The following is a 57,671-nucleotide window of genomic DNA, read 5'->3' as shown; positions in this document are numbered from 1 at the left end:
GGGCATTACCAGTGTATTCTTAGCTAAACAATATCATGCCAGTGTTACCGCAGTGGATGCTGATAAACATGTTGCTGCTTATTTAGCTCTGCATGCCAATTTAAACCAAGTGCAAGTTGAATTTAAACGTAATCGGTTTGAAAAAATCACTACCAGGCAATTAAAAGGCCAACATACCTTAGTTGGCTCTGATATTTGCTTTTGGGAGTCAATGGATGAGACCTTATATAATTTAATTCGGCGAGCATTGCATGCTGATGTTCAACAAATCATCATTGCTGATCCTGGCCGCAGCCCTTTCTGGCGTCTTAGTGAACGTTGTCAGGCTCAGTTTAATGCTAAAATGGTCAGTCATCGCATTAATAAACCTACTGCGACGGAAAAGTACTTATTGGTCATTAACCAGTAAGAAAGCCGCAGGCTTAACATACAGACTTAACATACAGGCTCAACATAGTTGTAAGGCACTTCTTATAATTTTTTCAACAGTAAGTAAACGATTCAATCTAACTGTTCTACACTGAAAAGCAGGTGTGCAGCTATTAAGTATCAGCCTATCATGACAGAAATTGCCGCATTACTGGCCAGACAGCCCATCGTCGACCAGAGTAAAAAATTGCAAGGGTATGAGCTATTATTTCGCTCTGATACCCCCGATGCGCTTCAGGCAGCTGATGGAGACCGGGTTACCTCTGAGTTGTTGGACAATGTATTCAGCGCCTTTGATCTTGATGAACTGGTTGGAGACAATCCAGCCTACATCAACTGTACTCGAAATTTACTATTACAAAAAACGCTGATAAACCCTGATCGCTTTGTTTTAGAAGTGCTGGAAGATGTTAAATTAGATAAAGAGCTACTGGTCTGCCTGAAAAAACTTAGAGATGAGGGCTTTACTATCGCCCTTGATGATTTTGAGTTAGACAGTCAAACCATCAAAGCCATTCCATTTGTTGATATCATTAAAATTGATGTGCTTCAACACAACAAGGAAGAAATTGCCAGCCTCTTTAATACCCTCAAGCAACATAAAGTTAAACTACTTGCAGAAAAAGTTGAAAACTACCAAATGTTCGAGTACTGCAAACAACTCGGATTTGAGCTATTTCAAGGGTATTTTTTGTGTAAGCCTGAAGTACTCAGCGGCAAAAAGATGGAGTCCAATAAACTGGTGGTCATGGAGTTAGTCACAAAGTTGCAAAACCCTGAAATCGACTTTGATGACCTGGCTGGCATTATTGATAAAGATCCCAGCATTGCCTATAAGCTATTGAAATTGGTGAACTCCTCTTTTTATCATCGAGGAAAAAATGTGGAGTCCATTCGCCAAGCGATCACCATTCTTGGCCTCACCCAAGTACGTAATTTAGTAACCATCTTAATGCTGAGCAAACTCACGGACAAACCTAACGAGTTAACCATTACCGCTCTGGTTCGTGCCATGATGTGCCAGCTATTAGCTAAAAACACCACTGGAACCGACCCAGGAGGTTCATTTCTTGTCGGCTTGCTCTCCACCCTGGATGCCTTTATGGACCAGCCGTTAGATGCGCTGATCGACTCTATGCCCGTTCCAGACAGCTACAAAGAAGCCATTATCAACTTTAATGGATTAATGGGTACCATTTTGATCAACACCATGCTTTATGAACAAGGTGCCTGGCAAAAAATCAATTGGAACCAACTATCAGAGCATAACATCACTGACTATGCTATGCGTGATGCCTATTGCAACAGTTTAAAGGCTGCACAAGCCTTACAAAATCTGTAAGCTACTCACTATTTACACTGAGTAAATAAACGTTCTTATGAGTGAGCAGCTTAATTTAATTGATATTGGTGTTAACTTAACCAACAGCCGTTTTGACAGTGATCGTGAGGCAGTCATCGAACGCGCTATCAACGTGGGTGTTACCACTTTAGTACTCACCGGCACTGACTTAGCCGAGTCTGAAGCAGCCCTTAGCCTATGTCAGCAATGGCCAGAATATTGCTTCAGTACAGCAGGGGTTCATCCACATTACGCAAAGGATTTTCATACCAGCCAAATCAATACCCTGAAAGGATTAGCTAAAGAGCCCCAGATAAAAGCACTAGGGGAAATGGGATTAGATTTTAACCGAAACTTTTCACCTCGCCCTATACAAGAGCAAGTCTTTATCCAGCAACTTGAGCTGGCCGTAGAACTTAAACTACCGGTTTTTTGTCATGAACGAGACGCCTTCGAACGTCAGCGAGATATTTTAAAAGACTTTCGTGATCACTTAGTAGATATAGTAATTCATTGTTTTACTGGAGAAAAATCATCTTTATACGGCTACTTAGATTTAGACTGCCATATTGGTATTACTGGCTGGGTATGTGATGAACGACGGGGCTATCATTTACATCCATTATTAAAAGATATCCCCGACAACCGTCTTATGGTTGAAACGGATGCACCTTATTTGCTACCCAGGAGTTTAGAAAAAAAACCAGCTAATCGACGCAATGAGCCTTGTTATTTACCAGAAGTAGTAAAAACCATCGCTAAACACGTCAATAAACCCTTTGAGCAAATGGCTAAAGAAACCACCGAAACAGCAAAAGCATTTTTTAGGCTTTAAATAAATCTACCCTGCAATGGGTAGTCTGAACTTACCCTATTAATCATTGACCTTGTTTAGTTTGAGACAAATAAGCCTTTATAAAATCTGTGAATAGTCGGCACTATTTATTCCAAGCTATAATAAGTTTTATACACACTCAGCTTATATCTAAAATTGGTCGTTCTAATGGGTAAGTTTTTGTTGGTTTTCATTGTTCTAGTAGCGGCATTTTTTGCCCTAAAGCCTGGTAGTGCTCCATTTACAGCGAGAGAGGTAAACCCTACCTGCGACATCATTATGTTTTCAACAAGCTGGTGCCCTGTTTGTAAAAGTGCAGGAGAATACCTTGATCGAAAAAACTACAAATATTGCGAAGTAGATATTGAAAAAGACTCTGTTGCTTATGACTATTATAAACGTTTAGGTACGCAAGGTGTTCCAACGATACTCATTGGTGATCAGGTGACAGTTGGCCTTAATCCTAGGGAAATAGAAAAATATATGGATAAACTATAAATTGTAGACAACACCTTGTATGCATATTATACAGTGAGCCTTAATGGTTACAACCGTATAATCACAATGCACCATTAACTTGATAGACATCTACTCGATAAAGCCAATTTGCCTACCTAACTCTAGTGGTAATTTACTTGATGTCATCATCGCTGTTTTCATTGTGTGAAAGTTATTTTTTTCATAAAAGTCAGACTTTCCTGGTTCTGCATAAAGAATAATACGCAAATGATGATTTACTTGCTTAACTAAACTTTGAAGTATTTTAGAGCCTACACCTTTGGATTGATGATTTAGTGATACTGCCAGGTCACATATTACAGCACAGTCAATCTCATCGCCAAAGGCTCTACCTACACCAATTATTTTTCCTTTTTTATATATTGCTGAAATATATTTACTCGATTCGAATGCTTTCTTTATCTCATCTTTATTCCGACTTCCTAACTTTACTTCTTTAAATAAACTGTATAAATCATCGTAGGATTTAATATAATTAATAATTTCCATGACTTTCTTTCCACTTCAGTGCAAAAAAATACTGTTTAAGCAAACACCAAACCTGCTCAACGAAATATACCAATATCACTCAAATTTTAGCACTCTTTAAATTAAATACTTACCCATAGATTCCCCCTATGGTATATATCGTTCACACCTATTTTCTTTTCTTCCCAATACCGATTAGGATCAAACTAAACCAAAAAAAGAGCACATCAATGAAACTAAAGATAATAAATAAACTGTTTTTTTCAGTAGCTTTAGGGTTAACAACTTTAGCCTCAACTAATATTCATGCCAATTCAGATAATAACGTCTATATCAATTCTGGTGACTGGATAAAACAAAGTGGTGACTTTGTTACCTTAGACCGCTCAGCAAAACAAGTTGAGTTTTTTGTTCATTACCCCCAACTTAGAGGCGGTAACTGTGGTATTGGTCTAGCGCTTAATCGTAGAAATAGTTATACAAAAATTTATCAAAAGCTTATAAAAAAAATTACCGTTTCTAATATTTATCCTACTGACTCAGAAACAGGCGAGCTAACACCTGTATCTGTTAGTAACAAAGGCGCTACATTCGCTTTTAATTTTGACGCTCAATACTACGGCACAATTGTTACAATAAGCACTAAAGGCAGTAAAACATTTGGTGAAGTATTTGATTCGTTATCAGCATTTGATAATGTGCATGCCCTAGCAAGCGCAGTGAGTTGTAAACAACTTGACACCCAAAAATAAGCTCTCGGACTAGTGTTCAGATAATATCATTCTAATCTCATGCCTTAACTTCTGACTAATTGCATTACTTTGAGCATCGGCACGATAAACCAAACATAACTCATCTATAACCGTTGCATTTACGTCGTCGAGTTTACGCAACGGTTTATGGCTTACTTTAGCAACACGTTTAGGCAAAATACCCAATCCCGCCCCGTTTGCAACCAGTGCAGCGATCACTTCAAGGCTATTTGAAAACTCTATTTTGAACAGATGAGGTATTTTTTTAAGTAGCTCCTTCGTTTGCTTAAGATTCGGATCACAATATAAAGTGAAATTTTTATCAAGTACATTTTGAATAGATATTATGTCTCTATTACCCCAAATAGTCACCTCATCAAAAAATAATCTTTGAATGACTAAATCAGGATGACGAACCGGGTTGATCACTAATCCAAAATCTATTTCATGGCTAATCACTTGCTCAGTAATTTTTCGGGATAAATCATGAACAAAGTTAAGGGTCAACAAAGGGTATTTAGCTTTTAGTTTAGGCACAATAGTAGGCAGTGTATAAAGTGCCACAGAGGGATGACAGCCAATTGTAAAACTACCACCCATTTCAGTACTCGCTCGGATAACACTTGATTTAAGTTGATCCCAGTCAGACATGAATTTTTTACTTAGAGTCTGAAGCTCAACCCCTGCTTTAGTAAGTTGTACACCATTGCGACTTCTAATTAATAAAGCCGTACCAAAGCTTAGCTCTAAGCGTTTCATCGCGGCACTGATACTGGGCTGAGTAATCCCTTGTCGCTCAGCTGCACGAGAGAGATTTTTGGTATTGGCTACTTCTAAAAAATAGTTCAAATCATCAAAAGTGGGTTTCAAATAACACCTCTGGCTAGTAAAAGTAAGCAACAGGAGTATAGTTTAAACACCCGTTAACTATTTATATTAACAGACTTACCCATTACAATAAGCTTATCATTTGTTTTAAAACCCAATGCCCTATAAAAACTTTCAGGAGTCGTATCCCTCTGCGTAACTAGGTAAACTCTTGAAACATTTTTTGCTATTAGCTCATTATTAAGAGTATGCATCAGCTTTTTCCCCAGCCCTAGTCCTTGCATTTTTTTTGAAATACATATTTCTCTCAAATAGAAACTTTGAGACCCACGCCATTGTTCAATTTCACCAATCAGAAAACCTTGAATCTCACTTTCATTCACTACTTTTAAACCAATAGAGTATGGTGGAGTCAAAAAGTTATGTAACCGATTAAAAGCATCCTCAAGATCCCAATCTTCATTCCAAGGCTCATCTTTAAAAGTATTCACATATAATTGAGCGCATTCAACAAGATCATCTTCATCTAATGAGAGAAATTGATAATTCATAAGTGTTCCAACCAATTAATTACCTGATTAATGACAGCTACCTAAACCTATTTTTACAACCCCATCTCACTTAAACCTGGATGACCAAGTGGCCTCATGCCTAACGGCCAATGCAATTTACGTTCACTAATTGCTATTGGAAGATCATTAATACTAGCAATTCGGTGCTCCATAAGCCCAAATTTATCAAACTGCCAATTCTCATTACCATACGACCTAAACCAATTTCCAGAATCATCATGCCATTCATATGCAAATCTAACAGCGATACGGTTTTCATTATATACCCAAAGTTCCTTCACTAATCTATACTCAAGTTCTCTATTCCACTTCTTAGTAAGGAATTCCACTATTTGATCACGACCAGAAATAAACTCTGATCTATTTCTCCAGACACTTGCGTTAGTATAGGATTGAGATACTTTTTTAGGGTCTCGACTATTCCAGGCATTTTCTGCCATCCGTACTTTTTGAGTAGCGGTCTCTAAGTTAAACGGTGGAAGTGGTGGCCTTGAATCCTCTTCTTTTATCATTTTATACTCCTTATGTTTTACTAAATGAGTTAAGCAAGGAACGAGCGTAAGCCATATTTTTTGCGTTCGCTCTTAAAGCGTCTATTATTCCCTCTCAGCTATTGGATGACTGGGGTTCAGTTGCAATAAGTCCCACAGATTTCCGTAAAGATCTTCGAAAACTGCCACTAAACCATATGCTTGCTCTGTTGGAGGCCTTACAAAATTTACCCCCGCAGATACCATTCGATGATAATCACGCCAAAAGTCATCTGTGTTTAGAAATAGAAAAACACGGCCACCCGACTGATTGCCTATACTATAAAGGTAACCTCTAATATTGCCACATAGAGAGTACTGAAAAATGTAAAATATTGGCTTGATTATTTCGTTATAATCCCGAGTTTCATTTTTAAAAGAGACCACTTTTGAGCATGAAACTGTCGTGAGTTTTCATCAACTTCGTAAGTGTTAAATCCAAGTGATTGATAGCATTTCACTGCTGAGTGATTATGAGCAAAAACAGCTAAAGTAATTTCACGAGCTTTCAGCTCACCCTTTGCATACTCGATTGCTAACTTAATCAGGTGAGAAGCGTAACCTAAGCCTCGAAAAGCTGGGGCAATGAAAATACGACACAGACGTACACACTCCTCTGACTCTTTCACCAACTCAATGAAACCAACTTCTTTAGAGTCAACTTTAAATAAAAATGGGTACACACCTGCTTTTGAAAGATGAGCGTCAATTTGCTCAATTGATAAAGGGAAAACATATACAGGCCCACCCCAAAGGTAATTTAGTTCTGCATTGTCAATCCATTCTATCAATAAAGAATAGCTTACTGATGTAAAAGGAACTAATTGCATATGATCTCTATTAGGTTATAACTGACAAAATTCAGGGTAGATAAATATTAAAAACTATCCTTAATATTATTAGCTGGATAGCTTTGTTATGAAATTTATCCCCTAAGCTTTTCTCTAACTTCCATCAATGCAAAGCCTAAAAGATTTATACCTCGTCAACGGTTAGGGTTGCTAATTTTTTCATTTCTTACCATAAATCCAATCTAAACCCTGTATTGCTGTCGTTGGAAATGCTGTTGCATGGCTTGCATCTTTGATTATAGACAGCTTAAGATCAACTCTACTTTTAAGCTGTTTATTAAGCTTTATTGCTAGGGCTTTAGCTCCCGCGACCATATCATTTCTCGCACCAAATGTTGGCATTTCTAAACTACCAACTGATAAATAAACCTTAACTGGGGTACGGGGCATTTTCATTGGTTGCGACAATATGTAGTTATTTTTATACCAAACAGAAGGGCTGCCAATAATATAGCTATCAAACATGTCTGGGGAATTAAACAAAATATAGGCACCCAGTAAACCACCTAACGAGTTTCCCACAAAAGTACGTCGTGATGGGGCTGCTCGGTAGTTATTTTCTATATAAGGGAAAACAACTTCTTTAATAAATTTTGAATATCCATTAGCATTGCCTGTTTCTCGCTTCCAACCTTCATCCTTAACTGGTGTATAGTCTCTAACTCTACTCGAATTATCCGTTGATCCTTTTGAATATGAAATTCCCACAATAATAGCCTCTTCCATTCCCCCTCTATTCATTGGAAAACGTGTTGCCCCTGAGACGATTTGAAAGCTGTACCATGCATCCATTAAATAAATTACAGGGTATTTTTTGTCAGCACTTGAATTGTAGGAACGGGGAAGCTTAACAAATAAGGGGTAAACCCTTTTAATTGTAGGTTCCTGAAGCTCAATTACTTCGCTTCTTGGAATCTCAAACGCCTTATCAGCGTTCGCAAGATAACTAAAAACAGCAAGGAAAATAAATATTACTGACTTCACTGATGTTTCCTTTATATACAACTGCAATATAACTATGAATTGATGACTGTATAACAATGAGAATAAATTAACATTTTGAGTACGCGATGTTTCTATTGTTCAATAATATATATCTGGTTGTCTTTTCTAAATTCAATTTTTTGTCGAGTGAAAAGCCATACCGCTAGTTAGATGCCCATCACGCTTTTGAACTTTTATTCCATTGTTAAATCGCTTTCAGCCTTTCACAAATTTCTATAATAATTCTATCTAATCTCTTGTTTGATAATGATTTTACAGAATATTCTAGGTCGGATTTATTAACGCCTTGGCTTTTGTTATACATTTCAATTATTTGTTTTTTAGTTGTTTTTTTAAATGAAAAGCCAGGAGAGATTGTGTGTCTACTTGCTGAATACCAGAATTCCTTACCAGTAGAATCAATGGCCTTAATAATCTCACTTTTTTCAGCAGGAATAGACTTCAAGCAATTTTCTGCTAGCTGATTAATATTGAAGGCTGAATACAGTCGATCGACGGAAATGATTATTACCGGATAAACTGGATTTCTCAGTATTACATTAAACTCTACTTTACTCATTGTTTTGTTTTCATCAAGTTTCGATTTGCTCAAGCTAACGCTAAGCTCACCTGCACACTAAAGGATTACTGCTTTTTAAGCAGTGCTTTAGTGTGTCAGTGTGGGGCGCATTGTTATACATTTAACTTACGACTCGAACGGATGCTCATCGAATTGTTTTGCTGAATCGCCAATTTTGAGCCAGTCCGGTTTCTCTGAAACAAGCTCGTGAAATTTATTTTCCAGCTCAATATCCCCATCTATGCAATTGACCGCCAAAGGAAATGATTCTTCTTTTGACAAAATCTCTCCAAGTGCAGTGCCGCATATCGAGCAAAAACACCTATCGTAATTATAGGGAGGCTCAGCATAATACGTGGATATTTGATCACGACCCTGAGTTATCCGAAACGCTTCAGCTTTGACAAATACGAGAGTGCTTGCGCCAACTTTTCGGCATCTGGTGCAATGGCACGTACCCATCATACTAGACATTTCGGTTAACTCAAACTTAACCGTCCCACAACAACAACTTCCTTTTATCACTGTAAATCTTCCTTTTTATGTATATTGTTAAGCACTTTCTCTCATTTAATTTTTTCTTCGGTTTTTTCTTCTCGATTGTTTTTGTTTTGCTATATGTTTTCTTCTCTGACTTTTTTCTTTTTTATTACTATGCGAATGCGACTTGATTTGGGCCATGCTTAATCCAGGTATTTTTTGACCTTCGTCAACAATATGAATGGTTTCGTTACCATTCCAAGTCTGGAATATGTCTGGTTGCCTCTGTGTATCATAATCAATTCCAACAACTCCCTGAAGTTGAAATTCTTTGGCAACGCCTTTTTTTATCATTTCATGATCAATAATTACCGTTGGACATTCTATACAGAAAAAACCCGCTGGTGCAAACATAACTCGTGGTGCAACCTGAGTTGCATAAATAAAATTTGCATAATATTGTCGAACTTCTAGTTGGCATCGGGGACAAGTTTTGGAATTTTTAACATATTTTAACTCATAAGCGTGCTTCACTTTTCCATCATATCTTGGAAAATCCATTCCCGCTGTTATCACCGCTCGGAACTCTGCCTGTTCTTCCTCATTTAGAGAATCGCAGTTCACATTTAAAACATCCCCTTCACAACGCATTTTTATGACATCTTTGCCTTCTGTATAAGAGCCTTTTGGTGATCGAGAAAAAACTCCAAATAAAGATAGCAGCATTCTGAAAGGCAAAAAAATGACATTCAAAATTACTGAAAAAGTGAGAACTAAAAATGATAGTAGATATTTCATAATATCAGTAGGTGTTATATAGCTAAGAAAACAGCACAGTTTTTCATAACGCACAAGGACCATGACTGAGTGATTCAACATAAAAGAAATTAATTAGGGTCAAAATTAATTGGGGTCAGGTCTTGCTTTGCCACTTAACCTCTACTCAAAAGAGCTTAACCATGGTTAATTGAAGATAGTAAAATTTCAATTATATGGCAAAACAAGACTTGACCCCAGGTGTTTTGCTACTGGTACTTCGGCAACTGTCTCATCAAATTTTCGAATCATCTTTAATTCAGCAACAGAAGGGTCATCACTTTTAATCTTTATCACAATTGTAAACTCCAGGTGACTCATTTAGATAATTCCTACTGAAATATAAAGACAAATGCTAACTGGTTGCCAAAAGTGGAGCGTGAAGTAGCTGAGCTTATGGCAATCCAGGTTTAGTGACTGGTTAGAGGGTGAACTTTCAGCACCACTCATGTTTATATTTTGCTCTGGTCTCACCACAACTTGCTGCAGTTTACTGGAACCCAATTATTCAACAACTATTGTTGTACCTAACCTGAGGCTCAATAGTTAGCTTTTACCTTTAATTAAATTAGCTTCTAATTCTTCAGCAAGTTTAAAAGCTAGTTCATTGTTACCAATAGACTCCATTGTAAGTACTCTTCCCAAGCATAAGCTGTATTCACTCGTTTCAGCTACTGCATAACCAGGAATATCAAATCGGTGTACTTCTCCAGTAAAGGGATTTTTGCCTTCTCGATATCCAAGGTGATTAATACCTTGAACGTTTTCGATAGCTTGTAACCATTCATCTAACATTATTGGGTTTAGTATTGACTCACCTGGAATATCTGTCCGACAGATCGCTAACTCTCCTTGTTCCAGATCTTGCATGATTGGACACTCTTGCACAGCATTCTTAAGGAATTGGTCCAACACCATACCAGTCTTTTCTATGCCCACTGGATCGTGGGAAAGAAGAAAAACCTCAGCATCTCGATTTGTTTCTACAAAATAGTAGTTTCCACAACCATCGCCTGACAAAAAGAACCTATTCTTTATTTCTGACTCATTCAAGTTTGACCATAATTCGAGATTAAGTACACACAGTGTTTTGACATCAAATCCAGTAGGCATTTTCCCAGAATATAGTATTTCTGAATATTCAGGTGGAACCGATAAACTCAGTCTTTTCTCTAGGTTAGTTATATCCATTATAGTTTCCGGAAAACTAACTAATATGGCAAAACAAGACTTGACCCCAGGTGTTTAAGCCCATGTTAAGCCCTGTGGTAACTTAAAGCCGCTGTACTCAATATGAACAATACGGCGATGATGCGGTGTTGTCCCTTTACTTGAAGAGTGAAGTAACAGAGGCCTCATGATTAATAAATCTCCAGGCTTTGCTAGACAGGTATATTCTTCTGACTCTCTCACCACTCGATCTTGTTCATTTTTACTAAGAATGCCCAAGCTATGGCTTTTGGGAATAACCTTTAAGCAACCATTACTCTCATTTGCATCATCAAGATGTATGCGGAAAGTCACCATATCTTCTAAAACTTTCAAATTTGGCTGAACATGATTAATGCCATCCTTTAAGGTCCATGGCCCCCAACCGGGTATTGCTTTCTTATCATTTACTGAAATTGTCTTATCTTGATGCCAAGTGACAAGCCAGTTTTTATCGGGGGTTTTATCAAAGACCATAACTCGAACCACTTCAGGATTGCCTGATAAGTAGCTTTCAGCTTTGTTTCGAAGTAAGTTTGAGTCAACGAGTTTTTTGACAGAGGCTAATTTTTTCTCTGCATTACGAATTCCATGCTTTGGAAAATCAGAATCTAAAGCTTCAATTTCATCAATGATTTTATTTATTGAATCATTGTCTAGAAAGCCAGGATGGATCTCAAATCCGTTTTCTTCAACACTCAAAGTGCACACCATCCTTACTCGTAAAATACAACATATTGTTAGACAAGCCCCTTCAATACAATTTGCTACGCTACCGCCCTTGAGCACACCCAATTTTAGTAACCACACACTTCTTTGCAGCTTATATTTTTCATCACTACACTGATTTGAAAGCACACAACCTGCTGTATGCTTTCGATGAATTGCTTAGCGGATATTGTTAACAAATTCTCACTAAAAGTGAAGGACAACATCGCCCCTAACTAGGAGTACGGCCGTTGAAATGCTGCTATAAAGGAAGTGAAATGATCCTGATCAGAAAAGGTATACCGCGTTAGGGTCTACTCTGGGTAGCCAGTGATTTTTCTGATGGTTTGGTAAAAAGGTTTAAGCTGTCGGTACATTTTTAAATAGACTTCATTATACAGGGCATTATACCGGTCAGCATTTTCCTTAATTGGCTCAAATACATCGCCTGTATGTACCATCTGTTGTACTGCAGTTTCGATTGTGGAATGTAATTTTAAGCCAACGGCTGCGTCGATGGCAGCTCCTAGCCCAGAGGTTTCAAAGGTATGGGGCCTGACTGCAGGCATATTAAAAATATCGGCGGTGATTTGCATGGCGGCCTGGCTTTGGGCACCACCACCGGACACCCGTAGTTGTGTAATGGGGGTTTTAGCTCGGCGCTCGATAGTTTCTTTACCTTCTCTTAGGGCATAAGTCAGCCCTTCTAAAATGGCTCGATACATATGGGCGCGAGTATGCACATCACCAAAACCTAAAATAGCGCCTTTAGCAGCCGGTTCTTTTAAACCAGGAGACCAGTAAGGTTGCAGCATTAGCCCCATAGAACCGGCCGGAACTGACTCAACTAGTTCATCAAATAATGTTTCTGGTTCGGTACCCTGTACTTCCGCCAACTGTTGTTCTTTTAAGCCAAACTGTTCTTTAAACCAGCTGACCATCCAGTAGCCACGATAAATCATCACTTCCGTATTATAAGCTGTGGGTACTGCTGCAGGGTAAGGAGGAATAAACCGTATAGGTTCAATGTACTTAGCATTTGTCGTATTAATGGTAGCGGTAGTGCCATAACTTAAACAACCAATATCTGGGGTTATACCCCCCGAGCCTAATACTTCACAGGCTTTATCAGAGGCAGAAGCAATAACGGGTAAACCAGCAGGAATCCCTGTTTGTTCCGCTGCTTGCTGAGTAATCTGCCCCATAATAGTAGTAGGTGCCACCAGTCGTGGTAATTGCTCAGGTGCTACACCACTGCACATCCACTTCCAGTCTTTGGGCCTGGCCCAGGCCAGCCTTTTATAATCAAAGGGCAAATAGCCCACCATAGAGCCAATTGAATCTACCCATTCACCTGTGAGCTGATAATTTAAATAGCCTGATAATAATAAAAATTTATCGGTTTGCTCCCATAACTCAGGCTCATACTGAACTAACCAATTAGCTTGTGCTTTTGACCGAAAGTAATTAACCGTTGAATTTAATCCTAACCCGGCAAATAACAGACGCCAGGGTTGAGGTACCTTGCCACGTAATTCAGCTCGCCGTTGGTCTAGCCATAAAATCGCTGGACGTAACGGGCGCCCCTGTTTATTCATGGCAATCACAGTGCCCCGCTGGGTCGTCACCGTTACCCCAGCCAAGCGTTGTTTAATACTGGAATCTAGCTGCCATAATTGCTGGCATGCTGCCACGACAGACTGCCAATAATATTCCGGTTGCTGCTCTGCCCAGCCTGGTTTAGGAGAAAAATACGGCTGTAAAGGTATTTTGGTTTTATACTGCAACTGTCCAGCCAGGTTAAACACCAAAGCACGTACACTTTGGGTACCATTATCAATGGCCAGAATTAATGGATCTTGAGTAATAACTAATCTCCTAGGTCAATCAGCAAACTACTTTTAGTTTTTTCTCCTCAAACGAGGTTTTTTCGGAGCAAATCATTACTCCCTCCTACCTATCAGGCTATCAAAAAGCTAGTAGATATGGGGTAATAGGGTATTCTGTAGCTAAGGCATGGATGCCTTTTTAGCTCTTGATGGGCCAGGGACGGCACTTCAAGAGCGGAGGAAGAATATCCTGTTACTTCGTATCAAACACTCAAATTACTTTCAACACCCTTTTACCGTAAACTCGTTAAAAAGGGGAAATTTCATGAAAACCAACTCAAAGCACCCCAAACAACCCGCTGTTTTTTACATTTAAGGCAGAATAAAAACTTAACAATTTTAAATCCCCCCTAGCCCCCCCTTTTTCAAAGGGGGGGACGGCATGAGGAAGTGGGAATTAAAGATACGTTTTTATATTTCAAGCTACTTCCGCTAACAACTCAGGATGACTATAAGACTGTTGCCAGATAGTTAGATAGCGGTCAACTTCAGCCTGCCATTTAGCTTCATTCCAGCCTAGCCACTGACAACATAATGGCTTTAATTCGGATAACCAGTGACTTCCCCCCAACGGGCATAATAACCCGATGCGGGTGCGACGCAATAATAAATCATCTAAATGTACCACCTGCTCCTGTTGCAAAATCCATTCAAGCTCGGCATAAAGTGTGGGGGCTGGAGCAAATTGTTGTAGAGATCGCTTATTTTGCAATGGCCATAGACTTAACCAAGTACCATAAGTGCCGTATAAGCGCTGTTGAGTAGTAAAAGACAGCTGAGTAAAAGGCAACAAAGGCTGTCTTGTTACTTGACGAAACCAATGAGGATTAACGGGAGAGACAGGTAATTGCACACTCTCTCTTAACAGAGCCAAGGCTTGTTCAGCAATAGACTTAAATGTCGTTAGCTTACCACCTGTGACATTCACTATCGCTCCCCGACGCCACAAAACATGTTCTCGACTTAACGCAGAGGGGGCATCTTTATCCTTACCTGCCAGCACTGGTCGCACCCCCGACCAACTGGCTTGAATATCATAATGAGTTAATTGAAGCTCAGGTAATAATTGATTACAAGCCGATAATAAATAGTCAATTTCACTGCTAGTGATTGCCAAATCATTGGTTAAAGGTGCTGTATGATCCACATCGGTGGTACCAATTACCGTGGCCCCCTGCCAGGGAATAATAAAAATAGGTCGCCTGTCTTCAGGATGAAAAAAACTCAGCGCACCACTCACTGGTAACCGCCAACCAGGGATTAATACATGGCTACCACGCAAGGGTCTTATCCGATAAAGTGAAGGCTGCTGATAATCATGACCATTAACCCAAGCCCCAACTGCATTAGCGACCGCTTTTACGGCAAGTGAAGTAGACTGTTTAGACACAGCATCCTGGACTTCAAGGGTAACCCCTCCTCTTCCCTGTTGGATGGATGTCACTTTGGTATAATTGAGAGCAATGCCTCCATCCGCCTCCCCTTCAGTCATTAATCGCATCACTAATCGTGCATCATCACTAATACAATCGGTAAAAACAGAGCCACCTTGCAAGCCTTGTAAATTGACCAGTGGTTGTCTGGTCAATACTTGATGGGCACTTAGCGAATATGCCTGAGACTCTTTCGCTAGGGAGTCATAAATTTTTAATAGCCAGCCAAAGCTATGCTGGCCTGGAAAATTCCCCTGATAATGGGGAATCATAAAATGCAGTGGCTCAACTAAACCCGGCAGTTGTTGTTTAAGCCATTGTCTGGCACGAATAGACTGAAAAGCCAGCGAAAGCTGTCCTTTGCCTAAATAACGTAAGCCACCATGAATTAATTTGGATGAGCGACTAGATGTGCCTGAGGCAAAATCCCCTTGCTCAAATAGCACCACTTTAACACCATATCGCGCTAACTCGCGAAAAATAGCGGCTCCCGTAATACCGCCACCAATAACGGCCACCTCAATCGATTGATGATGTTGCAGCTGATGCCACCGCTGTTGCCGGGTAATTGATTTTGTTTCAAGCCATTTGCTGACAGGCATCATGATGTACACTCAGCTGATTATCTGTTGGTTCATCTTGTGATAAACGACTTATGTCTTCTTGGTCTGAATCAGGTGTTAATGTGCTCGGTAATAAAGGATTTGGTAGTAAAGTGCCCGGATTTAATTGTTGATTGGGATCAAAATTTATTAGCCAGTTTTTTATTTGCTGAATGCCTAGTTCACCTTTTTCAGCCTTTAAATAAGGAGCATGATCTTTTCCCACACCATGATGGTGGCTAATGGTTCCCCCGACTTTAACAATGGCCTCACAAGCGGCTTGTTTTAACTTCTGCCAACGTGCATAAGTTGTTGTGTAATTATCCGCCTGACGGAATAAAAATGTGGTATATAAACTGGCCCCTTGCGGGTAACAGTGAGAAATATGAGTAAACACCCAAGTTTTTTCCCCTTCATCCACCAGGGCATTAGCCACAGCATTTTCTAGTTGTTCCTTCAATAAATTAATTTGCGACCAGGCAATAGCTGTTTCCACTGTATCGACTAAAAAACCACGCTGCCATAATGCCTCTCTTAAATAAGGTAAACGAAACCGCCCAGCAGCCCATTTTTTCCCTAGCCACTCCCCAGTACTGACTCCTTTATGTTGCGCGACCAGCTGTTTACATAATTTAATTTTGTTTTGATACTGACTTTTTTGTTGCCCAGTAAAACCCACTGTCAGCATACACATCCCTTGCCCACAGCCACGCTTTTGCAAATACCAACGCAGGGCATTAATCGAACGAGGATGGCCAGCCAGCTGCAGGTGAGTATCAGTTTCTACCCCGTCACTTAAGCGCAACATGGATAACCCTAACCGCAACCGCACGAGCTTTTTGAGCAGTGCTATCGCTTGCTCCCAGCTGGGTAATACCACTACCCGGAAAGACTCATATGAAGGACAAGGTGACACCCGCATAATCGCTTCAGTAATAACGCCAATTCGCCCTTCGGAGCCCAATACCCACTCTCGTAAATCCGGCCCAGCCGCAGATGCAGGAAAAGCGGGGATATTTAAAGCGCCCTCAAGCGTTTCTACTCTTCCGCCTGCAAATAATTGTTCTATACGTCCATAGTAGAGCGACTGCTGACCACTGGAACGGGTCGCGATCCAGCCACCTAAGGTAGAAAACTCAAATGATTGGGGGAAATGCCCCAAGGTATAACCCTGGCTTTGCAGTTGTGCTTCTACTTGTGGGCCTGTGGCACCTGCACCGATGGTAGCTAGAAGGCTATCTTTATCAACATTAATCAGCTGGTTGAGCCGAGCTAGGCTTAACGTCAGGATAGGCTGTTCTGCAGCCTGGGGAGTGATGTGGCCAGCCACTGAAGTACCGCCACCATAAGGGATAATTTTATATTGATGCTGCTTTGCCCATTGTAATAACTCTGCCACTTGCTCACTGGTCGTGGGCATAGCCACTCCATCGGGTATTACACCTAACTGCCCAGACTTTAATGCTAGCCAGTCTGCCAGGCTCTGGCCCCGACTATGGTTAACCCGTACCTCAGCGGAGCAGTCAACCAAAGGATGTGCTTCAAGCCTGGTTTCAGGCACACTAGCAAGGACATCCGTTAATGAAGCAGCCGGTAGCGGGGTTGCTCCCCCTAATTGATCCATTAAAAAATGAGTTGCCTGTTCAGGCAAAGGGTAGCTGACTGTTTCCCAGCCCCAACTGTTCCAGCGGCGTATTGTCATCAACCTGCTCCTTTTTGGGCCTATGTCAAGCGTTTGCAGCACGGCCAGGCGGGATGGATTAGTGATAAAAATTCAAGTTAATTCTTGAGTGTTCCTATTTTATACTAACGTTTGTATTGCCAACGTCACTGACCATTAACGCCGATTTAAGGGGCTAATCCTGACATGCCAGAACACTGTTTATGACAAGTACTATCGGATCAACCTCAACCGCAGCCTTAAGCCAATTTATTAAGCTGGCAGAGCATTATGGCCTAGCTGTTGAACCATTGGCCAAACAAGCAGGTATTAATCCAAATCAGTTATCGTCTAGCAGCTCAAGGGTATCGTTAGCGGCGATGGAAAAACTGTTACACCAGTTTATTCAACTGAGTAATGACCCCTTGTTTGGCCTGCACGCAGCGCAATTTGTTCAGCCTGGTTCCTACCATGTGCTGGGGTATATCGCCATGAATTGCGCTACGCTGGCTGAAGCCGTTAATAGAATTCAACGTTATGAAGCGTTGGTGGGGGATATGGGATGCTCCCAATTGAAGCCAAATGCAAAAGGACTGGTTTTAAACTGGCACTGCCAGTTTACCGACCCATTAGTACACCAACATATGGTTGATCACTGTTTGGCCTCTTGGGTGAATTATGGACGTTGGATTACTGATAGAAATGAAAACCCACAAAAAATTGAGCTAACCCGTGCAGCCCCTAATCTGTCAGCTCAAGCGGAATACCAACAAATATTTCAGTGCCCAGTTGTATTTCAGGCCCAGCAAAATGCCGTGTGGATTTCCCATGAACATTTACAAGTACCGTTGCGCCAAGCCGACCCTGGGTTACTACAAACCCTAGAACAACATGCCAATCAATTAATCAGTCAATTAAACAGCCAGGATATCAGCCAACAGGTGTCGGCCACTATCCAACAAATGATGCCTAATATTCCTAAACCAGCAGAAGTAGCCGCGCAATTAGGTATCTCAGCACGCACCTTACAAAGGCGATTGCAACAAAAAAACACGCATTATCAAGCACTACTTGATAAGGTTCGACTAGTCACAGCGAAGCAAATTCTGACCAATACTCAATCGACCATTGAACAAACCGCACATGCCGTGGGCTTTCATGATGTTCGGTCATTTCGTCGCCGCTTTAAACAATGGACAGGATTATCACCTAGTGAATACCGGGTTAAACAGGATCTTGGTGAATAAGAATATCCGCATCAGGAAATTGATTTAAAATAGCAGCATCCACCTGATCAGAAATTTGATGGGCAGCTTCTAACGTTAAATGTTTATCTAGCTCCAGGTGTAGCTGAATAATCGGCGTCATGCCAGAGCGGCGCGTTCTTAACTGATGCACCCCTTTGACTCCCTCTACCTGCAATATTAATTGAGTAATTTGCTGGCGAGTCACATCTGGTAACTCATGATCCATCAGTAAATTAATGGCTTCAATTAATATGTCCCGAGCACTGTAGACCATATACCCTGCAATACCTATAGCAATGAGTGCATCCGCTTGTGGCCAGCCCCAGGCGGTTAACCCTAGAGCAACTAATACTGCCGTATTGCTTAATAAGTCTGCCCGATAATGAAGTGAGTCTGCTTTTATTGCTACAGAGCCTGTTTTTTTTATGGCGGTGTACTGAATGGTTAATAACCCCAAAGTAGCTAGAATAGCGAATACAATAACCCCAATCCCCAACCATTCAGATTCAAGCACAAACTGTCGCTTAAGGTGATGAATGGCATTTAACACCAAAAATATGCCAGACACTAAAATAAAGGCTGCTTGCACCAAGCCCGCTAATGATTCTGCTTTGCCATGACCAAATCGATGCTCTTTATCTGCCGGCTTCAGTGAATAACGAATAGCTACCCAATTAATCACTGAAGCTAGGCCATCCAGCACAGAATCAACCAATGATGCCAGTAAACTGACCGACCCGGTAAAAAACCAAGCAACGGCTTTCACCAGGATCAAAATCACTGCCGTAATCACTGAGGCTGCACTAGCGAAACGCAACCAAAACGTATTGTCATTTGTATTTTGAATTTCCATTAGTTTCAATAAAATCAATAAGTTAGCTGATAATTTTAATTATCCTGCATTCATTGAGTGATTCGCCAGTTTTTAATATGAATTTTTTTCAACACCTACTTGAATTTGATTAATTTGACTCAACCAACTCCCCAACTTACAGTCACCGGTTTGTTGGTGCCTAGTGATACTAAGTAGCAGATGGAGTAATAGGGTATTCTTCTGCCGCTTCAGAACCCCATCTAACGAGAGCGTTGAGAAGTGATATTACTGGGTTAAACGGGAAGATTGGTGTAAAGCCAACGCTGCCCCCGCAACGGTAAGTAGTCATTTGTCTTGTTAATACGCATTTATGCCCCTGTTAAAAGACAAATTACTATAAGCCCGATACCGGCCAACAAATAGACAATAGATTAAACCTATTAAAACCTGGTCATGCGGAGGGCTCCACCAGGGGAATAAACGACTTGTAATTGATAAAAAGATCACTAAATGTTGTTTACTTCCTGATCCCTCTCAAAACCAATAACTAAGCTGTTACACCATAAGGTTTTGAGTTTTAACAATGCCACACTTTACCCCCAAGCCACTGTTTGTCAGTTTATTCATTGCTGGACAGGCTATTGCCGCTAATGAAGCACCTGTCGTACTGGATGAAATTGTAGTCACCCCCACCCTTACCCCCACCACAGTCGCCAACAGCCTGGCCCCCGTTACGTTATTTACCCGTGAGGCCATCGAAAAAAGCCAGGCACAGGATTTACCGGAATTGCTTAAACGGGTACCTGGGTTGGATGTACAACAATCGGGAGGCACTGGTTCTACGACAAGAATTTTTAGCCGCGGCACGGCAACTAGACACACTTTAGTACTGATTGATGGTATACGAATTAATCAGCCTACTAGTGGACAAGGCCAAATTAGCTTAATTGACCTGGATTCAGTTGAGCGAGTGGAAATTGTTCGTGGTCCTAAAGCCGCTATTTATGGTGCAGCCGCCATGGGCGCAGTGATTAATATTATTACCCGCAAGGATACGGACAAAACCTTAGCCCCTGAGTTAAAAATCACCCGAGGCTCCCATAAAACTGAAAAATATGCTGGCGGCATTAGCGGTAAAATTGAAGATACTTTTTATAGTTTAAAACTGGGTTATCACAATACAGAAGGGTTTAATAGAAGAACAGACGACTCTCGAAAAGAGAATGATGGTTATCGGAATAACAGTATTAATGCCTACTTAAAACATAATTTTTCAGAAAAAACCTCACTCTCAGCCTACTTGTTTCAGAATAAAGGAGAAACTGAGCTTGACTTCGGTGGTCAGAATAACCAGTTTACTGAGTTTACCATACAAACTATTGGCACCGAGCTTACCCATCAATTTAATGATTCCTTAGATCTAAAACTAGGGGTTAGTCAATCAAAAGATTTTGCCGACTTTTTAAATGAAGATAACAGCTTTCCCTCACAATTAGATATTAAAAGCTATTCTCGTGTTGCTCAGCTTAACTGGAAGCTTAATGAGCACCATTTATTAACAACAGGTTATGAGTACATTGATGACCATATTGTAGGTAGTACTAGTCTAACAAAACGCTCCCGTTATAATCATGCCTATTTTATTCAAGACCAAATAACCTACGGCAATCACGACATTATCATTGGTCTACGTCATGAAGATAACGAGCAATTTGGTCATCACACTAGTAAACAGTTTTCCTATGGTTATTGGATTAATGATGATTTACAAGTTATTGCCAGTTATGGCGAGTCTTTTGCCGCTCCAAATTTTAATGATTTATATTCTCAAGACACTTTCTACCGCAGTAACCCAAACCTAAAACCTGAGCAGGCCAAACACTATGAGCTAGCGTTAAAAGGCTTTTCTCAATCCGGAAGGTGGCGAGTAGGAATATTTGAAACTCAGATAGAAGATTTAATTATTAACAAACCATTTCCTAGTAGTGGATTCATACGAGAGAATGTTAATCAAGCAGAAATTCATGGCATTGAAGCTGAACTAACTACTGAGCTATTAGGCTGGAACTATACAACCAGTTTGACCTTACTTGATCCCAAGGATAAAGACACTGACTCTACCCTACGCGCCCGCAGCAAACAATTAGTCAATATGAGTCTTAATAAAACCTGGAATCGCTATACCTTAGGTGTTGAATGGTTTTTACAAGGTAAACGGCACAATGCTAGTTTTAATAGCAGAGACGATTTACCTGGCTTTGGTACTGTCAACTTATTACAGTCATATAAACTGTCAGACGACATTACCCTGCAATGGAAAATCAATAATATCTTTGATAAAGATTACGAAACCAATAAAGGCTTTGAAGAAGATGGAATCAATACGTTAATATCCTTGATTTATCGACCTAACTAACCACTAACGCCGTATATTATGACTCAAACCGACGAAGAAAAAGCTCGCTACCAAGCCCGAATGGCGAAGAAAAAAGCCCATATTGATCAAAAAGTGGCTGAAGCAACAGAAGAGCGTGGCATTATTATTGTGCTAACGGGTAATGGCAAAGGTAAAAGTACCGCCGGTTTTGGCAATGTGGCCCGCTGTGTGGGCCATGGGTTTAAAGCCGGTGTCATCCAGTTTATTAAAGGCACCTGGGCTTGTGGAGAAAGGGATTTACTGGAGCAGCATGGGGTGGAATGTCATGTTATGGCCACCGGCTTTACCTGGGATACTCAGGATAAAGCAAAAGACACCGCCGCCGCCCAGGCGGTCTGGCAATCCGGCAAAGCCATGCTTACTAATCCAGAACTACGACTGGTGTTGTTAGATGAACTGACTTATATGATCCGTTATGGCTATTTGGATGAAAGTGAAGTCATTACCGCCTTACAAAACCGGCCTAAACAGCAGTCGGTTATAATCACCGGCCGTGGCTGCCCGAAAGCATTAATTGAATTGGCTGATACAGTAAGTGAAATAAAACCAGTGAAGCATGCTTTTGATGCAGGAATTAAAGCCCAACAGGGGATTGATTGGTAGAAGACCGAGCTAAAGCTCTTAAGGCCATGGATGGCCTTAAGAGCGGTGGAAGAATACCCTGTTACCTGATATTTATTCTCCAATACCCTTTTTCGCGGCACCTTTAAGGACAACAAACTCACACAATTCCACATCACCAATCGTATGCCTTTCCTTAACCCCTAACTCAATCGGCCTACTAAAGAATGGTGCATCATACACAATGGTGTGAAACTCCCCATTTTCACCGCACACATCAATATTCATTGCTTCAAGCTGGTTAAACGGCAGTAGGTGGTAATCTTCACCTAAAAAACTATTTGGCATTACAGTGGTTCTTACTACGGATATTTTGGCTTTAATGCCTGAAGCGATAATAGCATTTGATACAACTGCTCGGGTTTGCTCCCATAATGGTAGGTGAGCAGTCATACCTGCTGCCTTGACGACTTTTTCTTCAAACTTCCTATGTTCGATAATATCAATATCACCAAAAATACAAGCTTCTGCTTGATATTGTTGTTTTAATTCTTTCAGGCCAGCAAGAAGAGAAGTCTCATAATCAGTCCAAGAGGAGTATACAAAGTGAATGGGAATGTCTATTGCCTTAGCTTGACTCACCAAAACCGTTTTTGATGCCCCATTTGACCGAGAAAAAGGCATTTTATCGTTCATCATGACCAACAAAGCCACAATCTCATACCCTTGCCTTAATGCCTGGTATAATGCTAGGCAGCTGTCTTTACCACCGCTCCAAGAGACAATTGCTTTACTCATGCAGTCACTATACTTCGTGTTAAGAAAATTTCACGATTATAATGCTTCCGACGTATAGTAGTAAATGCTATTTGAGGTAAGTAGGCTTGAAAGTGAGTGAGATGACGACCAAGGGCTGAAGCATCCTTGCTTTGGTAGAAAATCTGATCGATAGGTCAATAATGCTTATAAATAATCATTGGTAATTTTTTCTTTAGTACCATCCTGTTCCATGGAATCTAACGCCTTTTGTAATGCTTCTATTATCGCATTAGGTGTTTCTTTATTCATGGCTAAATACAGCTGGCTTTTCTTAAAGGTAAATACTTTTTTCAGGTCTCTAAAATTTCCTTGAGCGGCTAAATAACGGCCGGATAAATCACCTGTTGCCCAAAGGTCTATTTTACCTGCTTGAAGCTTTTTAATATTTTCATTATCTCTAAAGGACAAGTGTAACTTAAAGTTTTGTGACTCTAGATATTTGGCTTTAGCATCCCCCTTATACCCTCCTATCCGATAGGGTCTCGCTTCATCCAGATTGTTAATTTTGATGGGTTTATTTTTCAAGGTCATAAACACCCAGTCGCTAGAAGCAATAGGCCCTACCCACTTAAATAAGTCTTCCCTTTCTGGGGTACGAGATGTAGAGAAAAGTCCATATCGTCTTTTTTGAACAGTTAGTTCAAAAATTCGTTTCCAAGGAAAACGAAGGCTTAACGAATACTTAACACCAGCCCGCTTAAACATTTCCCGAACAATATCAGTGGCCAGTCCATCCACATTATCCCCCCTGGCAAAGTTCTTATCATCAACACTCATGTTATAGGGAGGATAATTTTCAGTCAGTAAAATGACTCTAAAATTGGGAGTAACTTCTGCTACAGAGAGCATTGAAGAAAACAAGAGCAAAAAACTCAAAAAGATAGCGACATAACTACTGTGTCGTTTTAGCTTGACTGCCATTTTACTACGCCCTCACTTTATATTGATAGCTATTATGTTTATACCAGTCGCGAGTTATTTTATGGGCAGTACTTTTTACGTACCATTAGATACCATAGTATTATTTAAATGCTGTTTATTGCAAGCAAAACTAATAACTGCTTTACTTCCACCCTAACCCATCTTATCTATTATCCTTTAGTGCTAGCATATGACTTATATTGAGTCTATCCATCAACCCAGTTAAACATTCATCACTAAATTAGTCATCTCTAACAACATTTACAAAAATAAATGCCCTTATTGCTAAGGGCATTCAGTGACAGTATTAACCGTTGTATAACAACCCATTTCATGTGTTGTATAGACATATTATTTTAGATACTTATCTTGTACAGACTGAACAAAAGCCGTATCTGCCATCACCTCTTCCAGTGCTTTCTGATGGGCTTTTACCACTTCATCATCAATGGTTTTGTTGAAAGCAAAATAATGCTCACCAATTGGAGTAGACAAGGCACTTTCAAAGTCGGCTGGACTTAACCCTTCTTTTTTTATCAACCATTTGGCTACTGTGCCATTATATGAGATGGCATCGACTTTACCATCTTGCAGTTTTTTGATCATGGCAAAAAAGTTAGTTGATTGAGAGATATTCTTTTTAGGGACACCCCGTTCTTTTAGTAGCAATTCACCTAAATCATCACGAATGGCTGCATACTTAAACTTTTTATAGTCTTCATCAGCATTAATCATTACTTTCTTTGGATTGCCTTTAAGTACGATTAAATCATTTGATCCTTTTGAAAGAGGTCCTACCCACTTGAATAAGTCCTCTCTTTTTTTAGTGCGGGTAGTTGAATAGAGCACATTTAAGTTACCTGGCTCCTGGGTAGTTCGATAGCCTCTCACCCAAGGTTGTATTTTAATATCTTTTCTTGACTGACTACTGCCCATTTTTTTCAGCACAGCCACGAGTATATCGCTATTCATCCCAACCGCTTCACCGCCATCCCCTTTAAAATTATAGGGTGGGAATTCTTCCGTGATATAGGTGATTCCTTGGGTTGGGTCTGCCCATATAGGTAAAGCGAATACAGTAAAAATCAAACCAATTAGTGCTTTCATGGTTAAACCCCTTCAGCAGCAAGTACATAAACTAAAGCTGATTTCAAGTCTAGCACTGCTTTACAAAAAAACATCATAAGATTGAAAAAAATTGGTAATTTATTAATTTAAAGTAATAGTAAAAAACACGGGGTAAACAATAGGTACAGAAGTTGCAAGCTGATAGAGGCTTTCGATCAAACATTATTTTTCAGTTAAATTACTTCTCAGTTAAATAGTGTAATAAAATTGCATCAAACTTGCCTGACCTAACTCCTTCATGCAATGCTTGATTAAAGCGCTTAATAAATGGCTGCATGTTCAAAGTTTTTGCAATACCTAAAAAATTAGGATCTCGTTTAAAAGGCTTGGGTAAAATGACAAATTGATCTTGCTGTTGATTCAGCTTTTTATTTCGTGCAATTGCTGCTTGCAAGCCAAGTTTGCCAGGCCCTAATAACACTACATCGACCTGGCCTGATAATAATTGCAATAATCTATCCTCTGGAAAGGGAGCTGCTCGTACACTAAATAACTTACTAGCAACAGCATTATCATAATCATCTCCAAAGCTTGCTCCCAAAGTGACACTTAAGGTTTTTCCGCGAAGATCTTTAATGGTTTGATAATCAAATTTACCTCGTCGGGTAGTCACCAAAATCATATCGTCATAATACATAACCTCAGAGTAATCAAATAGCTTGAGCCGCTGAGAGTTCTTTGAAAAACCTATGATTCCACCTTCTCCTGCTAGCGCATATTTATAAGCTCGCTTCCAGGGGTAAAGCCGAATGTTAAATTTACAATCCATTTGCTCACCTAGATAAACCATCATATCCACTAAGATCCCTTGGGGCTTACCCTCTTGATCTAGGTAATATTTAGGAGGTTTATTAGAGTTACCAAATATCGTTAACTCACAACTTAAAACACTTTCTACATATATTATATAGATTGGTAAGATAGTTAACGTATATACAATTAGTAACAACAGCGACTTGCTGGTACAGAATTTCATATGCTGCCCCAAAGACGATTAGACTTAAGACTTAAAGCATAAGTATAAACTTCTAATGTTCAGGCAATGATGTTTAAGCCCTATATATACACTATAACCCTATGGTTACTTTCGACTCAAAGCTTTGCTGAAAAGACCGCCATTACAACTATCAATTTAACGAATGGTGAATGGCCACCTTATCTTGGTCAGTTACTGCCTCATCATGGCTTTGCTTCCCATATTGTCAGTAAGGCCTTCTCTAGTGTTGGCATTAAAGTGCATTATAGTTTCTTTCCTTGGCCACGCGCCTATCATTATGCACTTGCTGGCACAGGTATCAACCAAACCTGGCATGGAACATTGGTTTGGGTATATACCTCTGATCGAGCCAATCACTTTATCTATTCTGACCCTGTTGTGAAAGATGAAGAAGTGTTGTTCCACTTGAAAAATACCCCACTGCAAGGATGGCAACATGTAGATGACTTAAAAGGGCAAGTGATTGGTGGCACTCGGCATACGGCATATCCCTTCTTTGAAAATGCCGAGCAAAAAGGCATTTTGCGTTTAGAGCGTGCTGGCAATTATTTTGACTTATTTAATCGCTTACTCGGCAAACGAATTGATGCAATACCTCAAGTAAAACAGGTTGGCCAGTATTATTTGAGAACTCAATATACACCACAACAAAATGCATTAATTACCAGCGCCCCCAAAGTTATTCAAACCCGTGAGTACTCTTTAATGATTAATAAAAAGCTACCTGGTAATAAACAACTGATCAAACAATTTAATAAAGGCTTAAAGATCATTAAACAAAATGGCACCTATTCTCGTTTATATGAACAGCTCACCAGTGGTTTTTATGATACGCAAAGACAATCAAACTAATAAATCAACTGCCACAGTCAGCCCCACCTCCAATGGTTATACCCTAAAAGGGTGTCGCAAATAGCCATTTCAATTCTTCGGAAATTAGGTATAAATTCGTCTAGCGGTGAAACATATACACTACATAAGCCTGTTTGCTTAAAAACGACATTTAAAAGACATCTTATCGTTATAAAAACGTAAGTCGTTTGTAACCCTGTTTGCCTGATAAGTATGTCAAAATAGTGTCGTATTACTCAAAAAATAACAAGTGCAGCAACTATTTTCAGTCGTCCATCATTAGGAAGGAGTAAAACATCATGCACATTGCCATACCAAAGGAATCCAACCCACTGGAATCCAGGGTGGCAGCTACGCCCGCCAGTGTTCAACAACTTATTCAAATGGGTTTTAGTGTTTCCATTGAAAATAATGCCGGTGCTGCTGCTAAGTTTCCTGACAACCAATACGAAACGGCAGGCGCTATTCTTGAGAGTGATCGAGCCAAGCTATTAGCTAATGCCAACATCATTCTAAAAGTAGAAGCCCCCTCTACTGACGAGTTAAACCATATTAAGCCGAATACAACCCTTATTTGTTTTATTTCTCCAGCACAAAACGAAGATTATCTAGCCACCTTAGCTGATAAACAAATTAATACCCTTGCGATTGACTGTGTGCCTAGAATCTCCAGAGCCCAAAAGCTTGATGTGCTGAGTTCAATGGCCAATATTGCCGGTTATCGTGCAGTGATAGAAGCGGCTCATAACTTTGGTCGATTTTTTACTGGGCAAATTACTGCAGCAGGAAAAATTCCACCAGCCAAAATTTTAGTGATTGGTGCTGGTGTTGCTGGGCTGGCAGCGGTAGGCACTGCAAAAAGTATGGGCGCTATTGTTAAAGCATTTGATACGCGCCCTATTGTTAAAGAACAGGTAGAGTCTCTAGGCGGGGAGTTTTTAACGGTTGAAATCGAAGAGGATGGTAGTGGTGGTGGTGGCTATGCCAAAGAAATGTCCCAAGCCTTTATTGATGCTGAAATGGCCTTGTTTAGAGAACAGGCAAAAGATGTTGATATTGTGATTACTACCGCTCTCATTCCTGGTAAACCAGCGCCTAAACTATGGCTAGCGGATATGGTAGAGACCATGAAAGAGGGGTCCGTCATTGTTGATTTAGCCTCTCAGCAAGGCGGCAACTGTGAATTAACCGAGCCAGAAAAAAAAGTTGTCAAACACGGTGTTACCATCATTGGCTACACCAATTTACCCAGCCTTTCACCTACCCAATCATCAACTTTATATGCCACTAACTTAGTACATCTACTGTCGGAACTAAGTCCTGAGAAAGATGGCACCATTAACATTAACTTTGATGATGAAGTCATTCGGGCAACAACTGTCGTTAAAGAAGGTAACATTACCTGGCCCCCTCCCCCCATACAGCCAACAGCCCCACCCCCAGTAACCGCTCAACCACAAGCAAAGCCATCAACAGCGGTTCCCCCTCAACCAGCAACTAACAAAGATCAAGACAAAAAAACTAGCACCAAACAATTGATTGCCTTTTGGCTGGTTGCTGGCTTATGTTTACTCGGTATTGGCAAATCAGCCCCCCCAGAGTTTGTTACCCACTTTACTGTGTTTATCTTATCTATTTTTATTGGCTGGCAAGTTATCTGGAATGTCAGTCACTCGTTGCACACACCATTAATGAGCGTCACTAATGCTATTTCAGGCATTATCGTCATAGGTGCGTTATTACAAATTACTGGCTCAGGGTCTGGTGTGGTCACTTTTCTAGCATTTGTCGCTGTACTCATTGCCACTATTAATATTGCAGGTGGCTTTTTTGTTACCCACCGTATGTTAAAAATGTTCCGCAAATAATCAAGAGGCGATAAAAATGACTGGAATGATTGCAATGGCCTATTTATTTGCGGCCGTGATGTTTATTTTAAGCCTAGGTGGTTTAAGTGCTCAGGAAACCGCCAAGCGCGGAAATATATACGGCATGATTGGTATGGCTGTTGCTATTTTGGCAACAGCCATGAGTGCTTATGTTGAATCCTATGGCCTGATTATCTTTGCCATGTTAGTTGGTTCCTCAATAGGGTTTGTATTAGCAAAAAAAGTACAAATGACTGCCATGCCGCAAATGGTCGCTTTATTACACAGCTTTGTGGGGTTAGCAGCGGTGTTAATCGGCTGGTCCGGCTATTTGGTATCAGATAAAACCACATTTAGCGGTGCTGCGCATGTGATTCATAATATAGAACTTTATTTAGGCATTTTTATTGGAGCAATTACATTTACCGGCTCAATTGTCGCCTTTGGTAAATTACAGGGCACGATTTCTGGTAAACCCTTAATGCTTCCCTTTCGCCATTTACTGAACTTAGGCGCATTGCTGATTACCATTTGGTTAGGTATGGAGTTTGTGCCTGCCGGTTACAGCGGTACCAGCACTTTCTATTTGTTGATTATGACCATCATTGCATTACTGCTAGGAATTCACCTGGTAGCTGCCATTGGTGGGGCTGATATGCCTGTGGTCATTTCAATGTTAAATAGTTATTCAGGCTGGGCGGCAGCGGCGACAGGATTTATGCTGGCAAACAATTTGTTGATTGTTACCGGTGCCCTGGTTGGCTCATCGGGTGCTATTTTGAGTTACATCATGTGTCGTGGTATGAACCGCTCCTTTATTAGCGTTATTTTAGGTGGTTTTGGTACTGATGAAGGGGCGATGGTAGCCAGTGTTGAAAATGATCAAGGTGACCCAGTTTCCATTAGTCATGCCGAAGTAGCAGATTACCTAGCTGAAGCTAAAAATATCATTATTGTACCAGGCTTTGGTATGGCCGTTGCCCATGCCCAAATGGCTGTTAGTGAGCTGACTGAAAAGCTTCGTAAACAAGGTAAAAGTGTCCGCTTTGGGATTCATCCTGTCGCAGGTCGGCTACCTGGTCATATGAATGTATTACTGGCAGAAGCGGATGTCCCTTATGATATTGTTCTGGATATGAATGAAATTAACAGCGACTTTCCAGAAACAGATGTCGTATTAGTGATTGGTGCTAATGATACTGTTAACCCAGATGCCGTTGAAAAACCAAGCTCTCCCATCGCTGGTATGCCAGTATTAGAAGTGTGGAAGGCAAGAAAAGTTGTTGTCTTAAAGCGTTCAATGGCTTCTGGTTATGCCGGGGTAGCCAACCCACTGTTTGTCAAAGACAACGCCCGAATGCTATTTGGCGATGCTAAAGATAGTGTACAGGCCGTATTAAGGGATTTAGCAACAGGAGTTTAATTGATACCAAGAGTAAGCTCACTATAGTGAGCTTACTCTTGGTCGATCGGCTTAATCTCTTTAGCACAGCGCTGCCGAAATTCTGCATAAGGTAAAGGCGGTGAAAAATAATAGCCCTGGTATAGATCACACTGATGCTCCTTTAAAAAAGCGAGCTGCCCTGACGTCTCAACCCCTTCTGCCACAATTTTTAGTTGTAAATGTCGAGCCATAGAAATAATCGTCTCCACAATCACTTGATTACTATTGTCATGCAATACCTGGTCGATAAATGACTTATCTACCTTTAACTCGTCCAAAGGCAGCTTACGCAAATAACTTAACGAAGAATACCCCGTGCCAAAATCATCGATTGAAAAACGAATCCCTAACTCCCTAAGTTTTTCCATTTTCTGCACGGTGTCTTGCAAATTATCCAATACCAAACCTTCTGTTATTTCAAACATTAAACAATTACCTGGCACCTGGGTTAACTCAAGGATATTGATTACCTCTGGAATAAAGTCAGGGTGATAAAATTGATAAGGGCTAATATTAACCGAAAAGTGTTCTACAGAACATCCCGTAGACTCGGCTTGCCAAAAATGGACTAACTGGCACATTTGTCGAATCACCCACATACCTAGTGGGTAAATAAGTCCTGTTTCTTCAGCATAAGGAATAAAATCAACGGGTGAGACAATCCCTCGCTCCGGGTGTAGCCATCTGACTAATACCTCTGCTCCCACCACATGCCCATTATCAACCGACACTTGAGGTTGAAAGTATAAAATTAACTGCTCCGTTTTAATTGCTTGGCGCAATTCATTATGCAACTGTAAGCGTTTATCTGCTTCTTGTTGCATATCATCTGAGAAAAATTGGATGGTGTTACGACCAGCCTCTTTAGCACGGTGCAACGCTGCATCAGCTCGCTTCATTAAATCAATAGGATTATCTGCAGTAAATGGATAGGTGGCTATACCAATGCTGCCTGTAATATGAAAGTTTTCACCTTCAATAATAAAAGGATTATGCAACTGTTCCAGTAAACCAATCGCTAATTCTGTTACCTGTTGAACCGCATAATCACTATCGGTTGAAAAGCCTTCCAATAAAATGACAAATTCATCCCCTCCTTGTCTCGCAAGGGTATGATCTTCTTCCATGACCAAAGTTAAACGTTCTGCCACTTGTTTGAGTAACTCATCACCAATCTGGTGACCACGGGAATCATTAATCGTTTTAAAGTGGTCTAAATCAACTATTAGTAAAGCGCCCACTAAACGTGTACTTAAGGATTTTAAACACTCGCTTTGTAACTGTTCGTTCAAATACCGACGATTAGGCAATCCCGTTAAACTATCAAAAAATGCCAGGCGCTGAATCTCCGCTTCAGATTTCAATCGCTCTGTTAAATCTTCAAATGTCGACACATAATGGGTTATTTGATCATATTTATTTTTTACTGCTGTTATCGTTTCCCACTGCGGATATATTTCTCTATTTTTTCGTCGATTCCAAATTTCTCCCTCCCAATAGCCTTGCTCTGCCAGAGATTTATCAATGGTTTGAAAAAACTGATCATCATGTTGGCCAGATGATAATATGTTTGGGCTACAGCCAGTCACCTCTTCACTGTCATAGCCAGTAATTTCAGTAAATGCATTGTTAACCCGCAAAATTTTATGTTGATGATCAGTAATCATAATTGCTTCATGCGTTTCAAACGCAATAGCAGCCAACCGCATTTCAGATTCAGCATGAACCCGCTGGGTAATATTATGATAAGAGGCAACAGCCCCTAATTTTTTTCCTGCGGCATTAATGAGTGGATTACTACTGGCCAATACCACAATGGGTTGCTGACTATTCCCAGCAAAAACCATTTCTAAATCATTGACCTGTTCACCATGCAAAGCGCGAAATAACGGCAACTGACTTAATTCCATAGGCGTTTTGCCATCAGCCTGATACACTGGGTAATGCTCTAACCATTTTTCTGGCGGCAGCCGTTTAAAAGACAACCCATAGTTATTCTGCAAGCTTTTATTAAATAATGTTAAAATGCCTTCTCGGTTGCATACCGCTATGCCATCTACAATATTATCTAAAATTGTATTAAATAATGCCTGTTCTTCCATTAATGCAATTTCAGAATTTTTTCGCTCAGTGATATCTTGCGCAAATACCACGAAATAATCTGGTTTACCCGATAATGTCCTGACACATTTAGTATTCACTGAGACATAAACCACCTCATCACCACTACAGCACATGCGCTTGTCTAAAGTATAACTTTCCCACTCTCCTGCTAATACCTTGCGTAATAATTGACGCTCTGTTTCTCGGTCATCTGGATGGGTTAACTCAAACCAATCTTGCTCCATCATTTGCTCGGGTTGATAATGAAGAATTTCACATAAGCGATTATTAAATTCTTGCCAGTGCATATTGGGTTTAATAATTGCCATCCCGATCAGCCCCGATTGTAAAAAATCATCAAATCGAACTTTTCGCTCTGCCAATTCTGTCATGTTCCGACGCACTTCATGGGCTAATAAATTTAAGGTGCGCCCCAGTTTATTAAACTCTCGGCTTTCATTTAATTGTACATGAACATCATAGTTACCTTTACCCACTCGCTTTGCCGCTTCAACTAACACTCTGATTGGATGAATAACCCAATAAGACAACCCCCATAACAATGCCAGTGCCGTCAGTAGGCCAGCCAACAATAATACGACAGCATGCGTCCAAAAGTTATACCAAACTTCTTGATGGAGCTGGTTTAAATCATACTCTACATACAGAACGGCTAAATGGTTGGAACGCAATTCATGGTCCCGCAACCCCAACTCAACTGGTACATACCCTTGCAATAAACGTTTTTTTTCATTTTTCACATAAACTGGTTTATATTGCAGTTGCACCATTGCGAACTGACTAATATCAAAGTTAGGTAATACCGACATCACCAATTGATCTTTCCAAGCAAAACGTGTGGCATACAAAATTTCTTTGCTGGGTGTTATCAGCGCTAAACTATTAAATTCAGGGTAAATACCAAAATAAACTAAAAACTCTTCTGCTTCCCGCCAGTCACCATCAACAAATGCTTCTGACATTTTTTGCTGCAGTAAGGTAATTTCTCGCTTAACCTGACCTAAAACTTCTGCTTCTTTCTGATCCAGTGCATCACGAGCATTCCACAATAAAATACCGGTTATTAAAATGCCGAATAAAACCATCACAAATAGAGGAATGACCAAACGTAATGATAATAACTGGGCACTAGTGAACATCGTCTGTGGCTCCTAGCCATCGACTATCAATAATTTGATCAATCAGCAAGATTCTTTGGCTTAACCCATGGCTTAACATAACCCTTTGTAATGACTCTACGGTAAGTCTGACAATGGGCGGCTCACCAATCAGTAAACGCTGGTTGTCTTCCAAGCCCATTATTTTGGTTTTTTTATAGAGCTGCTCAATTGTACCAGTGGAAATCGTCATTCGAGGGGCAATTAAATTAATAGCATGCCGTTGATTATAAGTAAGATACTCCACCGCTTTAAAATAGCCTGCTAATAAGTGCTCAATAGACTGCTGGTATCGGTCAATCACATTTTCCCGAACCACCAATACTTGCATAATCTTATTTGCCATTTGCGAACTATCAAACTGCACCGTTGCTCCAAGTCGCTCTAATCGAGAAAGTAACGGCTCAAAGGTTACCACTCCATCCACTAAATGGCGGTTATAAGCATTAATATGTTCATTCTGGTTAATGGGGATTAAACTGATTTCTTTAAAATCAATACCCGCTTTCACTAAGGCTTGCTCAAGCAGCCAGATACTTTCAGCACTTTGGCTGGAACCAATCCGCCGCCCTTTTAAGTCAGCTATTTGCTTAATAGAAGGTCGAGTGACTAAGGCATTTGCCCCATGAGAAACGGATAGTACTAATACCACTTTTACGGCTAGCTCCGATTGCAGCAGTTTAATCACTTCGTCTAAATAAAGAATGGCCGCTTCAATGGTTTCAGAACGCAATGCGTTCATTACCTGGCTTCGTGAAGTTAACTCAACTAAATGAATAGGCGCTTGATCAAAATACCCCAGTTCTCGCGCAAGAAATAATGTCTCATTACCAATATCCACCGTCGTACCTACTCGAAGGTGAGTCTGAGGTGGTTTGCAGGCTAACAATAAAAATAAGGGTAGCAGTAGCCACAGCCACCGAACAATTACTGCTGTAATGCGGCACATGCTATGCATAGGTAACTTAATTTATAGCAATTTAATCGATAGTCACTCAATCTATTTTACTGTCTGACAGATTCCACTAATTGTAGCAGTCGCAGCTAGCGGTGTATGAGGAAAGTTCTGGAGTGAAATAAGTAATGGGGTTGGAAGAGATCAGCACAGAGCCTGTCAACAGACCCTGTTAGCATAATCATACACTAAATTTCGATATTAGCTGACTTGGGGTAAACGCTGATGATAATCATAAAACTGGCGGATTCCTGTTTTGCCCATGTATCGTTGTAAGGTTTTTTCAGGTACTGCCAGTAAATCGACAATAATCAAGCCATCCAGCGCGTCATTAAAATCTTTATCCACATTAAAACAAACCAGTTGGCCATTCAATTTCAGGTATTGTCTGAGTAAAACAGGAATGCCTTTATCTCCCTCAATGCGATTAATCAACTTAGATAATTGCTGAATATCTGCCAGCCCTTTTAGTAAAGCTGGTTGCCAGCAGTTTGACTTATACTTGGGTAAAGGATTGGTCGGTTTAACAAATCCTGCCATCACTTCATGTTTATGGAATGCAGAAAGACAGCGAGCCATTAAATGACGTGAAAATTCTTGGTAATCACTGCTGATACTGACCGGGCCAAACAAGGTTTTATATTGAGGATTATGTGCTACATAGGTGGCGATACCTTTCCATAATAAAAACAAGGGAGCCAAACTTTTTTGGTATTCAGCACAAACAAAAGATCGCCCAACTTCCAGAGCTTGACCTAGCTTATCCAAAAACCGTTGGTCATACTTGAATAAACTGCGGGTATAAAGGCCTGCCAAACCTTGTTTTTCTCTCAGTTGATCTAACCGGCCTAATCGATAAGCGCCAACGATTGCCTGCTGCTCTGGATACCAAATAAACAAATGCAAGTAGTATTGATCATACTCATCGAGATCGGCTGACTCTCCAGTTCCTTCACCAACCGCTCGAAAGGTTAGCTCTCGTAACCGGCCAATTTCTGGTAAAACTGTTGGTAGCTGATCGGCTGAAGCACAATAGACTGTAAACTCTCCATTATCTATCAGCAGGCAGCTATCAGGCAGTGCCGCCACATTCTGTGCTAAAGCTGCTCTAGCTTGGGGTTGAGCAATAGGCTGAGGGCTATGAGCAGGTTGTTTATCTATTTGGCTAGCACGAGCATGTGTATGCGCCAACAAATAGGTATTCATTCGCAAATACTCAGTAAGCGCTTGGTCAGAGTCCAGTGCAGTAACCTCTTTAAAGGGAATTTGCTGGCCAATATGTAATTCAATGGTGCGGTTTTTCTTATTAATCATTTCACGAACTAACAAGCCCGTTCGTAAATTAGCATTTATCATTCCTGCGGCATGAAACAGCCAACTGTTTTTACCTGAAATATAAATTGGGGTCACCGGTGCTTGAGTGCGCCGCATAATAGTCGCCACTAATCGGTTCCATGGCCGATCAACTACTTGCCGCTCTCTGACGTTAAACGTAGACACTTCACCTGCGGGAAAGATCATCAACAAGCCGCCCTGGCGCACCCAGTCCAAAGCCGCTTTTAATCCTTTACGGTTACGCCGTTGGCTATCAGCAGTGGCAAACACATCCACACCAATAAAAGCCTCTGCTAACTCTGGGATTTGTTGCAACCAGTGGTTAGCCATAATCTTTACATCAGGCCGATAACGCAGCAGTAAATGCGCTAAAATCACCCCTTCAATCGCACCAAACGGATGGTTAGCGACTACAATGCCAGCACCTTCACAGGGAATACTTTCAATTTGTCCTTCCACTACACTGTAGTCTACCCCCAGTGCATCAAGGGTATAACCTGCAAATGCAACAGGGTCAGCAGAGTGCAGTTGCTGATGGCGGCGCTGATAAAGCGTATCTAAATAACGTAGTCCAGACAGGCGCTCTAATACACCTTCCACAATTCCTAACCGAGTCAGCTTAGGCAGCTGAAAAGGTGTCACTTGCTGCGTCATGATTTCTCCTCCCTGGAGAGCAACTTGCTAACCAGCAGGTCACTATCCATACAACAGTTATCAATGCTTGGCAAACAGATGATTGCCTTCAATCCATTCCCAGATCGCAACGATAATGGCGCAAGTAAATACGATACATGCATTAATAAACAGTAATCCACCATCATTACCAATCACGTCTCCCTGGGCATTAAACTCTGGCATATATATACCTAACGGTGTAAACAGGTGAAAAAAGATCGCGCCAGACATCACTCCCGCTGCCAGCCCAGCACCTAACAGCCTGATGGCAGGGATAAATAACATAATCGAAGCAATCAATTCTGCGATACCCACCCCATATGCACCAAAATCTGCAAACCACTGAAACCCTGACCATTCACCTAGCACACCAAAAATATGTTGCGTCTCATAGGCATCTGAGAATTTAAAAAATAAAGATTGCACAAATATGAAAGCAATATATCCACATAGTAACCATTTGATGTAGTGACGTTTCATAAAATATTCCAACTGATTCTCGGTGTATTAACAGGTTATTGGCTAAACAGTTCTCGCTTGAGAGAGTGCCGCTAATTAGACTCGTGACTTTCTGTTATTTGTGAACCATGGTTAAGGTATCACTTAACCATGGTGTGAATTAATAAATTTTGGTGCTAGCTCGAATAGTTCATCAAATATCAATGATCTTTAATATCCGAGCTCAAGCCTGTTGATGTCTGCTCGAAGGGTAATTTTATTCTGCAAGTAGTTTAGGCCAGTTTTTATCGCCTTTGACAACAAAACCTGGGATATCTTTCAGCCACTTCTGTTGTACATCATCATCGTAGTTCAGATACAGCTTACCATCTACAATTTTCCAGTTTTTAGGATCAGCAGAAGCTCGTGAATTTTTTGCTGCTACTGCCCACGCACAAAATCCACCATATTGGGGAGCATATTTTTCTGGGCTTTGTTTAAATAAATCAAGATGTTCCTGACTAGCAAAAAACCAATCTGCACCTTGATAGGTATACTTATACTGACTTTTACCTTTTACTGGTTTTCCTTGGGTGAAATAAGCCACTGTATCATAGCCGCTTACCGCTTTATTACTAAAAAATCCAGTGTAAATAGCATCCCCTGCCAGTGCAGAATTAATCCATAAGCTAAAAAGCACTACTAGCCATCGTTTCATGTCGTTACCTCTCTTTACGTTGATAAAACCTACACTTCGCGAATGATTTTTATACCCCTAGGGCCTCATCACTCGATGGCCTCGCCTAAGTTATCCTTCGCTGTGAGTACATACCTAGTAATTTTTATACCTAAAAATAGCTCATGTCTGAAAAGAATAATTATTCAGTTGCTGGATAATTAGCTACCAGCATTTTTTCTTTTTTATAAGCTTGCCATAAAGCTTTCAGGCTTGGCGTTTTAAAGCCTCGTTGCCGATTAATCGCGCCTATTTTAAACAGGGTTTTATACTGATAAAAAAGGGCTTTATAGACATCCTTTAAGCTAGCGCTACGGTCCCAGATATGGGTTGCCTCACTACTGGCACCATTAATTTCCACAATCTTAAAATCACGGCCTTGCTTAAGTAACTCAGCATCTTTGAAGCGTACGTCAAGCCGACCATAATAAAACTCATCAATATCCTTGGTTATTTCATCCAGTTTGGTCGTTAACTCAGGGGTAATTAACTGTTTACCATCCCGAAAAATTGAGCCACGACTATGACTTCCAGCAAATGCTAAACGAAATGGTTGCCCCTTAGGTAATATTTTATCAAGATGCTGTTGATGTCGAGTCAAATAAAGATGAGCAATTTTACCCGCACGCGGGTCCGATTCAATTAGCGTGCGTAAATTATCCGTGCCATTCCCAAAAACATAAGGTGCATATTTTAAGGTAATAGAAAAAATCTGCCCTTTTTCTTCGCCTGGATAACGGATATAAAATATGCCAGCTTCAGCTTCATAAGGCACAAGTTCTTGTAAAATTAAGCTAGCTTGGTTGGGAAAGCCCTCTATATAATCCGCTAACTGTTGTTGGTTCCTGACAATTCTCACTCCAACGCCTCGACAGCCAATATCCGGTTTGGCAATTAATGGAAATGGCATTCCTTGATCAGCCAACATGTCAACTATCTGTGCTGCCTGCTCACTCGTGGCTATTTCTTTATCGATGATGCTAGAAACAGCTGGCGCAATAAATGGTTTCGCTTCCCCTTTAGCTAATTTAAATACATCACTTTTCGCCTCACCTACCATACCACCCAATGGAATTTTTGGATTGGCAATGAGTGGTAAATTCACCGAACGGTACCGAGCGGCTAATAACAACCATTGTACCACTACCGGTAAATAAACCAGCTGAGTAGGCCAAAACTCAAAAAATGATGTCGCTTTGCCTGATAAATCTAAGGGAGGCATCCCAGGATGCACAGGTCGATTCGAAAAGGTAGGGTTCACAGCCTGTTCAATCAGGGCATTTTCATAAACCGGCGCATTCGTCACGAAACCAGCTCCTTAATCATCGTTTGTTGGGATTTCCGGCGCGACCACCAAATTAATAGTAGTGCGATTGGAATCAGCCCCCACTTTGCGTGCTCAAACCAGCCTTCAAATAATTCACCAAATAAATAAAAGCCAGCAAATATCAATACCGTCCATGCCAAGGTAGCCAGTGAAATTGCCAGACAAAAGGTTGCCAATGATAATTGATACAACCCACAAGCCACATAGCCAGGAAAACGTAATCCAGGCAATAAACGACAAATTAAAATTTTTACTAATAGCTGATCAGCCAACCAACTGCCAAACTGCTTCACTCTCGGGCGGCTTGCAACATACCGTTGTGCCCATTGATAACGACGGGCTAAACGCCCTAGTCCATATAAGCCTAAGTCACCACTCCAGATCCCAATAAATGCAGCCGTCATTCCCCAACTGATAGGAAGATAGCCATCCAGTGCTAACAACGCCGCTAAAATAATTGCTACATCTTCTAGTAAATAACTGATCAGCACGAGCAAAATAGCAAGTGTTAGCGGCTGCTGAGAGATAGCTAATAGTGTTTCTAGCATGGAAACAAACCTTCAAATTGCCTGTGCCAACAATAGATATTCACTTTAAATCTGTCTATGAGTAGTAACCTCAAATGCATAAGAAGTGAATTACCCACAGCGGTTACAAATGCCTCACTAGTTATACAGACCAAACTAATATGCAAATTATTTCACAGAGTTATGAAAGTAGTGAGTTATTATATGCAATTTTAGCTATAACCACAGCATTTCTTGGCTGACGTTCTCGTTGGAAGTGCTAAATAAAGCTAGACTAGAGTGATGCACACACAAAATAAGGTAACTACTTTTTTACGCATGAACCATTAGCAGCCTATATAAAATGCATAGTGAGTTGAAATATTTTGATTCATTTTTAGGTCTCAGTAGGTAAGTTGGCGGACAATACTAAGCTGATCATCAAATTAACCAGACACTATTCTGATTAATAACCTTGAGAAGCAACAACACTACTATTTTAATTTTTTAATACACATTTTGTTAATAGCAAGATGTGAAGCAATAACTTTTTATAGCCAAAGCGAATGGCTTTTAGGGGCGACCGTCGAACAATGAAGCACCATGAGTTTATGTTTTTTTATAAATGCTTGGGGTGAAGAGCGACGACAACAAACCCTAAAAGTCATTCGCGAAGGGTATAGCAACACTAAACTGTCTCAAGGAGTGCTATGAAGGCAACAATTCAAGGTAGTCTTGCCGTATTAAACCAGGCATTTAGCCTAATCCAACAGTTGTCCATTGATGACTACCAAACCCCAATAGCCCCCTTAAACAGCTCCATTGGTCAGCATATTCGTCATGTACTTGATCACTACGCTCACTTACAACACTGGGAGCCAGGCAGCGTGCTGGATTATGATCAACGCAAACGAGGTACTGAGATTGAATCTAATCCAGCTGCAGCCTTAACACAGATTGTTTGCCTGCAAGAATGGCTCAATCGCTTATTGGATTTAGAAAATCAGTCTATGACTTTACGTAGTTTGGTTGTTGATAACCCCTCTCCGATCAGCTGCGCAACCAGTTTTCAACGAGAGCTCTTATTCAGTGCCAGTCACGCGGTGCATCATTACGCGTTAATCAGCGTTATTCTGAAGCTAAAAAAAATTCCTGTTGACGAGGCTTTTGGTGTAGCCCCTGCTACTTTAGAATATCAGCAACAGCCGTTGCGAAAGTTGTAAATTCAATGTGCACAATAAGTTGGCTAGTTCATAACGACCACTACGAAGTTTTTTTTAATCGAGACGAACAAAAAAGTCGTGTTGCCGCACTGCCCCCTCAGCTCGTTAATCACTCCCCCACCCTTAGCTTAATGCCCATTGATCCTGTAGGAGGGGGTAGCTGGCTAGCAACAACGGAGTATGGACAAGTTATCGCACTACTCAACCTCTATCAGGCAGATATAGGGGAAATATCATCAGAACAGCAAAGCCGTGGCCTGTTGGTTCATCAATTAGCCAGCTTTACTAATTGGCAAGCACAACAACTCTGGTTAAGGCAACTTGATTACAATTTATATCGCCCTTTTAGCTTATTTATTTTTACTCCTACCTGGCACAGTAACAAGCAACTAAAACAACTGCTAGTTCATCAGTTCGACTGGGATAACCAAACCCTTCAGCAACAGCAGCCTAAACAACCCTTTTTTAGTTCGTCTTCCGTTGCCACCCAAGCCGTTTTAGCTAACCGCCATGCTTGCTATAAAGCACTAGGGTATGCTTCAGGCACCCCAACTCCTATTCAAAGTAAGTCATCCCCATTAACCACTAGAGATTTATTACAATTACACCGGAGTCATCAACCCAGCGCATCGGCCTATTCCATTTGTATGCATCGAGAAGATGCCCAAACCGTTAGTTTTAGCCATATCAAAATCAATCAGCAGCAAACTGAGTTTGACTATTACCCTGATTCTCCCTGCCAACCCCATGAGCCGCAACGATTTCAACTAAAATGCCAGGTTGCTGATATTCCCAATGCGTAAGGTATACAAAACACTACAATTTTATGACGAGAAAGTAATCATAATTTGAAACTATGAACTATAATTAGTCAGAGTAGTGTTACTTTAGAAATGCATTTTTCTGACGTGTAAATTTAAATTATGATGGCAGCACAATTACGACAAGAGTCGACCTATAATCCAGACCTTATGTGGGATTTATCTCACTTAGCTAACAGCCAGTTAGCCAGTGATTTTTTCCTACAAATCTCACATAGCTTTTGTATTTACAGCCCAGCAAGCCACAAACTCTACAGTCACTTTAATGTTGAGTCTGTTGATGATGGTGGTCGTCTCATCATTGAGCCAACCCCTTGTGCTTATGACAATACCTATCAATTCATTACACCGAACAGTATTAAAAATACAGGTATCATTTTGTATTCAGGGAAGTACTTACATCGTAATGGATATTACCTAGGCATACCCATTCATAAAGATGAATGTTTAAAACACTTTTCTCTTACCAAAGGTATTGAGTTTCTTAATCAAACCTTTATGGAAAATACTGGTGCACCATTTCTTCCTATAATCCTGAAGGGTGATTTGCAAGCCTTCAAAACTACAGCCCCCTACCTACACCTGCATCGAGCAGACATTGCCAGTATGCAAGAACTCTCAGCACTAGACAGAGGGGATTTATTTAATACGATTTTAGACCGATTCAGTCTTATTATTCATGCTGACAAAGCACAACATTAGTATTAGAAAATGACTACACTCGTTGTCATTTTCTAGGAAATTATAGAATGCTTACTCAGCATAATAAAAAATAACTACGCCCAAATAAATTTGGTCAAAATTCGACCTCAGATATTCTACTGATCGATATTTAAAACAGTGTTTCATCATCATTTTTTTTCAAAAATGCCTAAAGCTTGGCTTTTCAAACGGGGCAAATTAATTATCCTAGCGCTTCTCAAATCCTAAGCTTGAGCTTGGCGCTTAGTTGGAATTTGCGCAATGCTAATTGTCGTCCATACTGAGTTGTTGAGTGGCTTTTAACCTTGTGGTCAAAAGCTGTATGCCTAACGGGGGCGTCAGGCATGGTCGGTGCTTAGGCACCAGTCATTAATACCCAAGGATTTGATCGTATCCATTTACCTTAACTCAACGAGAATAAGGGGCATAAAATGCACACTAAAATGTTAAAGGCAGCTCTAGTTGTCACAACAATGGCCATTATGACTGGTTGTGCTTCTAGCAGTCGTGTTGATGCTATCGAAGCTGATCTTGCTGACGTGAAAGATCGCTTAGGTCGTGTTGAGGCAACTGCAAACAGTGCTGACGCTAAAGCTGATCAGATTTTAGAGAAATTAGATCGTATGAATCGTTCTCACTACAGCAAGTAATCAGCACCCGTTAGTGATACTTTTAAGGCTACCAGTAGGTAGCCTTAAAACCCTTCCAGAAACCACGCCATTATCATCTGACAGCCTTATAGGCAGAATTTCTCCTGCTTACACCAGCAAGCAACATTCTCATCTAGCTAAAACTTGCCCAAGCCTATTTCAGCTCAACCGTAATAATACGTTCAGGAAAATGTTCAAGAGAGCCAATAAAAAATGAAAGGCTGTACCCCTCATAGATTATTAATAGAGGCACACAAGAAAGAGAAAAGATAAGAGCACCTACGATGAGGTGCTTTAGAGTACCCAGGAAAGTCTTTAAGGAAGAGGTGGTACGTGGTTTACTTTTGTAGCAGATGTCTTTAAGTCAGCAGATACTTTCACTGGCATACCTTGTTGCTCAGTGAGAACATCTAAAATCTTTCGCTGATCAACCGTTGCCTTTTGCTCATCAATCACTTCAAACCAGCTTTCCAAGGCGCGATAGGGTGCTGCTTGATGATGCTGTTTTTTTTCAGACAGAGGCTCGTGGGCTTCCACATAAAATTCACCATTTAGCTTGCCAATTTTATAAGGCTCATGCATCACCCTAACAGGCGCACCTCGGTCGACCCAGTAAAATAACTCTTCAATATCATCAGGAAACAGTCGGATACAGCCATGGCTTACCCGCATCCCCACACCAAAATCCAAGTTGGTCCCATGGATTAAATAACTACCACGAAATCCCAATCGCAAAGCAAATTTGCCTAAAGGGTTATTCGGGCCTGGTGGAATGACATCAGGCAAAAACTCTCCTTTCATTGCCCGCTCTTGACGAATTGACTCAGGAGGTCGCCAGGAGGGGTTAGGTTTTTTCTGGGTAATCCTCGTTTTACCTAGTGGTGTTTCCCAACCCTTACGCCCAATTCCAATAGGGTAAACCATCACGACTGGATCATTCGGCGGATAATAGTAAAGCCGGAGTTCTGCCAGGTTAATGACTATTCCTTTACGTGGGCCTGGCGGCAAAATCATTTGTGTTGGTAACACGACTTCCGTTCCATCGCCAGGAACCCAAGCATCCACTTTAGGATTAGCTGCTATTAATGCTAAAAAGCCCACTCCTTCTTTTAAGGCTAAATCAGCAAATGTATCAGTATAAGTCGTTCTAATAATTCGCTGATCACCTACAACGTCATCACCATTTTCAGGTAAAGGAAAAGTCAGGCAGGCACCGAGCTGGGGCAATAGTATCAACCACCAGGCAGTCATAGCTCGCCGCCAGGCTTTGAAGCGCCCAATGCTTTTTAACCGACCAATCCAGACCCTGATTGGTATGATCAAGCGATTAATATGTTTCACTTGTTGACAAACAATGCTTACGCTTTGCATTGTGAAAAATCACCCTGGTTAGTTACATCAGTGAAAGCATTTTACTGATGCCACGTCTTTTTTCCGGGCATAATTCTTCAGTTTATGAAACAGATCAAAAATAATGAAATATTTAATTGAGTGATTATGGAAAGTCCTTAGAAGTAGTTATTCTTCCGATTTTTACAAAAGGGAGGCCTCATAGTCCATGTACCAACATAAAGCAACAGTTTTCCCTTATTTTATCCCTTATTCACTAACTGTACAGCTTGTTTAATATAGGTACATTATGCCAGTAAAAAAACATGCGAGAAAAGCTGTTTTTGTGTTTGCTACACAGAAAATACCACCTGCTACAAAAATAACTTTTACACAGTGACTACATACTGAGCCTAATAAAACGTCTATTTTATTGCAGTTGTTTTACACTTTAAATTCACTAACCAACGACTCCAGGCGTTTGGCTAATCGCTCTACATGCTGTCCTGTATCTAAGCTACTTTGTGCATCACTTGCAGTACTCGAAGAAATGTCATTAATTCGGACAATACTGCTATTAATACCATCGGCTACCATTTGCTGTTCTTCTGCCGCCGCCGCCATTTGAGTATTCATTTCATTAATTTCTGAAACAGAGTTACTAATTTCACTTAAAGCTTCACTCAGCCGTTCAACCTGACTTTTATTGCCTGTTGCTCGCTCAACAGAACGATTCATCATTGCCACTGCCTCACGAGAGCCTGTTTGTAAACTTTCTATCATTTGCTGAATTTCTTGGGTTGCATCCTGAGTACGCTGGGCTAAGGTTCTGACTTCATCAGCAACCACCGCAAAGCCACGCCCCTGCTCACCTGCACGAGCAGCCTCAATAGCCGCATTTAATGCCAGAAGATTGGTTTGCTCTGCGATACTACGAATCACATCCAACACAGAACCGACTTTATCGCTATCTGCCTCTACTCGTTCCATAGTACTGGCTGTTTCCGATACTTCCTTAACCAGTGCTTCAGAAGACACGTTAGTTTCGTTGGCAATTTGAATACCCTCTTCACTCAACAAGTTTGCCCGATCCGTTGATTGCGCTGCTGAAGCCGCATTGGATGCAACCGTTTGTGCAGTAGCATTCATCTCTGTTGAAGCAGTTGCCACTTGTTGTGATTCAGACTGCTGTTGCATAACGCCATCAGCAGTACTTGCACTTAAGCTAGCCATTTTATTAGCCGACTGCTGCAAGTCCACCACTGCATCAGTAATATGTTTTACCGTATGATTAAACTTACTCAACATACCGTTAATAGCACTGGCAATTCGGCCCACCTCATCCTTAACATCCAGTTTTATTTGTTTGGTTAAATCCGCGTCTTGTTGAATAGATAAAATATTATCTTCTAACTTAGTAATGGGGTAAGTGAATAATTTAGAAACCACCATACTCAACAAATAGGCAAGGATAAAAAACACCACTACCACACCAATACTGACTTGAGTAATAAAAACCTGTAATTCATCGGCCTGTTCAAAGGCCTCCTCTTCATCAATTTCACTCATGATTGCCCAGTTCAACCCCTCTATGGCTAAAGGGCTATAAGCAGACAATACAGGTACATTGCGATAATCAGGAAAAATTTGAAAATCTTTTTTGCCAGCAATCGCCGCTTGGGTGCCTACTGTTTTTACCGGTTGCAGCCCTATGGTTGTTCCCTTGGATAAAATAGTATCAATAATTTTACGGTCGATTTTTGCCGCGACCAGCGCAGCTTCATAGCCTTTTGCATCCTCAATTAAAAACCGACTCATACTCCGCATGGTATAATCAGCACCTACTAAATAGGTTTCCCCTGAGTTTCCCAATCCTGTTTCCTTCCAATGTTTTTCATGGGTCATAATTAAATTAATGCGATCAATGGGCATCTGAAAAATTAACACGCCCAGCTTTTTACCTTGATCATAAATAGAAGTCGCAATAAATGATGCAGGATCTTCATAAGAGGGTGTATAACTGGCAAAGTCCGTTAAATGCACTTTTCGATCACTGGTATTAACTACACCTTTAAATGCTTCTCCTATACCTGAATTAGCATAAGGCCCACTTTTAAGAGAAGTGGTGTAATCTAATTCTTTAAAAACAGAATAAACAATATCGCCTGTCTCTGAGTCTACTAAAAAAATATCGTAATATTCAAAACGCTGGAGAAATTCACGAATATGAGGATGGTATTTAGCATGAGCTGTTGCATAGTTAGTATTTCCATCCAGCTTAATCAAGCTATCCTTCTCGCCTAGGGGGTTTGGATTTGCTTTAATAAAAGCATGTTGTAATGCTATAGAATCATCATCTAATTGATTAAATAAACTGCCAATTTCTTTTTTTGTACCACTATTTCGGCTTGCATATTGGTTATTATAGTCACCATCATAATACTGCTTGAGTTCAGATTTAAGTTTATTAATCTCTAACTCTCCAACCTCACTACGGTAATTGGCAAAGGCCGTTTTAAACTCCGCCATTGCATCAATAATCATCCGATCATTAGCAAAACTCAGCACTTGATTACGGATGGTACCAAAATACCGTTCAATCTGTTGTTTCTTTATTTCCCTAATAGAAACCAATTGCCCGTGAGCCTGGACCTCCAATGCATGACGCGCAGACTGATAACTTTGAAAACCTAATATAGAGGCTAACACGATGAGGGGAATTAAAGTAACACTCATGATTATGAGTGTTAATTTCATGCGAATACTTTTCATCGTCCACTACACCTTCTACTCAAAAGTGACAAAATCACTGACTGATGACTTTAGAATAGACGAACCCCATGAGTTTGCGAGCCCCTCCGCTGCTAGCTCACACGGGCTGTGTAGATGATGTAGTAAAGATAAAGAGCAGGCTAACCAAATTGTCCACTAACAAATGGATTCGTGCATTTTTCCTGACCAAATGTTGAATTAGGACCATGACCAGGAATAAACTCCACCTCATCACCCAGTGGAAATAATATTTGTGTTATAGAGTGAATCAATGCTTCATGATTGCCTTGAGGAAAGTCAGTTCGGCCAATCGAGTCAGCAAAAATAACATCGCCGACAAAGGCTAGCGCCGTAGGCTGGTGATAAAACACGACATGCCCAGGCGTATGACCGGGGCAATGCAGTACATTCAGTTTTTCTTCCCCCACTGTTACTTGATCACCCTGCTGTAACCACTGGTCAGGGGTAAATGCTTCCACTGGTGGAAAACCAAACATTTGGCTTTGCTCAGGTAAACCATCTAACCAAAATTTATCCGCAATATGAGGACCAATAACAGGTACTTGAAAATGGCGAGCAATCTGTTGAGTAGCTCCTACATGATCCAGATGCCCATGGGTTAATAATACTTTTTCCAGCGTGACGCCAGCTTTTGCTACAGCGGCAATTAATCGTTCTGTCTCACCGCCTGGATCAATAAGTGCTGCTTTACTGGTCGCTTCACAAATAACCAGTGAACAATTTTGCTGAAAAGGTGTTACAGGGTGAATTTGGTATTTTAACATGCTCAATTACACTATTGTTTTTTCTCAATCAGGCTTCAACTATTCGTTAACATGACTATTTTTTAGCTGGGCCCATTAATGCAAGGCTAGCAGTAGCAGCACTAAAGGCACCGCCAATCATTTTTTCGAAAAGTATAAGCGGCTATGTTTTCTTGATCTATCACTCTCTACAAACAAGTTACCAACGCTTGCGATTGCTTTTGGGTTTAAAGCCAGCAGGCTTGTCTTTAATCCAATCAATAAACCCGGTAATCTCCTGGCAGTTTAATAGTGCTTCCCGGCTATTGTATTGCAAGCCTAAATCCCGTTCACTAAAAGAGGTATGAATATGGGAGTGACAAGGGCGACATAACCACAATATACGGTTCGTCATTTCCTGGCGGCTAAAACGCTTAACAAAAATTTTTCGGCGATGATGGGTACGGGGAATTAAATGATGCCGAGTGAGTGTTTCTGCTCGCTCACATAACTCACAATGCGATGGTTTACTTAAAAATTGGCTAACAACCTGATTCATAATTGTAGATTTTATGGAGTGATGATTGACCTGAAAGTCAGATTAATTCTGCCATCAGGGATTTTTTTTATCGAACGCTTGGGTACTTGGTGTTGCCAATATTGCTGGGTGGTTCCCGCCATGACCAGACAACTCCCAGCGGCTAAAGTCATCACCACGGGTTTAAGTCCATTGGATTTATAGTGCTTATGACGCATAACAAAGTCACGCTCAGCACCAAAGCTAACGGAAGCAATTAATGGCCGTGGACCTAGTTCTGGCTCATCATCACTATGCCATCCCATGCTGTCAGCCCCATCTCGGTAGTAGTTTAACAGCACACTATTAAATGAAGTATCAATGGCGTGCTCTACCACCCGCTTAATGTCTAATAAAACCGGACACCAGGTTAACGGTTTAAGTTGCAACCCAGAATAACTATATTCAGCCTGCTCATCTCCATACCAGGCAGTTAATCTAGGCTGATAACACTCACGACCAAATAGCTTGATTTGTGTTTGCTGCCACTGGATATGATTCATTGACGACAGTTGTTGAAAATAGTCCGCTGCCAGTGCCTGAGAAAATAACGTAGGAATATACCACACACCGGCATCAATAAGAGGGAGCGAGATAATATTAGGGCTGGTTAAAGCAAGTGACAACGGTTTCATTTCACTATTATCGCTAAGTTCATAATCGTAGGCTAGGGCCTGTTAACACTATTTGAATCACCACTGCCGGAGACTATTTTTTGTCCAGCAAGGCACAATGAGTGCTGTGTAGTCACTCTACATAAATGACTTGTAGCACGGCTGGGCGAAAAAATAATCTCGGCCCGAAGGGTTATGGCTGTAAAAGTTCAAATAGTGTTAACAGGCTCTAGTGCAGTATTCTAATAGTACCCCTGTAGCCAATTGACCTGAAGTAGCTCATATGAAAATCACTTTTTTAGGCACCTCAGCCGGAATTCCCACCAAGCAGCGAAATGTAACAGCTATTGCTGTACAACCACATCAGCAAGCAGACTGGTGGCTAGTGGACTGTGGGGAAGGCACCCAGCACCAATTGTTGCATACCTCACTTAGTCTGAGCCGATTGACAACGATTTTTATCACCCATTTACATGGCGATCATTGCTATGGTTTACCTGGTTTGTTAGCCACACGAGCGTTACAAGGGGGTAGCCAAAATATACCTCTGACACTCATTGGTCCTGCTGGGATAAAAGCATTAATAGAGGGAATCTGCCACCATACCCAGCTATACCTTAACTATCCACTCACTATTATTGAAGTCAACTCAATTCCAACGACATTAACAATCGATCAACATCAAATTGATGTAGTACCCATGGAACATAACATTACCAGCTACGGTTATTTGATTTCTCCGCCCGATATTCCCGGTCATCTTGATGCGGCCAAAGCTAAAGCACTTGGTATCCCTCCTGGACCAATTTATCAACAACTGAAACAAGGCAAACAAGTCATACTTGAGGATGGACGAGAAATTGATGGTAGTGATTTGCTTTCTCCTACAACACCGGCCCCCAAAGTGCTGATTGCTGGGGATAATGCTAATCCACAACAACTATTACCTTGGCTCAAGTCAGTCTCACTATTAATACACGAGTCAACTTTAACCGAACCAGAATTGCTGAGGTTGGCAACCACTATTCATCACTCAACCGCTGCGGCTGTCGCCAAAGTAGCCAATCAAGCTAAATTAGCTAATTTAATTTTAACCCACTTTAGCGCTCGTTATAGAGATTCAAGTAACCAAGGAAAGCTAACGATCAACGATATCCGACAAGAAGCCAGTAAGCACTTTCATGGCCAACTGTTTTTAGCAGAAGACTGGCAACAGTACACTCTCACCACTGAAGGTAAACTACTGTTGACTCAGCTCATTCAAAAACCAAATAACACTCCCGCCATTAACTGCTGAAAATTTAATCAAATACTCTATTAATATCCAATTAAAATGATTTTTAGGCATAACTTTGAATCAAGAAGCGCCATGAAACTATAAATAATAGATGATTGAGATAAGGGTAGTTAAATCCCCCTCAGTAATTGCTCCTGTATTACTCTAATTACTGGTACATCGTCAGGTGGTTAAACTGCCTGACTTTTTATCTAGAAAAATCGTTAATCTGTTATTTTGTAAATATTCTCATCAAAGCAAACAACATCAGCCAGACCAATTCTTTTCAAATAGTAAAAGGGCTTGTAATATCGTGCTCAATCATATAGAAACGTATGGCATTGGGTGAAAATGATCACTTAAAAAAATAATAACAAAAGGCCCCAACACTATGGCTAAACATTACCAGATATTTATTCATGATAACCACCCATTATTCCGAGCTGAACTTATTCGCGTCATCAAGTCACAACTGACCCAAACAACCTTATATGAAGTTGATAATCCATTACTATGGCTTAGTAAAATTAAGCGTTTGCCAGGCAATAAGCTACTGTTATTGGATATCTTAGCCGATGGAGGCTATGGGCTAGCTCATATTTATTACCTGAAACGCTATTCTCCACAAATAAAAATTATTGCTATGACCCCGACCAATAATGCCGATTCAACGGCAGCAAAAGCCTACTGGTTAGGCGCTAATGGTATTTTCCCAAAAAAATCAGGGGCAACCCAGCTCATCCAACTTATGCATAATATTAAAAACCATGGGCCCACCCCTAACTATAATCAACAAATTACGCCAGAAGAACGAGAACAACTCAGCTTTATTTGTGATCGGCTAAAATTGTTGTCTATCCAACAGTACAAAGTGCTGATATTACTCACTGCAGGCAAAGTTAACAAACAAATAGCGCAAGTACTTGGTGTTGCAGAAGCGACAGTTAAAGCCCATCTAACCAGTATTTTCAAAAAATTAGGTGTACGAAATCGCACTCAAGCAATCATTACAATGAAGATATTACAAAGCTATTTGATCAATAGGCCTTCATTTCAAACTGCTTAAATAATACGCTTCAGCCAACTCTTTTGACTATTTGAGATACTGCTAATAATCTAAGTTCTTAGCAGTATCTCACAATTGCGACGATATCCGCTAAAGTCACCATCACTCCTCATAGACCACTATACAGTTGCCAGTTCTAAAGCCGATTCACAACTCAAATCAGCCAGTGTGATATAATAACTGAGTTTAAAGATTGCCCATCAATAGGGCTGATGGTTAAAAACTAACTACTGAGTTATAAATAAGTAATGCGCTTTGGCTATAATAAGCGACAAGTTAAAAAGTCAGGATGTAAATTGTGAATAGTGTTGGATTAAGGTTCTTATCTCTCACCGCGTTAGCTACTCTCGCCGGGTGCTCTCAACTCCCCTCCCAACTCAGCTCAAGCGAAACAATCTTTCTTCACCTTAATCAACGAGTACTACTTAACCAGCAGCTCAATCAATATAGCAACCAAGCCCCAGTATTAGAGTATATTCAAACCTGCACCATTCAAACAGGTCAAACCCAACTATGCGGATTTGCTTATAGTGACCATTTAGAAAACTATTTGATTATTGAAGTATGTCCATCAAGACAATTAATAAGCCAGCAGCCTAATCGTCCACTTGACCCTTATGAAGGTATTTATACGATTACTCCTGATGGTACTGTGACCCATTACCCTTGGTATAACAAGCAATTTAATCGTTGGAGTTGCCTGGCTAAGCGGGGTGATTCCAGTGAAGAAGCCAAATATGGGGTTATGTTAGGCAACAGCAAAAATAACATTCAAGCTATCGGTTATCGCTATCAAATAGAATCACAACAAGGCGTTCATCAATTACAAACAACACCAGATGGAAAATTAACTGCTATAAATCAATAAAAATTTAATAGAAAAGCTGTTTGTTAAGTAAGTGCGATATAGCAATATAAGGCGGGGAAAATATACACTAACCTATAACTGCCAGGTTAGTGTTATATAAACTAGTTTGACATTACTCACAATAAAGCCAGCAAGATTAGCGACAGACAAATAGAGTTGCATTGACGCTCCCCTGCTTACTTTAACTTAAATTGAGTATATTCACCTAAAGGGCACCATAAACTTGCTATGGGTGAGCTGCCAAAAGCACGGTGGTTATCGGAGCCACCAGACCACTCCGACACCACTCGTTGGGTTTGTCTTTTTTTACTAGCCCGTTTTGCTTTATTAGATTTTTCATGAACACCACCTTTTTTCAATAAAGGCGATATTGCAATAGGATTTCGCCAGCTAATTTTTCGTTTAGCCATTGTGTTTCCCTCTTCACTTTAAGGATTAATTGTTTACCGACTGATACGACATATTAATCATAACTTCATAAAAATAATGACCGTTATGATTACTTCTTTTCAGACCATAAATTTAAGGCAAAACAAATCCATTAGGGTTTAAAAAACTATAACCCCAAACGGTTAAATTAGGCTTCGATACATACAACCGTTTATTACAAACCGAAGATGTTCAACCCTGTATTATGGCCTTGAAAAATTAAAGGCATATGCTTCCTTAGCCTTTTCACATAAAAAGCAGTTTTAGAAAACTCAGCCTAATGACTGTGGAGATTTTAATCAGCTATTTTTTAGCTTATATAAACAACAGTTGACATTCTAATGTATACCTAAAACATGAGTATTAAAAATACCCAGCAAAAAGTAGCTACATCAAAGCCTAAACCGCTAATGCCCAGATTGCTTAATGACAAGATAAAGACAAGTAAACACTGCCACCAACTAGCAGTTTTAATTGCTAAGGTCATCTAGACCGACACTTGCTACTTGCCTTAAATTTAAGACATAAAAAAACCTGGCCTTGGCCAGGTTTTCTGGCTTGGGCAGTTACTGTTACCGCCCAAGCACAAAGATGTACTCAAGCAATCACAAAGCTGACTGATCGCAACCTGTAAACTTAATCATGAGTACACCTCCTATATTCATTCAAAAAATCTTCAATTTCATTGACTAGCACCGTAACTGTAACAAGAATTGTGTAACAGCAACGTTCTTAACTCAGTGCAGAGTTGATAATTCTAATACTACTTAAAGTTATGTCAAGCATTTTTTTCTATACAATAATTATTTTATTTTAGCTTACGTAGTTTTACATACTCATCATTTTTGCTGATTAGCCTGAAGCCAGCCATCAATATTAGAGCTTATATACCCAATGCGAAGGGTTTTAGTGACGAAGCCCATTGAAATAGGTGACTGGGGTGAGAAGCAATGATAACAAAACCTAAAAATGATTCGCGACGGGTCTACTAAATCAAGACGGTGATCATTTGTATTTAGTGTAAATTTTTTGAAAAGTTATATTTACACCCAAAGCGTCGTCGATACACTTAAGGGCACCTCTAATACAAATAATATACTAAAGTAGTATTACTTATCTGTAATAATATCAGCACAATGCTCTATATCTCGGCACTGATTATATAGTTTATGAATGGATTTTGCAGTATTTTTCCCTTATTTTCACACACTGGGTGTATTTGATAATGGCCTTGTATCTGGTAGTCGAGTGTATCTATAAATATATACCCAATGTGAAGGGTATCTCATATAATTAGTCATTGATCTACAAACGTTAATGGCCATAAAAGAGTGTACTTGAATCTCTCCTACCAACATTATTCAAGAATAGTAACTCAACAAGCAATCTCTACTAATACTAAGAAGAACAGAGACAGCAAACAATGATTAGAGGTGCCCTTAATAAAAGCACTATCGATTATTACTAAATGTGGTATGCACCCATTGATTCATGGGGCTATAGTCTGTTATTAAAACAGCTCGATTTAGACGGAGAAGTAAGTGATGTACGATTTAGAAAACCAAATCAAGGAAGTTGAGCAAGAGCTAGACACCCAGGCCAAAAGCCAAGCTTCTGTTGCAGCTGAATTGTCCTCTGCCTTGGACACCAGCCTGGACGAGCAAGCACTTGACATTGAAAATGCGAAGCTCAATGAAGTATGGGCTAATCAAGAGAAGCTTAATGCCAATATCGCTTCTCTGATTATGGGGCTAGACCAAGTCACCTGCCAGCTGGGTACGGATTTTGATGCCCTTAGAGAACAGTCTGGAATGGAGAAATTCATTGGTATTTTCAGCAGCCAGAAAGCCGATGAAATGCGGGCTGATCGTATTAAAGAAGCTGATATCAGTGAAAACCTGAATGACCTGATCGTTCAGTCAAATAAAATTGTATCTATTTTGCAAGGCCAGGAAAAAGTCCTTATTGAGCAACTGGAAAAAGGTGAGAAAAACCTAAGCCATACGATTGAGCAGCGTCAGCAAACGGTTGAGTCACTTGAACAGGTTAAACAACAACTCAATCAACTTGACCCCAAGTTAATTGACCTCGAAAATCAAATCAGTGAAGCTGCAGACCCAGCCAAGCGCGCTTCTCTTGAAGCTGAACTGCATGAGCTGAATCAACAATACAACTCTCTACGCAACCAAGAACAATCGATGCTGGTTAAAAGTCAAACATTGGAAAAATACATTGACATGAACAAAACCAATGTAGACTCACTGCATAACCAAAAAACTGCACAACAAGTATTAATAGATAAATTAAAAACTGATACCGCCCAACGGGTGATTCTGTTTGAACAATACCAGCACTCATTAAAAACCTCTCAACAACAGGATGTGGCCCATCGGTTAAATGAAATCGGCTCTGCAGTAGACCGTAAAACCCAAGAAGGCATGGCTCATATTGCAGCCGCTACCAACAACCGCTTAATGGATATGATGGAAAGCCATTCAGGTAATATGCAAGCATCCAAGGATATAATGGCAAAGAAAGCCCGGGCAGATGAGCGCTTTATGCGCCGCTTCCAAAATGTTGTGGCCAAACATGACTCAGCTGATTACGATCAATAAGGGCAAAATGTCATTTGGACTATCACATCACGTTATTTCCTCCAGCCGGCTTAAAGCCGGCTTGCTAGCATATTGCTATAGCAGGACTTCTAAACAATGCATGCGGATTCAAAACCCCCAACGGCTCAAAACTGGTTACTTGATACGCCAGAAGCCACCCGTACCTATTTTTGGCAACTGAACACTATCCTCAAACAGCTCTGCCAAATTACGTCACAACAAATCAGCCATGGAAATACCCTAGATGACCAAGTCACTCTGGATTATTTGAAACGGCTTAAAAACAGCTTTATTGCATTATCAGCTAAATATCAACTTAATGGACAAGTGAACCATCGGCAAACCTCTCATTTACTAGTCAATCCAACTGACTCCGGTCAACCAGTCAGGCAAACCTTATTAGAAATGGAGTTAGACTACGATAATAGAGCCGAGTTAGTAAATAAATACCCGCCTATTGATGAGCTTAAACAACAGCTTATCGATTATTGCTTACAACAAAAGAAAATTTCGCGCGATATTCAATACGAAATTGCTCAACAGCAATATCACCAACTATTAGACAGTAACACTTTATTTTTTTCCAGCAATACCCCCAAGCTACATCAAATAGCAAGTAATGAGGGGGAAGCAGCAAACAACCAACGCTATTTTATGCATTGGGCTGTATACGATGCCAGCAAGCATATCCCCAATATCTATCTGTTATATTTTGATACCTCTTCCCCGCTTAACCTGACAGAAGATGATGCAACCTGGCAAAAATTGATCGATCATTTATTAAGTCAGTCGTTATCCACATTAAAACTAGTCACTATTGCCAGTGAGCTGGATAAGCAGTTTCCATTAATCCACCCAAAACTGTTAAAAAGAATTCATATAGGCCCACTCTATTTAAATAATATGACTCAACATAACCAGGCTGTGCAGGACTTATTTAATCATGCTCCAATTGATAAACGCTGGTTATTTGCTTGGTCTGTTGAAAGTTTGTTTTCAAAGGGGATTTCTGAGGTCGCAAAAGGTTTTTTTGGACGCCAGCAAAAGCAAGTATACCATATCGACCATCATGACTTTGATGCATTTGAAGCGGGTGCCTCAGCAGTAGAACAAAGCATTATTTTACCCTATGAAGCTTTTCAACTGCTGGCAGAAATGCCTGACAACCCTTTACACGATGTTAATAAATACATTGTTTCCGCTGATGGCCATTTAATTTATATGTAAGGCAACCTAATGGATAGTAAACAATTAGTCGAAATTAGCGAACAACATATTAAAAAACACAGCCAGAATGTATACGGCACTTTGGTTGAATTTCAACACCGGTATAAACCTCAACAAACAGATCAGTCATCACGATTAAGACGTAATACCTTGCCAGGTACGTCAGCGACAGGCTTTGTTGAACAAACCCAGACTATCAAGCTGGTTGATCGAATTAGCAAGATCACCCCCGATCACCCCTTGCTTACTGACCAGCAACACCACTTAGTGACTGTATTCCATCGCGGCCTAGCCATTGCCACAGCGTTGATTGATGAGTTCAGCAAATTAACTGGGTTGAAGCAGCTCCAGGAAGACAACGCGCGTGGTACATTAGACAGCAGTTTACAACAAAAATTTAAATCCCTATTACAAACCAGCGCTTTTATTGGCTTGCACGCTTTTGCTGAATTTATTGAGTTTAAATATACCCAAGCGCCTAAGCGGGTCAGTTACCCAGAGCTTATCTTGGATATTCAACTCACCTCCCCCTTAGCCTCGGTTAAACATTGTTTAGCTCAGTACTATCAGTTAATTGACCAGTATGTAAAAACCGATGATGATCTGATCGGCTACAGTGTATTTTTTGCAGACACCCTGCTGGATGAACTTGCCCGCTTCAGAAGCAGCTTAGCCAATGTTGATAATTTTCAAGCCTATCACTTTCATGTTGTAGCCGATGATTTTAATGTTAATGGTTTAGAACGTCAGCAACAAAGACAGAAAAGCCAAGCACTGACCATGACCTTTAAAAAGCCTGAAGAGGTGGTTGGTAACGCAATTGCCAAGTTTCAAGCGCAAAAACTCGCCAAAATGCTGGCTTGCTATGATTTTAAACAACAACAAAATCCCTTTGCAGAATTAGGTGGATTTATCTTTACTTTTATGGGTG

54 protein-coding genes, 1 pseudogene and 1 riboswitch (2 of these 56 running past the window's edge) are annotated in these 57,671 nt (G+C 40.5%); of the genes and pseudogenes, 21 read left to right on the top strand and 34 right to left on the bottom strand.

Annotated elements, in window-relative coordinates:
- The 4 genes from OQE68_RS23475 to OQE68_RS23460 all read left to right on the top strand — a co-directional run.
- On the top strand, positions 1-409 hold the 3' portion of the coding sequence (locus OQE68_RS23475) for a class I SAM-dependent methyltransferase (RefSeq protein ID WP_180569793.1). Its footprint begins 221 nt before the window's first position; only the last 409 of its 630 coding nucleotides appear in the window; its start codon lies off the left edge, out of view; the stop codon is at positions 407-409.
- A gap of 150 nt (positions 410-559) precedes the next feature.
- The gene (locus OQE68_RS23470) at positions 560-1,771 is read left to right on the top strand and encodes an EAL and HDOD domain-containing protein (RefSeq protein ID WP_180569792.1); all 1,212 of its coding nucleotides are present in this window, start codon (positions 560-562) and stop codon (positions 1,769-1,771) included.
- 37 nt (positions 1,772-1,808) lie between these two features.
- Complete coding sequence (locus OQE68_RS23465) at positions 1,809-2,606, top strand: TatD family hydrolase (RefSeq protein ID WP_180569791.1); 798 nt, start codon at positions 1,809-1,811, stop codon at positions 2,604-2,606.
- 168 nt (positions 2,607-2,774) lie between these two features.
- Entirely contained in the window at positions 2,775-3,104 is a 330-nt protein-coding gene (locus tag OQE68_RS23460; protein WP_180569790.1) for a glutaredoxin domain-containing protein, read from the top strand.
- A 90-nt stretch (positions 3,105-3,194) separates the two neighbouring features.
- On the opposite strand, the gene OQE68_RS23455 is transcribed toward OQE68_RS23460, so the two are convergent.
- Positions 3,195-3,614, bottom strand: coding sequence for a GNAT family N-acetyltransferase (locus OQE68_RS23455; protein WP_180569789.1), 420 nt, complete (start codon positions 3,612-3,614; stop codon positions 3,195-3,197).
- 209 nt (positions 3,615-3,823) lie between these two features.
- Between OQE68_RS23455 and OQE68_RS23450 the strand changes: the two genes are divergently transcribed.
- A complete protein-coding gene (locus tag OQE68_RS23450) occupies positions 3,824-4,345 on the top strand; it encodes a hypothetical protein (RefSeq protein ID WP_180569788.1) in 522 nt (173 codons plus the stop codon).
- 9 nt (positions 4,346-4,354) lie between these two features.
- Here OQE68_RS23450 and OQE68_RS23445 read toward each other — a convergent pair whose 3' ends face one another.
- The 15 genes and pseudogenes from OQE68_RS23445 to OQE68_RS23375 form a co-directional block, all read right to left on the bottom strand.
- Complete coding sequence (locus OQE68_RS23445) at positions 4,355-5,215, bottom strand: LysR family transcriptional regulator (RefSeq protein WP_180569787.1); 861 nt, start codon at positions 5,213-5,215, stop codon at positions 4,355-4,357.
- Between the two features lie 53 nt (positions 5,216-5,268).
- Entirely contained in the window at positions 5,269-5,724 is a 456-nt protein-coding gene (locus tag OQE68_RS23440) for a GNAT family N-acetyltransferase (protein WP_180569786.1), read from the bottom strand.
- Between the two features lie 53 nt (positions 5,725-5,777).
- The gene (locus tag OQE68_RS23435; RefSeq protein ID WP_180569785.1) at positions 5,778-6,257 is read right to left on the bottom strand and encodes a nuclear transport factor 2 family protein; all 480 of its coding nucleotides are present in this window, start codon (positions 6,255-6,257) and stop codon (positions 5,778-5,780) included.
- A gap of 84 nt (positions 6,258-6,341) precedes the next feature.
- Positions 6,342-6,554 (bottom strand): annotated as a pseudogene (locus tag OQE68_RS30655) (VOC family protein); the annotation flags it as partial.
- Positions 6,555-6,619: 65 nt separating this feature from the next.
- Positions 6,620-7,105 (bottom strand): GNAT family N-acetyltransferase, encoded by a 486-nt coding sequence (locus tag OQE68_RS23425; RefSeq protein WP_180569784.1) that lies wholly within the window; start codon positions 7,103-7,105, stop codon positions 6,620-6,622.
- A gap of 180 nt (positions 7,106-7,285) precedes the next feature.
- A complete protein-coding gene (locus tag OQE68_RS23420; protein ID WP_266195805.1) occupies positions 7,286-8,110 on the bottom strand; it encodes an alpha/beta hydrolase in 825 nt (274 codons plus the stop codon).
- Positions 8,111-8,315: 205 nt separating this feature from the next.
- A complete protein-coding gene (locus OQE68_RS23415; protein WP_219340114.1) occupies positions 8,316-8,723 on the bottom strand; it encodes a hypothetical protein in 408 nt (135 codons plus the stop codon).
- A gap of 93 nt (positions 8,724-8,816) precedes the next feature.
- Entirely contained in the window at positions 8,817-9,215 is a 399-nt protein-coding gene (locus OQE68_RS23410) for a GFA family protein (protein ID WP_180569781.1), read from the bottom strand.
- 45 nt (positions 9,216-9,260) lie between these two features.
- Positions 9,261-10,022, bottom strand: coding sequence for a hypothetical protein (locus OQE68_RS23405; RefSeq protein ID WP_180569780.1), 762 nt, complete (start codon positions 10,020-10,022; stop codon positions 9,261-9,263).
- 132 nt (positions 10,023-10,154) lie between these two features.
- Positions 10,155-10,307, bottom strand: coding sequence for a hypothetical protein (locus tag OQE68_RS23400; protein ID WP_180569779.1), 153 nt, complete (start codon positions 10,305-10,307; stop codon positions 10,155-10,157).
- 225 nt (positions 10,308-10,532) lie between these two features.
- Positions 10,533-11,177 (bottom strand): hypothetical protein, encoded by a 645-nt coding sequence (locus tag OQE68_RS23395; protein ID WP_180569778.1) that lies wholly within the window; start codon positions 11,175-11,177, stop codon positions 10,533-10,535.
- A gap of 54 nt (positions 11,178-11,231) precedes the next feature.
- Positions 11,232-11,897: a phytanoyl-CoA dioxygenase family protein gene (locus tag OQE68_RS23390; protein WP_219340112.1), complete on the bottom strand. Its 666-nt coding sequence runs from the start codon at positions 11,895-11,897 to the stop codon at positions 11,232-11,234.
- A 320-nt stretch (positions 11,898-12,217) separates the two neighbouring features.
- Positions 12,218-13,744, bottom strand: coding sequence for an FGGY-family carbohydrate kinase (locus tag OQE68_RS23385; protein WP_353618567.1), 1,527 nt, complete (start codon positions 13,742-13,744; stop codon positions 12,218-12,220).
- 466 nt (positions 13,745-14,210) lie between these two features.
- Positions 14,211-15,830 (bottom strand): glycerol-3-phosphate dehydrogenase/oxidase, encoded by a 1,620-nt coding sequence (locus OQE68_RS23380; protein WP_180569776.1) that lies wholly within the window; start codon positions 15,828-15,830, stop codon positions 14,211-14,213.
- Entirely contained in the window at positions 15,805-17,529 is a 1,725-nt protein-coding gene (locus tag OQE68_RS23375) for an FAD-binding oxidoreductase (RefSeq protein WP_219340111.1), read from the bottom strand. Before OQE68_RS23375 ends, OQE68_RS23380 begins: the two co-directional genes overlap by 26 nt.
- 182 nt (positions 17,530-17,711) lie before the next feature.
- On the opposite strand from OQE68_RS23375, the gene OQE68_RS23370 reads away from it, so the two are divergent.
- A complete protein-coding gene (locus OQE68_RS23370; RefSeq protein WP_180569775.1) occupies positions 17,712-18,734 on the top strand; it encodes an AraC family transcriptional regulator in 1,023 nt (340 codons plus the stop codon).
- On the opposite strand, the gene OQE68_RS23365 is transcribed toward OQE68_RS23370, so the two are convergent.
- Entirely contained in the window at positions 18,712-19,587 is an 876-nt protein-coding gene (locus OQE68_RS23365) for a cation diffusion facilitator family transporter (protein ID WP_180569774.1), read from the bottom strand. The two genes, OQE68_RS23370 and OQE68_RS23365, sit on opposite strands and share 23 nt — an antisense overlap.
- 212 nt (positions 19,588-19,799) lie before the next feature.
- Positions 19,800-19,979, top strand: a riboswitch (cobalamin riboswitch).
- Between the two features lie 152 nt (positions 19,980-20,131).
- On the opposite strand from OQE68_RS23365, the gene OQE68_RS23360 reads away from it, so the two are divergent.
- Together OQE68_RS23360 and cobO are read left to right on the top strand one after the other, a co-directional pair.
- Positions 20,132-21,964 carry a TonB-dependent receptor domain-containing protein gene (locus OQE68_RS23360; protein ID WP_180569773.1) on the top strand — a complete coding sequence of 611 codons (1,833 nt, stop codon included), beginning with the start codon at positions 20,132-20,134 and terminating at the stop codon, positions 21,962-21,964.
- Between the two features lie 18 nt (positions 21,965-21,982).
- Complete coding sequence (cobO, locus tag OQE68_RS23355; protein WP_180569772.1) at positions 21,983-22,588, top strand: cob(I)yrinic acid a,c-diamide adenosyltransferase; 606 nt, start codon at positions 21,983-21,985, stop codon at positions 22,586-22,588.
- A gap of 72 nt (positions 22,589-22,660) precedes the next feature.
- On the opposite strand, the gene OQE68_RS23350 is transcribed toward cobO, so the two are convergent.
- From OQE68_RS23350 to OQE68_RS23335, 4 genes are all read right to left on the bottom strand, one after another.
- Positions 22,661-23,344, bottom strand: coding sequence for a Dph6-related ATP pyrophosphatase (locus OQE68_RS23350; protein WP_180569771.1), 684 nt, complete (start codon positions 23,342-23,344; stop codon positions 22,661-22,663).
- 165 nt (positions 23,345-23,509) lie between these two features.
- A complete protein-coding gene (locus tag OQE68_RS23345) occupies positions 23,510-24,286 on the bottom strand; it encodes a substrate-binding periplasmic protein (RefSeq protein ID WP_180569770.1) in 777 nt (258 codons plus the stop codon).
- A gap of 351 nt (positions 24,287-24,637) precedes the next feature.
- A complete protein-coding gene (locus tag OQE68_RS23340) occupies positions 24,638-25,393 on the bottom strand; it encodes a substrate-binding periplasmic protein (RefSeq protein WP_180569769.1) in 756 nt (251 codons plus the stop codon).
- 199 nt (positions 25,394-25,592) lie between these two features.
- Positions 25,593-26,390 (bottom strand): substrate-binding periplasmic protein, encoded by a 798-nt coding sequence (locus tag OQE68_RS23335; RefSeq protein ID WP_180569768.1) that lies wholly within the window; start codon positions 26,388-26,390, stop codon positions 25,593-25,595.
- Positions 26,391-26,456: 66 nt separating this feature from the next.
- Between OQE68_RS23335 and OQE68_RS23330 the strand changes: the two genes are divergently transcribed.
- From OQE68_RS23330 to pntB, 3 genes are all read left to right on the top strand, one after another.
- Positions 26,457-27,263: a substrate-binding periplasmic protein gene (locus OQE68_RS23330; RefSeq protein WP_180569767.1), complete on the top strand. Its 807-nt coding sequence runs from the start codon at positions 26,457-26,459 to the stop codon at positions 27,261-27,263.
- Between the two features lie 299 nt (positions 27,264-27,562).
- Complete coding sequence (locus tag OQE68_RS23325; RefSeq protein WP_180569766.1) at positions 27,563-29,131, top strand: Re/Si-specific NAD(P)(+) transhydrogenase subunit alpha; 1,569 nt, start codon at positions 27,563-27,565, stop codon at positions 29,129-29,131.
- A 16-nt stretch (positions 29,132-29,147) separates the two neighbouring features.
- Positions 29,148-30,554 carry a Re/Si-specific NAD(P)(+) transhydrogenase subunit beta gene (gene pntB, locus OQE68_RS23320; protein ID WP_180569765.1) on the top strand — a complete coding sequence of 469 codons (1,407 nt, stop codon included), beginning with the start codon at positions 29,148-29,150 and terminating at the stop codon, positions 30,552-30,554.
- A gap of 32 nt (positions 30,555-30,586) precedes the next feature.
- Here the strand turns inward: pntB and OQE68_RS23315 are convergent, their stop codons facing one another.
- The 7 genes from OQE68_RS23315 to OQE68_RS23285 form a co-directional block, all read right to left on the bottom strand.
- Positions 30,587-33,838 carry a bifunctional diguanylate cyclase/phosphodiesterase gene (locus tag OQE68_RS23315; RefSeq protein ID WP_180569764.1) on the bottom strand — a complete coding sequence of 1,084 codons (3,252 nt, stop codon included), beginning with the start codon at positions 33,836-33,838 and terminating at the stop codon, positions 30,587-30,589.
- The gene (locus OQE68_RS23310) at positions 33,828-34,805 is read right to left on the bottom strand and encodes an ABC transporter substrate-binding protein (RefSeq protein ID WP_266195804.1); all 978 of its coding nucleotides are present in this window, start codon (positions 34,803-34,805) and stop codon (positions 33,828-33,830) included. The genes OQE68_RS23315 and OQE68_RS23310 overlap by 11 nt, the downstream gene beginning before the upstream one ends.
- Before the next feature lie 207 nt (positions 34,806-35,012).
- Entirely contained in the window at positions 35,013-36,800 is a 1,788-nt protein-coding gene (locus tag OQE68_RS23305; RefSeq protein ID WP_180569762.1) for a bifunctional lysophospholipid acyltransferase family protein/GNAT family N-acetyltransferase, read from the bottom strand.
- A 60-nt stretch (positions 36,801-36,860) separates the two neighbouring features.
- A complete protein-coding gene (locus OQE68_RS23300; RefSeq protein ID WP_180569761.1) occupies positions 36,861-37,301 on the bottom strand; it encodes a hypothetical protein in 441 nt (146 codons plus the stop codon).
- 235 nt (positions 37,302-37,536) lie between these two features.
- Positions 37,537-37,977 carry a YHS domain-containing (seleno)protein gene (locus OQE68_RS23295; protein ID WP_180569760.1) on the bottom strand — a complete coding sequence of 147 codons (441 nt, stop codon included), beginning with the start codon at positions 37,975-37,977 and terminating at the stop codon, positions 37,537-37,539.
- A gap of 160 nt (positions 37,978-38,137) precedes the next feature.
- A complete protein-coding gene (locus OQE68_RS23290) occupies positions 38,138-39,301 on the bottom strand; it encodes a D-alanine--D-alanine ligase (RefSeq protein ID WP_266195803.1) in 1,164 nt (387 codons plus the stop codon).
- Positions 39,298-39,870, bottom strand: a complete 573-nt coding sequence (locus OQE68_RS23285; protein ID WP_180569759.1) for a DedA family protein — start codon at positions 39,868-39,870, stop codon at positions 39,298-39,300. Before OQE68_RS23285 ends, OQE68_RS23290 begins: the two co-directional genes overlap by 4 nt.
- A 668-nt stretch (positions 39,871-40,538) precedes the next feature.
- Between OQE68_RS23285 and OQE68_RS23280 the strand changes: the two genes are divergently transcribed.
- From OQE68_RS23280 to OQE68_RS23265, 4 genes are all read left to right on the top strand, one after another.
- Complete coding sequence (locus tag OQE68_RS23280) at positions 40,539-41,051, top strand: DinB family protein (protein WP_180569758.1); 513 nt, start codon at positions 40,539-40,541, stop codon at positions 41,049-41,051.
- A gap of 5 nt (positions 41,052-41,056) precedes the next feature.
- A complete protein-coding gene (locus OQE68_RS23275) occupies positions 41,057-41,854 on the top strand; it encodes an NRDE family protein (RefSeq protein ID WP_180569757.1) in 798 nt (265 codons plus the stop codon).
- A 120-nt stretch (positions 41,855-41,974) separates the two neighbouring features.
- Complete coding sequence (locus tag OQE68_RS23270; protein ID WP_180569756.1) at positions 41,975-42,574, top strand: hypothetical protein; 600 nt, start codon at positions 41,975-41,977, stop codon at positions 42,572-42,574.
- 431 nt (positions 42,575-43,005) lie between these two features.
- Positions 43,006-43,224: a hypothetical protein gene (locus OQE68_RS23265; RefSeq protein ID WP_180569755.1), complete on the top strand. Its 219-nt coding sequence runs from the start codon at positions 43,006-43,008 to the stop codon at positions 43,222-43,224.
- 315 nt (positions 43,225-43,539) lie between these two features.
- Here the strand turns inward: OQE68_RS23265 and OQE68_RS23260 are convergent, their stop codons facing one another.
- The 5 genes from OQE68_RS23260 to OQE68_RS23240 all read right to left on the bottom strand — a co-directional run bounded on the left by OQE68_RS23260 (position 43,540) and on the right by OQE68_RS23240 (position 49,280).
- Entirely contained in the window at positions 43,540-44,595 is a 1,056-nt protein-coding gene (locus tag OQE68_RS23260) for a L,D-transpeptidase family protein (RefSeq protein WP_180569754.1), read from the bottom strand.
- Between the two features lie 402 nt (positions 44,596-44,997).
- Positions 44,998-47,325, bottom strand: a complete 2,328-nt coding sequence (locus tag OQE68_RS23255) for a methyl-accepting chemotaxis protein (RefSeq protein WP_180569753.1) — start codon at positions 47,323-47,325, stop codon at positions 44,998-45,000.
- Between the two features lie 140 nt (positions 47,326-47,465).
- Entirely contained in the window at positions 47,466-48,110 is a 645-nt protein-coding gene (locus OQE68_RS23250) for an MBL fold metallo-hydrolase (protein WP_180569752.1), read from the bottom strand.
- A gap of 178 nt (positions 48,111-48,288) precedes the next feature.
- On the bottom strand, positions 48,289-48,627 hold the full coding sequence (locus OQE68_RS23245; protein ID WP_180569751.1) for a hypothetical protein: 339 nt from the start codon (positions 48,625-48,627) through the stop codon (positions 48,289-48,291).
- A gap of 11 nt (positions 48,628-48,638) precedes the next feature.
- A complete protein-coding gene (locus OQE68_RS23240; protein WP_180569750.1) occupies positions 48,639-49,280 on the bottom strand; it encodes an alpha-ketoglutarate-dependent dioxygenase AlkB family protein in 642 nt (213 codons plus the stop codon).
- Positions 49,281-49,542: 262 nt separating this feature from the next.
- On the opposite strand from OQE68_RS23240, the gene rnz reads away from it, so the two are divergent.
- The 3 genes from rnz (at position 49,543) to OQE68_RS23225 (ending at position 52,469) form a co-directional block, all read left to right on the top strand.
- Entirely contained in the window at positions 49,543-50,556 is a 1,014-nt protein-coding gene (rnz, locus tag OQE68_RS23235; RefSeq protein WP_180569749.1) for a ribonuclease Z, read from the top strand.
- A gap of 370 nt (positions 50,557-50,926) precedes the next feature.
- Positions 50,927-51,601 (top strand): response regulator transcription factor, encoded by a 675-nt coding sequence (locus OQE68_RS23230; protein WP_180569748.1) that lies wholly within the window; start codon positions 50,927-50,929, stop codon positions 51,599-51,601.
- Between the two features lie 298 nt (positions 51,602-51,899).
- Entirely contained in the window at positions 51,900-52,469 is a 570-nt protein-coding gene (locus OQE68_RS23225; RefSeq protein WP_180569747.1) for a hypothetical protein, read from the top strand.
- Between the two features lie 176 nt (positions 52,470-52,645).
- Here OQE68_RS23225 and OQE68_RS23220 read toward each other — a convergent pair whose 3' ends face one another.
- A complete protein-coding gene (locus OQE68_RS23220) occupies positions 52,646-52,879 on the bottom strand; it encodes a hypothetical protein (protein ID WP_180569736.1) in 234 nt (77 codons plus the stop codon).
- A 1,563-nt stretch (positions 52,880-54,442) separates the two neighbouring features.
- Here OQE68_RS23220 and OQE68_RS23215 point away from each other — a divergent pair.
- The 3 genes from OQE68_RS23215 to OQE68_RS23205 form a co-directional block, all read left to right on the top strand.
- Positions 54,443-55,513, top strand: a complete 1,071-nt coding sequence (locus OQE68_RS23215) for a coiled-coil domain-containing protein (RefSeq protein ID WP_180569801.1) — start codon at positions 54,443-54,445, stop codon at positions 55,511-55,513.
- 96 nt (positions 55,514-55,609) lie between these two features.
- Positions 55,610-56,740: a hypothetical protein gene (locus OQE68_RS23210; protein ID WP_180569746.1), complete on the top strand. Its 1,131-nt coding sequence runs from the start codon at positions 55,610-55,612 to the stop codon at positions 56,738-56,740.
- A 9-nt stretch (positions 56,741-56,749) separates the two neighbouring features.
- Positions 56,750-57,671: the 5' end (the start) of an ATP-binding protein gene (locus tag OQE68_RS23205; protein WP_180569745.1), read on the top strand. The gene runs 995 nt beyond the window's last position; only the first 922 of its 1,917 coding nucleotides appear in the window; it begins with the start codon at positions 56,750-56,752; its stop codon lies off the right edge, out of view.

The organism is Spartinivicinus marinus (assembly GCF_026309355.1).
GTDB classification, from domain to species: domain Bacteria; phylum Pseudomonadota; class Gammaproteobacteria; order Pseudomonadales; family Zooshikellaceae; genus Spartinivicinus; species Spartinivicinus marinus.
The sequence above is the reverse complement of the archived record's forward strand: the minus strand, read 5'-3'. Positions and strand labels throughout refer to the sequence as shown.

Excerpts from the sequence above, each read along its gene's own strand:
- OQE68_RS23425 (WP_180569784.1), bottom strand. The coding sequence starts at position 7,105 with ATGCAATTAGTTCCTTTTACATCAGTAAGCTATTCTTTATTGATAGAA.
- OQE68_RS23395 (WP_180569778.1), bottom strand. The coding sequence starts at position 11,177 with ATGGATATAACTAACCTAGAGAAAAGACTGAGTTTATCGGTTCCACCT.
- pntB (WP_180569765.1), top strand. The coding sequence starts at position 29,148 with ATGACTGGAATGATTGCAATGGCCTATTTATTTGCGGCCGTGATGTTT.
- OQE68_RS23310 (WP_266195804.1), bottom strand. The coding sequence starts at position 34,805 with ATGTGCCGCATTACAGCAGTAATTGTTCGGTGGCTGTGGCTACTGCTA.
- OQE68_RS23360 (WP_180569773.1), top strand. The coding sequence starts at position 20,132 with ATGCCACACTTTACCCCCAAGCCACTGTTTGTCAGTTTATTCATTGCT.
- OQE68_RS23210 (WP_180569746.1), top strand. The coding sequence starts at position 55,610 with ATGCATGCGGATTCAAAACCCCCAACGGCTCAAAACTGGTTACTTGAT.
- OQE68_RS23340 (WP_180569769.1), bottom strand. The coding sequence starts at position 25,393 with ATGAAAGCACTAATTGGTTTGATTTTTACTGTATTCGCTTTACCTATA.
- OQE68_RS23375 (WP_219340111.1), bottom strand. The coding sequence starts at position 17,529 with ATGACAATACGCCGCTGGAACAGTTGGGGCTGGGAAACAGTCAGCTAC.
- cobO (WP_180569772.1), top strand. The coding sequence starts at position 21,983 with ATGACTCAAACCGACGAAGAAAAAGCTCGCTACCAAGCCCGAATGGCG.
- rnz (WP_180569749.1), top strand. The coding sequence starts at position 49,543 with ATGAAAATCACTTTTTTAGGCACCTCAGCCGGAATTCCCACCAAGCAG.
- OQE68_RS23315 (WP_180569764.1), bottom strand. The coding sequence starts at position 33,838 with ATGTTCACTAGTGCCCAGTTATTATCATTACGTTTGGTCATTCCTCTA.
- OQE68_RS23350 (WP_180569771.1), bottom strand. The coding sequence starts at position 23,344 with ATGAGTAAAGCAATTGTCTCTTGGAGCGGTGGTAAAGACAGCTGCCTA.
- OQE68_RS23435 (WP_180569785.1), bottom strand. The coding sequence starts at position 6,257 with ATGATAAAAGAAGAGGATTCAAGGCCACCACTTCCACCGTTTAACTTA.
- OQE68_RS23345 (WP_180569770.1), bottom strand. The coding sequence starts at position 24,286 with ATGGCAGTCAAGCTAAAACGACACAGTAGTTATGTCGCTATCTTTTTG.
- OQE68_RS23270 (WP_180569756.1), top strand. The coding sequence starts at position 41,975 with ATGATGGCAGCACAATTACGACAAGAGTCGACCTATAATCCAGACCTT.
- OQE68_RS23285 (WP_180569759.1), bottom strand. The coding sequence starts at position 39,870 with ATGCTAGAAACACTATTAGCTATCTCTCAGCAGCCGCTAACACTTGCT.
- OQE68_RS23250 (WP_180569752.1), bottom strand. The coding sequence starts at position 48,110 with ATGTTAAAATACCAAATTCACCCTGTAACACCTTTTCAGCAAAATTGT.
- OQE68_RS23325 (WP_180569766.1), top strand. The coding sequence starts at position 27,563 with ATGCACATTGCCATACCAAAGGAATCCAACCCACTGGAATCCAGGGTG.
- OQE68_RS23400 (WP_180569779.1), bottom strand. The coding sequence starts at position 10,307 with ATGAGTCACCTGGAGTTTACAATTGTGATAAAGATTAAAAGTGATGAC.
- OQE68_RS23220 (WP_180569736.1), bottom strand. The coding sequence starts at position 52,879 with ATGGCTAAACGAAAAATTAGCTGGCGAAATCCTATTGCAATATCGCCT.
- OQE68_RS23440 (WP_180569786.1), bottom strand. The coding sequence starts at position 5,724 with ATGAATTATCAATTTCTCTCATTAGATGAAGATGATCTTGTTGAATGC.
- OQE68_RS23455 (WP_180569789.1), bottom strand. The coding sequence starts at position 3,614 with ATGGAAATTATTAATTATATTAAATCCTACGATGATTTATACAGTTTA.
- OQE68_RS23245 (WP_180569751.1), bottom strand. The coding sequence starts at position 48,627 with ATGAATCAGGTTGTTAGCCAATTTTTAAGTAAACCATCGCATTGTGAG.
- OQE68_RS23380 (WP_180569776.1), bottom strand. The coding sequence starts at position 15,830 with ATGATGCCTGTCAGCAAATGGCTTGAAACAAAATCAATTACCCGGCAA.
- OQE68_RS23260 (WP_180569754.1), bottom strand. The coding sequence starts at position 44,595 with ATGCAAAGCGTAAGCATTGTTTGTCAACAAGTGAAACATATTAATCGC.
- OQE68_RS23370 (WP_180569775.1), top strand. The coding sequence starts at position 17,712 with ATGACAAGTACTATCGGATCAACCTCAACCGCAGCCTTAAGCCAATTT.
- OQE68_RS23275 (WP_180569757.1), top strand. The coding sequence starts at position 41,057 with ATGTGCACAATAAGTTGGCTAGTTCATAACGACCACTACGAAGTTTTT.
- OQE68_RS23255 (WP_180569753.1), bottom strand. The coding sequence starts at position 47,325 with ATGAAAAGTATTCGCATGAAATTAACACTCATAATCATGAGTGTTACT.
- OQE68_RS23470 (WP_180569792.1), top strand. The coding sequence starts at position 560 with ATGACAGAAATTGCCGCATTACTGGCCAGACAGCCCATCGTCGACCAG.
- OQE68_RS23300 (WP_180569761.1), bottom strand. The coding sequence starts at position 37,301 with ATGAAACGTCACTACATCAAATGGTTACTATGTGGATATATTGCTTTC.
- OQE68_RS23465 (WP_180569791.1), top strand. The coding sequence starts at position 1,809 with ATGAGTGAGCAGCTTAATTTAATTGATATTGGTGTTAACTTAACCAAC.
- OQE68_RS23365 (WP_180569774.1), bottom strand. The coding sequence starts at position 19,587 with ATGGAAATTCAAAATACAAATGACAATACGTTTTGGTTGCGTTTCGCT.
- OQE68_RS23460 (WP_180569790.1), top strand. The coding sequence starts at position 2,775 with ATGGGTAAGTTTTTGTTGGTTTTCATTGTTCTAGTAGCGGCATTTTTT.
- OQE68_RS23330 (WP_180569767.1), top strand. The coding sequence starts at position 26,457 with ATGATGTTTAAGCCCTATATATACACTATAACCCTATGGTTACTTTCG.
- OQE68_RS23305 (WP_180569762.1), bottom strand. The coding sequence starts at position 36,800 with ATGACGCAGCAAGTGACACCTTTTCAGCTGCCTAAGCTGACTCGGTTA.
- OQE68_RS23295 (WP_180569760.1), bottom strand. The coding sequence starts at position 37,977 with ATGAAACGATGGCTAGTAGTGCTTTTTAGCTTATGGATTAATTCTGCA.
- OQE68_RS23240 (WP_180569750.1), bottom strand. The coding sequence starts at position 49,280 with ATGAAACCGTTGTCACTTGCTTTAACCAGCCCTAATATTATCTCGCTC.
- OQE68_RS23215 (WP_180569801.1), top strand. The coding sequence starts at position 54,443 with ATGTACGATTTAGAAAACCAAATCAAGGAAGTTGAGCAAGAGCTAGAC.
- OQE68_RS23230 (WP_180569748.1), top strand. The coding sequence starts at position 50,927 with ATGGCTAAACATTACCAGATATTTATTCATGATAACCACCCATTATTC.
- OQE68_RS23335 (WP_180569768.1), bottom strand. The coding sequence starts at position 26,390 with ATGAAATTCTGTACCAGCAAGTCGCTGTTGTTACTAATTGTATATACG.
- OQE68_RS23450 (WP_180569788.1), top strand. The coding sequence starts at position 3,824 with ATGAAACTAAAGATAATAAATAAACTGTTTTTTTCAGTAGCTTTAGGG.
- OQE68_RS23280 (WP_180569758.1), top strand. The coding sequence starts at position 40,539 with ATGAAGGCAACAATTCAAGGTAGTCTTGCCGTATTAAACCAGGCATTT.
- OQE68_RS23265 (WP_180569755.1), top strand. The coding sequence starts at position 43,006 with ATGCACACTAAAATGTTAAAGGCAGCTCTAGTTGTCACAACAATGGCC.